We start from the raw sequence: 57,671 nt of genomic DNA, 5'->3' as shown, positions 1-57,671 counted from the left end.
GCCTCCGGTTTCTCTGGTGAACACAGGGTATCACCGATGTGGATATCTGCGATACCGGAAATCGCTACGATCGAACCGATCTTTGCTTCCTGTACTTCTACTTTATTCAGACCTTCAAACTCATAGAGCTTACCGATCTTAACTTTGCGGAACTTGTCCGGCTCATGATGGTTGACGATGACGCAGTCCTGATTTACTTTCAGGTAGCCGTTGTCGATCTTACCTACGCCGATACGTCCTACATACTCGTTGTAATCAATCGTGCTGATCAGAACCTGTGTCTCTGCATCCGGATCTCCCTCCGGCGCCGGGATGTAATCCAGAATGGTCTGGAACAGTGGCTTCATATCCACATTCGGATCGTCCAGGTTCTTCTTTGCATATCCAGAACGTGCAGATGCATACAAGAATGGGCAGTCAAGCTGCTCGTCGGATGCATCCAGATCCATCAGAAGTTCGAGAACCTCGTCCACAACCTCCTCCGGACGTGCTTCCGGACGGTCAATCTTATTGATACATACGATAACCGGCAGATCCAGTTCCAGTGCTTTACGCAGAACGAATTTGGTCTGCGGCATCGCGCCCTCGTATGCGTCTACCAGAAGGATAACGCCGTTTACCATCTTAAGAACACGCTCTACCTCGCCGCCGAAGTCCGCATGTCCTGGTGTATCGATAATGTTGATCTTGGTGCCGTTGTAATTAACAGCCGTATTCTTGGACAGAATCGTGATACCTCTCTCACGCTCAATATCGTTAGAGTCCATGACACGATCGACTACTTCCTGATTGGCACGAAATACACCGCTCTGGCGGAGCAGCTGGTCTACCAGCGTCGTTTTACCGTGGTCAACGTGAGCGATAATTGCAACGTTTCTGACATCTTCCCGTTTCATTTTCATATCTGCTTACTCTCTTTTCTTATGATGATTCATTACATGTACTAATTAATAATTATTTTCTGTCACAGACAGGCATCCTGCCATTTCATCTTTGGCAAAGGATCCGCCCACAAAATAATACAGCTTGTTATTTTAGCATTTTTTTATCCATTATTCAATCTTTTTTTACAATAAAATGATTTTTCCGTCATCCATGCCAAAATAAACTTCATCCAGTTTTTCGATCTGGCATCTTCCATTTGTGCCCTCTATGAGCTTCTTCTCCGCTGCTCCCGCCTGGTCAAACGGCACCAGGATCGTCAGATCCACGCCCTCGCCGTACTCGCTGTCCAGAATCGGCAACTCTGCTTCTGCCAAAATGTACTGCACCTTTCCAAGCCCGCTGTAGTCTGTCCCGACCTTCCATTTGCGAGCCAGGCATTTTTCCAGAACCACACAGTTTTTAAGGCCTTCCTGGACCGCGCCGCCGTATGCCCGCACCAGTCCGCCGGTTCCTAAAAGTGTCCCGCCAAAGTACCGGGTCACAACCGCACAGACGTTGTGAAGCTCGCGTCCCAGCAGCACATCCAGCATCGGGCGTCCCGCCGTCTGCGCCGGTTCGCCGTCGTCGCTGCAGCGCGCCACCTCGTTATTTTCTCCGATCGTAAATGCCGAACAATGATGTCTCGCATCCCAATATTTCTTCTTGACTTCCGCAATAAATGCCGTCGCCTCTTCTTCCGATTCCACCGGGCGGATCTCCGCGATAAAGCGGGACTTCTTCTCCACAATCTCGCCCTCGCCACCCTGATAGACGATTTTATAGCGCTCTTTCATCTTTTCCTCCATCTATGAACTACGATCCTTAAAACGGATGTTTTTTCACTTCTTTAACCACAATAACACTTAGTTACTGTTCACGCATACGTGCCCAGTAACAAACCTTATCTTTTATGATACCGTAAAAAAAACTTCATGACAATAGTATTTATTTATCCTATGAATTTTGATATAATTGGAAATACTGTATTTATTAATAGAACGAACCACTACGAACCCAAAGGAGGTTCTCATGAATTACGGTGTAAAAGCAACCAAGAAACGGATCCGGGCAGCCAATTCCCGGAAGAAGAAATACGCCAACCGGCTGTTTCTGACCTTCTTCAAGACTGCCTTTGTTCTTGTTCTGTTTCTCTGCGTGACAGGTGTCAGCACCTTTATCGGCATGTTTAAAGGCATTCTGGACAGTTCGCCGGACTTCAACCCGGACAGCTTCACTCCAAGCGGATATTTTTCTACTATATATAATAGCGCCGGGGAAGTGACCGACACGCTGGTCGGTTCTAACTCGAACCGAATCGAAGCATCCTACGAGGATTTTCCTCAGGATCTGATCGACGCATTCGTCTCCATCGAGGACTCGCGTTTCTGGCAACACAGCGGTATCGATCTGCGCTCCATTTCACGCGCCGTGGTCGGTGTCCTGACAAATAATTATAAAGGCGGCGCCAGCACCCTGACCCAGCAGCTCATCAAAAATACCGTCTTCAACGGCGGTATGGAGACCAGCAAAGGTTCCAAAATCGAACGAAAAATCCAGGAACAATATCTGGCGCTGCAGCTGACAAAAAACGTCGATCGGAAGGTCATTTTAACGAACTATTTAAATACGATCAACCTCGGCAGCAATACGCTGGGCGTCAAAGCAGCGGCGCTGCGCTATTTTAATAAGAACGTCTCCGATCTGACCCTTTCTGAGTGCGCGGTCATCGCCGGTATCACACAGAATCCGTCAAAGCTGAATCCGATCAGCGGCGCGGAGGCAAATGCCGCCCGGCGCAAGGTCATTTTACAGGCAATGTATGAGCAGGGCTATATCACAAAAGAAGAACAGGAGGAAGCACTGGCGGACGACGTCTACGCCCGTATCCAGAATGTCGACACGGCGCTCAAGGAAAATGAGACACCGTACTCCTATTACACGGACGAGCTGATCAGCCAGGTCACCGAAGCACTCAAAGAGCAGCTCGGCTATACTGACACGCAGGCGTCCAATCTTCTGTTCAGCGGCGGACTGCAGATTTATACCCCGCAGGATCCGCAGATTCAGGCGATCGTCGATGAGGAAGTCAACAATCCTGCCAACTACGACGCGGCTCGCTATTCGGTTGAATACCGCCTTTCCCTGACCCATCCAGACGGGGAAACGCAGCATTATTCACAGGAAACTCTGAAAACATGGATCCAGCAGGTCAAGGGACAAAGCGGTTTTGACGGGCTGTTTAATTCCGAGGAAGAGGCGCAGACGGCGATCGATGAGTACCGCACCGCCCTCACGCAGGACGGAAGCACCGTTCTCGGTGAATCAGTTACCATGATTTTAGAGCCGCAGACCTCGTTCGTCCTGATCGAACAGTCCACCGGCTATGTCAAGGCAATCAACGGCGGACGCGGACAGAAGACGGCAAACCGCACCTTAAACCGTGCGACCGACTCCCTGCGGCAGCCAGGATCGACCTTCAAGGTCATTTCCTCCTTTGCCCCGGCATTGGATGCCTGCGGCGCGACCCTATCAACCGTTTACTATGACGGACCATACTCTTCCGGTGAAAAAGAGTTCCGAAACTGGTGGGGCAGCGATTACAAGGGCTATCACACCATCCGCGACGGCATTACCTATTCCATGAACATCGTCGCCCTGCGCTGCATGGCGGACACGGTAACGCCGCAGCTCGGTGTCGAATATGCCGAACGGCTGGGAATCACTTCCCTCGTAAGCCAGGATCAGACACTCTCGACAGCACTCGGCGGTCTGACAAAGGGCGTCAGCAACCTGGAACTGACAAATGCATTTGCGGCGATCGCCAACGGCGGCACCTACACGAAGCCTATCTTCTTTACTAAGATTCTGGATCGCAATGGAAAGATACTGATCGACAATGAACCGGAGACGCGGCAGGCGCTCAAAGACTCTACCGCCTATCTTTTAACCAGCGCGATGCAGGATGTTATGCAGAGCAATACAATGTATACGCGTTCCGGTTCCGGGGTTAAATCGACCGGTACGACAGCGGCGATTCCCAATATGAGCTGCGCCGGAAAGAGCGGTACGACCACCAGCAACGTCGACGTCTGGTTTGTAGGCTTTACGCCGTACTACACTGCCGGTATCTGGGGCGGGTGCGACAATAACCAGCCATTAAAAGGCGGCACCGTTTCAAACGGCGGTACCAGTTACCACAAGCGCATCTGGCGAAATATCATGACACGTGTCCATGAGAGCTTAAGCGACCCCGGATTTACGGTTCCGGACAGCATTGAAACTGCTGAAGTATGCCGCAAATCCGGCAAGCTTCCGGTTTCCGGCGTCTGCAGCAGTGACCCGCGCGGAACGGCCGTCTACACTGAATATTTCGCGAAGGGCACGGTTCCGACCGAGACCTGCGATCACCACACCCGCGTGACAATCTGCTCCGCCTCCGGCGGCATCTCGACTGCCTTCTGCCCGACGAACCAGCAGATTTCCAAGACAGTTATGGTCGTTCCGGAAGACGGCGGAGAAACGGACGATTCCCGCTTCTCCATGCCGGGCGAGTGCAAGATTCACAATGGTTCGTCCACGATCATCCATCCTTCTGAGAGCGCCGATTTCTCAGCTCCGGGCTACAGCCCCGATTCAGATAATCTATCGGTTCCGATCCACTCTGCGGTTCCACGCCCGATGGCGGAAAGTGGACGGAATGGAAATAATATTCCGATTGTCCCGGCGAATCCGGAGCATTAACAGCAAAATAATATATCTGCAAAAAGCTGCTGTAAAAAGTGACATTCATATGCCTCTTTTACAGCAGCTTTTTATTTCCTCAACTGATTTTCTTTTGCCTTGCTTTCTTTTACTTTTCTTTCGTCTTCTCTCTAATCCTTCATCTTGGGTTTGCAAATCAGCGACGACAGATAGCCGAAGATCAACGCCCCGGAAATCCCCGCCGCACCCGCCGTGAATCCGCCGGTGAACAGCCCCAGAACCCCATCCTTGTCAATTCCATCCCGCACGCCCTTCCAAAGCGTATTCCCAAACCCCAGCAGCGGCACTGTTGCCCCGGAACCCGCCCATTTGGCATACGGTTCGTACAAGCCGATCGCACCGAGAATCGAGCCACATACCACCAAAAGTACCATGATCCGCCCCGGCATGAGTTTCGTTTTATCCATCAGAATCTGCACGGCGGCACAGAGGAGTCCGCCGGTCACAAATGCTTTGATATAGTCCATTTTTTGCTCCCTCTCTAAAGTTTCTTGCAAATACCTATCATTCACCGAACGATTCTTTTCCCTCAAGCACCACTCCATGGGCAATCCCCGGCACATTCTGCCCCTCATTAAAGCTGATCTGGGACAGCAGCGCCCCGGTCGGCACAAACAGGACGCGTTTCCACTCACCCGCCTGTATTTTCGGAAGAATATAGCCGCACAGCACCGCCGCCGAGCAACCGCAGCCGCTCCCGCCCGAATGGGTATCCTGCGTTTTCGGGTCAAACATTTCGATCCCGCAGTCCATATGGATGCTGGAAATATCCTGTCCTGCCTCGCGCATAAAATCAAGCAGGATTTCCTTCCCCACCATTCCCAGATCGCCAGTGATGATCCGATCATAGTCAGATGGTTTCCGGTTAAAATCACGGAAATTCTGCAAGATTGTGTCTACCGCCGCCACCGCCATTGCCGCCCCCATGTTCATGGAATCGCGCATCTGCATATCGACGATCTTTCCGGGGGTGGCAGCTGGGATACAAGGTTGAAATTTGGGATGCAATTTTTCCTGTCCAGCATTTTTCAGTGATTCTGACGCATTTTCTTTCGCTCTGCGCCCATCTTTCCCTTCATTTTTCTCATTTTCCTCGATCATCACACACCCGCACCCGGTCACCGTCCAGGTTGTGGACTGCGGTCTCTGATTCCCATACGCCAGCGGAAACCGGAACTGCCGTTCTGCCGAGGCAAAATGCTCGACGCCAGCGCCAGAACCCGGTCCGCATAGCCGGCCCCTGCTGCCATCGCCCCCAGAATCATCGCCTCTCCCATCGTCGAGCAGGCGCCGTAAAGCCCGAAAAACGGGATATCAAACGACTCCACCCCAAACGAGGTCGCCACAATCTGTCCCAACAGGTCTCCCGCAAACAGGCAATTCACATCCGCTGCCTGTCTGCCCGCCTTATCCAGACATTTCTGCACCGTCTGGCGCTGCAATTCACTCTCCGCCTCCTCCCACGACTTTTTCCCAAACGTCGGATCCGGCTCCACCCGGTCAAAAAAACTTGCCAGCGGTCCCTCGCCTTCCGTCTGCCCCACGATCGATGCCGCCGATGTGATGATGGGCGGATGCTCAAACTGGATGCTTGATTTACCTGCCTGCATAAAATTCCTCCTGAAACATAAAAACATTGTCAAAAATATACTGTTCAAACTTTCGCTACAATCTCAGTATTTACACAAACATACATTTTTATGTTTTCTAGTAATCTGCATTCCTCGCAGGCTTCATTCACCCGTTTTTACCATATTATTAATACTGCACCGCCGCCAGTTTCTCTCTCAGCTCCTGCGGGTCCTGGGACGCATCGACTGCCGTCTGCGGTGTGATCACGCCCTCTTTCGCCATACGGATCAGAAAATTATCCATCGTAATAGAGCCCTCTTTTGCACTAGAAAGCAGATAGCTCTGCATCTGCGGTGTTTTTCCATCACGGATCAGATTCCGGATCGCCGGCGTGAGCATCATAAGTTCACAAGCTGCCGCCCTGCCCTGGCCGCCCGCCCTCGGCACCAGCTGCTGTGACAGCACCGCCCGCAGCGTCATCGAGAGCTGCATCCGGATCTGCGGCTGTTTATCCTCTGGAAAACACCCACAATCCGGTCAATGCTGTCGATTGCCGAATTGGTATGAATAGTGGAAAAAACAAGATGTCCCGTCTCCGCCGCCATCAGTGCCGTTTCGATCGTCGCCGGATCACGCATTTCTCCAATCAGAATGACATCCGGATCCTCACGGAGCGCCGCATAAAGCCCCTTATCATAGCTCTCTACGTCCACGCCCACCTCGCGCTGGTTGATGATCGCCTGCGCCGGTTCATAGACATACTCGATCGGATCTTCCAGCGTAATCATATGGAGCGGACGATTCTGGTTGATCTCATTTAAAATTGCCGCCAGCGTCGTTGACTTGCCGCTTCCCGTCTCGCCGGTTACCAGAATAATGCCTTTATTCCAGCTTGAAAACTGATTCACTGCTTCCGGAAGCCCCAGCTCCGACAGGTTCGGAATCGTACTGCCCAGAAGACGGATCGCCGCAGAGAGCGCGCCCTGCTGCCGGAACAGATTCACTCGGAGACGCCGTCCCGCAAACGAAGCACTAAAATCCAGCTGTCCGATCGCCTCGATCTGATCTGCCGCATTGCCTGCCAGCTGGCGTCCATATTCCTCACAATCCTCACGCGTCAGCCCGCCATCCGTCAGCGTCTCGATTCTGCCGTCAATTCTGCATTTTGGCGGCAGCCCTGCAATCAGATGCACATCCGATGCTCTTTTTTCAGCTGCCAGCGCGATTAATTTCTCGATTCCATACATACCATCTGTCTCCTCTTCTCTTTCTGCACCATTTACAGTGCCAGCAGCGTCCGGATCACCTCATCTACCGTCGAAACACCCTCTTCTACCAGCTTCTGCGCGTGTTCCAGCATCGGAACATACTGGCTCGCTCTTCTGGCTGCCTCTAAGAAACGTGTCCGGTCAGCTCCTTCCAGAATGCACCGGCGCAGCTCCTCCTGAATCAGCATTACCTCAAACACACCGATTCTGCCCCGGTATCCCGAATGGAAGCACTGATCGCATCCGGCTCCCTGCCAGTATAATTTTCCAGGCTTCTCCGGGATTCCTGCCATCTCAAGCGCTTTTTTCGGCGGCTGAATCTGGGTTTTGCAGTTCGGACAGATTTTCCTCAGCAGCCGCTGGGAAATAACGCCTCGCAGTCCCGCCGCAATCAGGTATGGCACCACGCCCATATCTCGCAGACGGTCAATCGCCGAGATCGCATCTTCCGTATGAATCGTGGTGATAACGAGATGTCCCGTCATTGCCGCACGCATCGCGATCTCTGCCGTCTCACCGTCACGGATCTCGCCGACGCAGATGATATCCGGATCCTGACGCAGAACTGAGCGCAGACCCGATGCAAAGGTCAGCCCCACTTTTTCATTGATCTGCACCTGTGTCGCGCCTTTGATATGGTATTCCACCGGATCCTCCAGTGTAATCAGGTTGGTCCGATCCGAAAGAAGTTCGCGGATCAGCGTATACATCGTCGAAGATTTACCTGAACCAGTCGGTCCTACAATCATGATAACTCCGGAAGTAAGCCCTAAAAGTGTATCAATCTTTGCATCCTCCACTGCCGGAATACCGATACCGCGGCGGTTCAGCGTCTCCTCATTTCGTTTCAGAATACGGATAACCACTTTTTCTCCATACAGGGTCGGAAGGGTGGATATACGCATATCAATATCTTTTCCTCTTAAATGCATCACCGCACGACCATCCTGCGGAATTCTTTTTTCGACGATATCGAGCTGGGACATGATTTTAAGCCTCGAAATGACCGAATCCTTGAGTTCCGACGGGATCGTCATGATCCGGTGAAGCTGCCCGTCGATACGCATCCTGACGACCATCTCCTCCTCCGTCGGCTCAAAATGGATATCCGAAGCATTTTCCGAAATGGCGCGCTCAATAATCGAATTGACCAGGCGGATCATCGGCGTCACATTTTCCTGTCCTTCTCTTGCCGCCGTCTGCCCCTGACGCACCTCTTGTGCCGCTGCCGTCTCTGCCTGCATCTGCGCCATCGCTTCTGCCGCTCCCTCGTTGCCATACAAAATATTGATCGCACGCTTCACCGCCGGTTCAGAGGCGATCATCGGCACAATTTTCTTTTTGGAAGTATGCTGTGCTTCCTCAATCGCCATGAAGTTCAGCGGATCCGCCATTGCCAGATAGAGCTGGTCTTTGGAAATACGCACCGGTACGATCGTCATTTTCTTTGCCAGGTTTTTCGGCACAAAACGCGACAGTTCCGGGCTGATATCGACCCGCGTCAAATCAATATAGTCAATGCCCAGCTGCATGCGAAGCGCATCGATCAGCTGACCTTCCGTGATATAATGATGCTTGATCAGCGTTGTTCCCAGACGTTCTTTCTCCTTCGCCTGATAGTCAAGCGCCTCTTTAAGCTGCCCTTCTGTGATCAGTCCCAGCTCCAAAAGCATGTCTCCCAATCGCTTTGTACGCATTCTCTCTACCTCCCTATAAATATGGATCTGGTTATTCAGCCATTTTACTGCGGAAATCCCGGATCCGGTCAAAGCAGTCCCGATCCATCTCGATCGCCGTCTGATTTCCAGTCGTCACAATCCACGCTTCTTCCAAAAGCCGCCGGATGATCCGCGCCGCCTCTTTCTGATCCTCTGCGGTCGTCTTACGGATCTCCTCTGTCCAACGACGGATCTGTACAATATCCAGGCCATTGTACGCATACTGCATCGCTGCCATCCGCCGTCCCAGGCATCCGCACGGCGCCGTCGCATTGCCGTAACTGCTTAAAATATAGCCATTCCGATCTGCCTCCGAAAGCTGCAGTTTTTCCAATACACCCGCTGCCGCCCGGATCGCCTCGATCGTCTCACTGACCTTCGGATCCCGGTATGTACTCGCCACGATCCGGTCCATCGTCGGCGTAAATGCAAACGACGCGCTGTAGGCGCCGCCTTGAAAACGGAGCTGCGGCACAAAATACCGGTCATCCAGCGCATTTACATACGGAAGAATCCGCCCGGAAAATCCATCTACAGCGCTCAGCTCTGCCGAAAAGACGGTATACTGGCTGGAGCTCTCCACAATTACCGCCTCCCTGCGCGCCGGAACCGGGAAAGTATACCCAGCATTTTCCCCTCTGTTTTCCGTTTTATTCTCATGGTCTGGCATCTGTTCTCCCCGCAGATTTCCCAGAATCCGCCTTGCACAGTTCCGCATCCATTCCAGATTTTCCCTCGGTGCAACATGAAGGATCGTCACCGCTGTTCCATGCAGGATGCGGTCGCGCACCTCCTCCATCTTCTCTGCCAGCTGGAAGATCGCTGCATCCTCCTGTTCCAGTCGCCCGCGCAGTTTTTTCAAAAACTCATAAAACGCCTGTCCGCCGACATATTCCTGATACCGCGTATTGATGCTATAGCCAGATGCCGCCAGACGCACCGCCAGCGAATACGCATCACTGCGCGACTCATCACAGGACGGAATCGTCTCATCCAGTGCCTGAAGAACCGCATTCTTATCTCTCCACAGTGGATGTGATAAGAGTTCCAACAGGACATACAGGCTCTCTTCATAATCCTCCGCCATCCCATACCAGCTGACCGCCAGCGTCGGATGGCTGTTTCGTCCCGCCCGAACCTCCGGATGTCCCTCATTCATGGAAAAATCATGCAGATAGCGCTCAATCTGATTTTCCTTTTCCATTCTGCCATACCGGGCATTTTCAAGCTCTGAAACAAACATTGTATATAAAGGAATGTAAAAACGGTCCTCTTCCGGCACGCCGCTCAAATCCAGGTATAAACGGTTATAGCTGATCGCTTCCAGATCCGACGGCGATTCATAGATCGAAATCCCATTTATCTCATATATCTGATATTCCGGCGTCTCTTCCGGCGGCGGAAGCTCATCGATCCGGATCATAAAATCCGCATTCGAACACTCCGACGCATTCCACGCATCAAAATCCAGGGTCTTCGCAATCAGCGCATCCAGCTCTGCCTCGCTCATCTCCGCCTTCATCTGCGCCAGATACGCGTCGCGCTCCTGCTCCATCGCCTCTGCCATCCCCGGCATCGGAACCGTCGTGACAAGAACCCGACGCTTCGCCGCGCCAAGCTCTGCCGCAAACCGGCGAATCTCCGCCTGTGCCGTCCCTGCATCCAGAGAATCATAGGCTGCCGCCTCATCCGCATACACATCCGCATCGCCCGTCAGTGCCCATTTCAGGCTGACTTCCGGCACGATCGAATCCGCAAATACATCCGTATCTTCGCCTGCCGTATAATCATGTATCGCCCGCGCCTTGAGCGCCGTCTCCACCACTGACGGGTCGATCCCGCGCTCCTGCATCTCGCACAATGTCTCATCCGACACCTGCCGGAACCGTTCTGCATCCTTCGGACTGCTGTCTGTCATTTCGAAAACAAAAAATGGCTTTTCCGCTCCATCATCACCGATGCGCTCGCATCACAATGGATGCCCGCCGTCCGCAGCTTTTCCCTGAAAACCGATCCATCCACATTCATCATTCCCGCAATGATGCTGTACTGGATCAGCTTTTCCCATGAAATGCCGCTCAGATCCATCGCATACGATACCACCGCCGCATTCTCCGATGCGTCTCCCCGGTAAGCAGGACTGGGAACGGTTGCCTGACGGAAGAATGATTCTCCTCCATTTTCCAAACCATCTGGCTCGGGGCTGTAAAACGCACTCATCCCTATATTCTGCATTTCCTGTTTTTCCTGTCGCCCGCTGCCTGACTGGAAACTCCATCCCTCTTCTTTTCCATAGCTTTTCTTTGCATCACACAGATACTCTTTATCCAGGAATGCCAGAAACCGTTTCCAGTCCAGATCCCCATACAACAAAATCAGAGCATTATCGAACCGATAAAATCGATCATACATCTCCATCGTATGTTCATACGTCAGATCCTTATAAAAACGGTGCGCCTGTCCATTCGCATTTGCCGCCGTCTCCCCCGGATACAGCGCCCGCAAAACATTCCGCAGTGCCTCATTATCTGTATCATTCAGCATGCCGAAATCCTCGCTGTACACCGTTCCTGCCAGCGTAATCGGGCTTTCGCGGTCGCGCAGCTCATAGCGGACCGCTTCACGGTCAAAAAAGCGGCGTTCCCGCCGGATTCCCGGCGCTTTCATGCAGCTTAAATACACATCTGCCATCTTAAGCAGCTGTTCCTCGCTCTGGCTGCACACCGGATATGCCGTAAATGGTATATAGGTAAATGCATTTACAAATGTGTGGTATGTCTTGCTACAAAGATCAAAAAAAAATATCCTTACTCGGATATTTATCAGAGGAAGCAAGTACCGAATGCTCAAACACATGATTCGTGTCCGTCTCATCCAGATGCGGTGTCCGATAGGAAATCGAGAATCCCCGGTTTGTATCTTTATTTCTGATATAAAACAGGGACGCCCCGCTTTTCTCATGTTCAAAATACAGTGTCTGCGCTCCCAGCGCCTGCAGTTTTCCCACCTGTTTCAATGTAAAACCTGCTGTCTGAAATCCCGGCTGCAGTCTCCCATCTGCCGCCCTCCACTGCTTTGTACCTGCCATTCTTTTATCATGCCTCCTGCCATCATTCGTCTGCTGTCTTTTCTCTATATCTATTATACAAAAGCACGTCCTATATTTCCATAGAAAAAAGCACATCCGGTTCACTCTGTGTTCCGGATGTGCTTCTGATTCATAAATCTATTATTTATTCTTTCCGCAGCACTTCTTATATTTCTTACCGCTTCCGCATGGACACGGATCGTTCGGGTAAATCTTATGTGTATTGCGGACTGTGCCAGATGCCTTCTGCTCGCGGTACAGCTCTGTTCTTCTCTCCTCAGTCAGGATTGCATCCCACTGCGGAAGCTCATACAGCCAGGTAGCCTTTGCCTCTACCATGTTGTAATATAACTTCTCCGGGTCGATCTCAATCTTAACCTTGGTATCCTCATCCATGGTCTCGATCGGGTTCTCATAGCCCTTTAAGCTCTCATTGATTCCATCCAGGAAACCGGTCATGATCATAACTTCGGTATCATACTTCTCAGCCAGTTCCTTAACGGTACCTTCTACAACCTCAGTCGGGTTTGCAAGAATCTGCTCGTAAATGCCTTTCTCAATCGTAAAATATCCAGACCAGAGTTCCTCTTTCTTTTTATCATCCAGCCCGTCACCATATGCCAGATTGCGCCAATTTTCTAACAGTGTCATCGGTAATTCCTTCCTTTTTTCGTTCTTTCATTACTATAATAACATAGTATATTTAAGTATATAACAAGTTGGGGGGATTTGCAAGGAGGAAAACTGGCATCTGCCTATTTTTATTACTGTTCACGCATACGTGCCCAGTAACGGAATTTGCCGTAGCTTCGCATTTAAATACGGCAAATTCCTGCTGCCACCACGTTTTCTTACGGCACTTTCGGTTTCAAAAGTACCTACCCGTAAACGTAACCTATTTTTCAAGTTTTTCGCTGATCACACAGCATCTTTTTTTGCAAAAGGCAATTCCATATAACCGTATGTCCCTCCGGTCATCATTCAGGAGATATTCCTGATAACGGCGATCTCGGATCTGATTCATTGCTTTCCTGCACGCTATCCTCATCTCATCAAAGTTTTTTGTGTATTTTAATTCTGCAACAATTCCAGCATCCGGATTATCGGTCTCTACAATGATATCCGCAAAGCCATCTCCGGCTTCGACATTTGATTTTACAAGCCAGTCTGCGTTCCCTGTAAGAATCCCGACAAGAAGGTTATGATAGGAGCTTTCCTTTTCTTCCTTCCTTGCCTTTGTATCAAAAACGCTGATGGAATTACTGAGCACCCGATTTAAATATTGCTCTATTCCTTCAGTATCCCCTTCTTCAAAGGCTTTCCAGAATGCAGTCAGGCGTTCTGTGTTAGTGAAGATCGATTTCTTAAACCACTCGTTTATCTGAAGCCGAAAGACCTCGCGCACCTCCCGATTCGGAATAATCAAGCGGTAAGCGCCCTTCTCCGTCCTTCCGGTCTGTGTCAGATATCCGGTCGTAAAAAGTACGCTCCAAAGATTTTCGATGCTCTGATCAATCTCCTCATAGGTAAGATCCAGACGAAGCTCTTTTTCAATCGCTTCGCCGTTAATCAAACGTTCTATTTCATTTTTCGTTGTCTTATTTGCCTTATCAATAAAACGCTTTACCAGATCGTTTCCGCTCGTATTGATCCAATACGCTTCTGGTCTTGCTTCCGGATCATCCTTTACACGATCCACAAAGTTTACAACATCCCACGGACAGTATACGTCGGCTTTTCCGAAGCGATATCCATCATACCATTCTTTTACTTCCGCAAACCTATCTTCCAGATGATAGTCTGAAAGCAGCTTTCGAACCTCTGTATCAGTAAAGCCAAATTGCTCATCAAATCGTGTATCTGTGATCGATAGGATCTTAAAATTGTTGAGTCCGGTGAAGATGCTTTCTTTCGAGACACGAAGGCAGCCCGTCAACACTGCGAAGTTAAGCGAATCGTTTGTCTTTAATGCTTCTCCAAGCAGTCCACGGGTAAAATAGATCATTTCCTTGTAATAACCATGCTGAAATGCTTTATCCAGTGGTACATCGTACTCATCAATCAGAATGACCGTCTTTTTACCATAATGTTTATATAATAGATCGGACAATGTTTTTATGGAAGAAATGACAATATCCACGTCTTCAGGCTGATCCTTCATGTCAAGAAGCTGATGATACTTTTTTTTATCCAAATCAAGAAGTCTTTCGCTGTCCTTTAGATAATAAAACCGTTCCGCTTCTCTTCTTATCAGCTGAATGCATCTTCGCTTTGCCTCTGAAAAGTTCAAGCCCTCTACTCCCTTTAAGGAGAGAAAAATAACCGGATATTTTCCCAGATGCTGCTCACATAATGTCTGCTTCTCCGAAATATAGAGTCCATCGAAGAGCGATGAATCCGTTCCAATCTCAAAAAAGCACTTCAGCATACTCATATTAAGGGTCTTACCAAAGCGACGCGGACGTGTAAACAGATTCACTTCTCCCCAATTTAAAAACAATTGTTCAATCAATTCCGTTTTATCGATATAATAAAAGCCATTTCGACGGATCTTTTCAAAACCATCAATTCCTACCGGAAGTTTTAATTCATTCATAAAGGATCCTCCAGCTGCTATGATAAAATATGAAAGCTTCTGGCTTTTATTATCTCATATTTCTTTACAAAAAGAAAGGTGGAATGGTTAGGGATTCTCAAACAACTTTAATCGTTCACAAAAAATCATTCTATTTCACTTTTCATCTTTTCAATCATCTGCAGCCGAAATTCATACGCCTGCCGTTCTTTCTCAACCAAAGTTGATAAAACCGCTCCCGAAAAGAATGATACAATCGAAGTAAAAATCAAAATTCCCGATGAAACAAATATAAACGGATGTTTAACCTTTCCCACCTGTATATCATGTAGGATCTCCGGAATAAGCAGTCCCATTGAAACCAGCATCAAAACAGTCGATATCCGACCAAAAAATCCAAACGGACGATAATTCTTATAGAGACGTCCTATCGTCTTCAAGACCTTAAATCCATCTGAATATGTATTTAATTTTGATTCACTGCCAGACGGTCTGTCTCGATATTCGATAACTACATTCTCAATCCGCATATTTTTTTCAACTGCATGAATGGTCATCTCCGTTTCTATCTCAAATCCCTTCGATAGCACAGGAAAGCTTTTAACAAAAAGAAAACTAAAAGCCCGATACCCCGTCATAATATCCCGGATATCAGTATGAAACAAGCGATTTACGCTAGCTCTCACCAGCGTATTTCCAAAATTATGGAACGGTCTTTTGTTCTCATTAAAATAAGTAGATGAAAGCCTGTCCCCCACTACCATATCAGCATTTTTTTCAAGAACCAGATTCGCCATCTTTCTTCCGTATTCAGCAGGATACGTGTCGTCTCCATCTACCATGATATAGCACTCCGCATCAATCTCCCGAAGCATACGCCGGATTACATTTCCTTTCCCCTGTGCGTATTCATGACGGACGATTGCGCCCGCATTTTGAGCCAGTTCGGCTGTCTTATCATTTGAATTGTTGTCGTACACATAAATAACCGCTTCTGGAAGTTCAGTTTTCCAATCTTTCACGACTTTTTCAATTGTTTTTTCCTCGTTGTAGCATGGAATCAGTACTGCTATCTTATCCATTTTATGTATATTCCTTTCACTTATCATTCAAAATCTGTGTTCCTGCATTATTCATTTTTATCCAACGATATTTCTTATCAATCAATCCAAGCAACAATACCGCCGGCAATGCAACCGTAATCATATAAACATATCTAAAGTAATATCCATTGCACGGTCCCAAAAATGCAATACCTACCGAAGCCAATAATGGGATAATCCCCCAACATAAAATATCTATCTTTTGTCTTCTGAATAAATAAAATGCAAATATTAATAGTAGCCAGATATATAAGGCAACACACTTAAATGCTCCTAGCACTGGAAGATTAAATATTCCTTCTCGCAACGCTTCATAACAATTTCTTAAGCATTTCAGCTTAACTGGATAATGAACATCCATATTTAATTGATTTCCACGTTTATTCACACTATCCATGCATTTTTCCGACCAACTATATGAATAATTTGTGGCCAATCTTTTACCAGGATATAGATAATAATAGTAATTGTTTAGAGTGGCTTCTGCATAAACTAAAGGATGTTTCTTCAGCATCTGATACCATACAGAAAAATATTCTTTTAATTCTACTTTAGATGTATATTTATTCCAGCCATCTTTGACTTTATCAGAACGGTCGGCCTCATAACGTTCCGATAATGTATCATAATTTAAGACGCGATCAATTACCTCTTTTTCTTTCTCCGTCACCTCATCCGAATATTCTTTTATGTAACGTGCTGTTTGCTGAAACGGAACCGAAAGCATCTCTTTTGTACTTCCTGGTGTAATTTTTAAATACGGAAAAATAATATGATTTATAGAAAAAAGCAAGAATAAGATTAACGCCAACCCAATCCCCAGTTCTTTTCTATATTCTTTAAAATGAGCAATAAGAAAAACAAACCAGATTCCAACAATATATTTTGCTTCATTTCGAAAGAAAACAATGAAGCCACCGCAAAGAAATATCAATGCCAAATAAATCAACAATATATTTTTATTACACTTTTCTCTATTACTAGTAAAAAGACTTTTCCAAATCATTATTTTAGCTAACAAAACAATGAGGAACAGCATCATATATGCGTAAAAAACATCTTTTGAAAATAAAAACATATATGATACCATTCTCGGAGAAATACAATAGTAAATTAGGCTCACGAAACATATTTTTATATTAACACGAAGTTCTCTAAGAAATTTCACAAAATACGAAATAACACTTGCAGCAAATACAAATTGAATTAACGAAACCAAAAACAATCCCGCATTCCACGACTTAAACAAAAACTTTCCAATTATCATACAGATATGCACAAGCATTGTATATGCCACGGGATGATGCGCATTTAAGTATACATTTTTATTTAACAATACCAATCGTTCTGACTGAAGACTAGGCAAATTATATCCCTGCAAAATAAAATCTTGTGCATCTCCCTGCAAAATTGCCGGATATGAACACACAATATAAGGAATATATAAAACTACTATCGTCAAAAACGAACACAGAAATGTATGATTCTCAAGGAACGAGAGATACCTCCCCCCGAAAGTTTTTGAGACTATCTTTTCATCATTCGAATTTTGACATAATGTAAGATGGTCCCATTTATAAAATAAATAGATTATCACGCTTGAAAAAAGGCATGTATAACCGATAAGAACCGTTATACTTTTAAAGATCTGAAGTTTTCCCATGTACAGGGCACTTAATTCTCCGTTTACCTCAATCGCATTACCTACAATCATGCATATTGCAAAAAAAAATCCCAATAAACCTGCACAGCAGCAATCTTTTCTGAACTCTGCCTTATTTTCAGGTCTATACCTCTGAATTTCTTTTAACATATAATAAAATAAACATATCATTCCCGCAAAGAGAATAAGCTGATCTAGTGAAAAACCTGATAGTGCATCCAAATACCGTTTCAATGGATTTCCCTTGTAATCCATCTTCAACAGATTCATTCGGAGACTCATCATTGTAAATACAGCCATGATACAGCTTAAACTCTTTTTATACCTATCTATAGCAATCACTTTAGCTCCTCCACATATTTCATTCTCATTCCGTCTTCGACCTTATTATTTCGATTGTTTTTTCAAGCTGTTCTTTCATTTCATTCTTTGACTTCCAACCTAACTGATTCAACTTTTTCGCATCAAGCCGCGCATCCGATGCTTTTGAATACCCTTTCCGCTCTATTTCATCCGGCAGTTCAAACACAACTTTTCTGCCAGCATAGTCTGCTAAAATACCTGCCAGTTCTTTCAGTCGAATATCATATTTCTCATCCGCAATATTATAAGCTTCCCCGTCTTTTCCATAAAACAGAATATAAAGCAATGCAGACACTACATCCGTAACATAGCAATAAGAAAAATATTGATTTCCTTCACTCTTTAAAACAATATCTTCTCTGTTTACTGCTTTCTTTATGAACTGAGCCAATGCTTTGCTGTCACTTTGAAGCATCGTCGGACCAAAGACTCGACATACTCTCGGAATCACAACATCCAGTCCATATTTCTGTCTATACGCCTGGCACAGCGCTTCACCCGTTCTTTTTCCCTCCGGATATCCGGCTCGAAGAGTATTGCAGTCAATATAACCGCAATACTCTTCTGAAAACCGTTCTACATCTCCACGATTTTCGCCGTAAATTTCGACCGAAGAGAGAAAAACAACTCTCTCAGCCTTTGAATACACTGCCATTTTTAATACATTTTCTGTTCCCGCCACATTCGTCATAATCGTCCCAATCGGATCTTCTGCATAGCTTCTCGGGTGCGTATTGCTGGCACAGTGAAACAGATAATCCATTTTTGTATCCAGCTGCAGCGAATTATTAATATCACCCTGAATAAAGGAAAAGTTCGGATCCTCCATATAATTTTTAAAACGTTCACGTGCTCTCTGCTCAGAACGTCCCATTGCAAACACATGGATCTTAGAATCATATGTACGATTATGTTCCATCAACACATCTACTAACACCGTTCCTATCATTCCGCTAGCACCGGTAATCAAAATTTTCTTATTCTCCAGTTTTTCCCACGGAAAGGTATAATCTGAAATTTTCTTTATATCTTCTACATACAATGGATGTGAATAATACATACTTTATCTCCTCTCCCGCAATTTTTTTATTTTTTCAGCATATTTTGTGCCGTGAATCCATTTTCGATAACATCGCCACACAAAACGATAGGACCATGCCGATCTGGCCAGAGACAGATTGAAATCCTTTGTTCCAAAATGTCCGCCTCTCGCCCATTTAATAATTGCTAGCATCGTGATTGGTGGAGCATATTCTCTTGTCTTTCCATAAAGAGCCACTGAGTCATATAAAGAAGCTGTCATTTGGAGAAAGATATCCTGACTCTTATTATTATGGAAAAATGATATTCCAAAATCAAAAAGACTTCTTCCTATTGATTCTTCATTTTCGAATATCATCCTGCAAAAATCAGTTGCAAATTCAGGAAGGTATCTTTCAAGCGCATTATGAAGACTTTGATTATTATCGCAAGGATTTAATACAGGTTCCACTTTTCCATTCTTTCTCTCATAAGAACTAACACTGCGATATGGCAGATTAGCAAAAATTGATTCTATAAATATTTGTGAATATGTATTCCCCGTAAAATTATAACGGATTAGATGTCCATTCGATGGATAGATACTTCTTGCATAATAAAATATGTTATCGTGTTTATATCCAGCAGCTTTCCAGAGTAAACGTGCTAAACAATTCTGCGTATATCCTCGTCCCCAGAATTCCACAAATGCATATTTTTCCGAAAAATCAATTTCCTGATTCAAATATTCCAGAACAATTTTTCTCTGTTCTGCAGCCGTCTGAAGAAGATACTGCTCATATTTTTCGGATACAGAAAAAGCCTCTCTAATTTTTTTGAGTTCTGGACGTGTAATTATTTTCTTTTCTTTTAAATAAGCCAATTCAGGAAACATACTCTCAAATGTTTCTGAAGTCATGCTAGCCGCTTCCAACAATTTATCATACTCTTCTATATCAACAAAATTTCCAAATTCACCGAAAAATTCTTCATCTATTTCATAGATTTGAGAAGGAATTCTCCAAGCTTTTCTTGAACCATATATATATTTCGTTTTAATAGAAAGTTTTTTCTCTTTTATAATCGCATCGGCAATTCGTTTTAAATGATATCCATCGCGAGAAATAAAATACAGACAATCTATTTTCTTCTCAAGCGCATGCCTAATCGCCCAATTCACATACGGAACCCAATATAAGGACACATACGAATATGCATATACCTCTTCCATACGATGTTCTTCCTGGCGAAACCTTGCAAACAAAGCCGCTATCTGATAAGAATCATACGTTGCTATAAATTGAGTCAAATTTTTTTCATAAAAATCAAACGCCGGGATTTCATGGTTTACAGATTCAATTCCAATTGAGGCTGGCACTTTCCCATCTGCATTTTTATTATCTCCATAATGAATCCATTTACCAAACCGACACTCTACGGCATGATATACATCAAAAAACAATTCTTTTGTTGTCTTCTGTGTTCCATAATCACTTGAAAGGAACAGTGGGAGTTCCCCCAAAATTGGCTCCGCCTTGCATAACAGCTTTTTTATAAATTCTTTTGGTAAATACATATCGCTGATTAAAACAACCGTTTCCCCTTGTTCGATCAAGTCTTTAACCTGCTGAATTTTCTCCGGATATGGTATAGATGTCTCATACTCGCATTCCAATTCCCATTTCTTTAACTGCTCTGTCTGCTCATCTGTTAAGCTATATAGTTCTTTGATTCTCTCATAAATCAAATCAAATGTAATTTCAGTTCTTCTATCCTTCCGCAGAACTATGCTTTTTCTATAGTATTCACGCACATTTGATTCCGCCCATGGACGAATTTTATAGAAATTTTCCTTGATATATTTAGGATATTCTAATTTTGATTCTCTCATCTTATCTTGAACATGATAAAAAACACCGATTGGAAGCAGCGTACTTCTGCCAATCAATGTATCAAAAATATCAAAACTATATAAAGTAGGCAATTTCTTACTTTCATCCGGTTCAAACAAAAGTGCTGCATCTACTATTTTCTCCAGAGAATGCTCATCTGCATATTCCCAGAATTTTTTATAGATACGTGCAATTTCTTCCGATTCATCCTCATCTGCTTTTGAAAACACTTCTAAAAATTCCTGAAAATTAGTACAGATCTTTCCGCACGTATTTTCCATGTAATCCAATGCAAAATCTCTTAACGTATTTTCCTGACCATAGTCAAATATATATCGGGCAAAATGTTTGACTCCGCTTGCCAGCATATCATAGAAAATAGAAGAATAATCGACAATTGCAAGGTCAATCCGATCAAATATTTCATAAAAATCATTTGCATTGTCCCAAAACAGCACTCTCGGACAATTTGTATATATTTTTTTTATATTTTGGTATTGGAAATCATTCGCCATCAATGGATGCATTTTAAAGATCAGCAGGAAATTATTTTTCTCCAATACATCCACTAACTTTTCCATATCCGGAATCGCCTGTGAGAAAAAATTAGTAGCAGAAGCATCTCTGTAAGTCGGTGCGTAAACAGCTATCTTCGTATTCTCTGGCAGCTTTTTTTGTTTCAAGATATCATGATCATATGTCTTAATTTTTCCCGGATAAAAACAACACGGATATCCAGCTCGAATAATTTTATCTTTAGGCAAATCGCACTGTTCAATAAAATGTTTTTCCATCAGAGGCGATGTAACCAGAAAAAGCTGATAGTTTCGATATACTTCTTTATTAATAATATTTTTCTTTGTTACCCTTTCATTTAAAAAGCCGCTTCGAACATTTTTTTCAATTGCTTTACAACCTACCCCATGCCATAAGTTAAGAACTTCTATTCCTTTCAAATATGGCTGAAACACTTCTTTATTTTGGTTCACAACATAAACTCCTGCCTGTGAACCAATTTTTCAGCCATTTTGGATTTAAACAGAAAAGCCTGATATCCCAATTTACGAATATAATCTCTCGTTTCCTCCGTATAGCAAAACCAGTATGAAGTAATATCTTTCCTGTAATTCACAATATACATGAAAAGCCATTTGGGATTCCCATCAAACGCATTCCCCGCATTGAAAATCCAAATTTTCTTATCTCTCATCTGAAAACTCCCTTTACATTAATGTTCTTTTAACATTAGTAATGCCTTAAATAACTCCAAATCATCCTGTGTCGTAATCTTGATATTTTTATCAGAACCCGCAGCAAAATGAAGTGTTTCTCCCAAATCTGTCATCATTGTATTCGTATAAGAAGAACCATAGATACCTATTTTCTCTTTAAATGCTTTTTTATACGCCCAAAGCAATGTTCCATATTTGTATGCCTGCGGTGTCGAAACTCGTCTCAATGTTTCCCTCGGAATATACTGTTCCGTTGTTTCTTCATCTTTTTTTACAAAGATCTGTTCATTATACGGAAGGGAAGTTACTGCATTTCCATAAATCCCACATTTTACAATCACATCGGACAAAACATTTTCATCAACTAATGGCCGGATCCCATCGTGAATTACCACGATATCATCCTCTTTGCATTCATTTTCAAGCGCAAACACACCGTTTCGGATCGATTCCTGCCCGGTACTTCCTCCGCTTATCACCCACTTTAATTTTGTTATATGATTCTGTCTGGCATACGCTTTCAAAATATCATGCCATCCATCGATACATACAACCAGAATGCTGTCAATCTGTGGATGCTTTTGAAATGCCTCTAGCGTATAGATAATCAACGGTTTATCGTTGACATTGATAAATTGCTTCGGTATCTCCTGATGCATTCTTTGTCCTGTACCGCCTGCTAAAATAATTGCTGTATTCATTTTCTATATACCCTCTCCATCTTTAACTCATAAATTCTTCGTATTTCTCCAGAACTTCTTTTGTATTCCCGTACATCTTTATTTCGCCGTCATGGAGCCACAGTATCTCATCACACAATCCATCCAGCGTCTTTGTATCATGCGACACCATAACAACCGTCCTATTTTCATCCGAGATCAGCTGCTTCATTTTGTTATAACTTTTTTTCTTAAATCGGGCATCTCCTACACTGAGCACTTCATCAATCAACATAATGTCCGTCTCTAAAATCGCCGTAATAGAAAATGCCAGCTTTGAATACATACCGCTGGAATACGTTCTGACAGGCGCATCAATAAATTTTCCAAGTTCCGAAAATTCTATAATTTCTTCCATTCGCTCCCGGACTGCTTTTTCAGAAAATCCCAAAAGCATTCCCGACAAAATAATATTTTCACGTCCCGTCAATTCTCTCTGAAATCCCACCCCAATCGACAGCAGCGAAACGCTGTTTCCTTTCAAATCAATTGTTCCGCTGTCTGGAGCAAATATACCTGCAATTGCATTTAACATCGTTGACTTTCCGCTGCCGTTTTTTCCTACAATTCCTAAAATATTTCCCTTGGGAACATTAAACGACACATTGCGGATTGCCTGAAATTCATCTACTTTATTTCTATGAAAATGCAATAAGCTTTTTTTTATTGAATAGGATTTCAGTCCGCGATAACTGATGCATAAATTTTTTATTTCAATTGCATTTTCTTTCATTTAAATCACCTTTACATAACTATTTTCATTTTTATAAATCTTTCGAATTCCGGTTCCTGCCAAAATAATGCTAACTACAAACCATGCCAGCATTAATTTTCGATGCGGAATTTTTCCATAAAGCAGTGAATTTCTCATGCACTCCAGAAAAAACGCCATAGGATTATAGCGAGTCAAAAGCTCTCCATAGGGTGCCGGAATTCTTGTAGCGACATTATAGAAAATACCTGTCAAATAAAATAACATTCTCAATACGATCGTTATTACATTCGAAAGGTCTTCAACAAAGACTCCGTAATGAAGCAGCCATAGTGAGCACGCAAACGTAAAAAGCAATAATAAAAGCAGCGTTGGAATCGTATAAATAATCTTATAGGTAAAGGGTACCCTCCAAAAAATCATCATTAAGATAACGATCGCAAAGGAAATCATCATTTTAAAAGAATTTACCCATACCTTTGTCAATACCAATATATATTTCGGAAGATACACTTTAGAAACAATTGGCTTATTTGTTTTTACAATCCGTACACTTTGATTAATCATTCGATTAAAAAAATCCCACATGGATAATCCAATAAAAATAAAAATCGGGAAATATGGCTCTTTTGCCTTAAAAACATAACCAAAAATAAATGTATATATGAGCATAAAACAAATGGGATCTAATATCCACCAAAGCCAATTTAAGTATGAATTTGCCACTTCTGACTTTAACTGTGCTTTCGCTGAAACCACTGAAAAGCCAAAATATTTTTTTATATCTCTTATAAATCTTTTCATTAACATCTGATCACCAGCTTTCTCCAAAAACTAATTTCAAAATTCTTTCTGTCGCATGTCCGTCACAAGATGACATAAATTTCTTTCGAAATTCTCTCATTTTTTTCAAATCATAATCTTTTGTATGTTCAATTTGATAAATTATATCTTCTTCCGTTTTACATATATATCCAGGAACAAATGATTCAAACTCATAAAAAAAGCCTTGTTCTTTACAGTATTCCTTTAGGTCATAGGCATAAAAAAGAATCGGGCGTTCAAAAATCGAATATTCAAAAATCAATGAGGAATAATCCGTAATACATAAATCGGCAACGCACATAAGTTCATCTATTTCCATCTTTTCACTTACATCAAACACAAAATCAGCGCATTCCTTCGGTATCTTTATATGCTCTTTTATATGCGGATGCTGCTTAAAGACAATAACATACTGTTTTTCCAATGCAGCTTTCAAACGAATTAATGACAAAATCCGTGGCATTTGTGCATCTAATGCATCGCCTCGGAATGTAGGAGCATATAAAATAATCTTTCGATTGGTATTAAACAAAATATATTTCCTGATTTTTTTCTTTGCTCTTTTATGAAATTCCCTGTCAAAAAAACGATCGGTTCTACTAATGCCAGTGGCAATAATTGCTTCCTCTGGAAGCCCGCATGCTTCTTTATAAGCCCATCTCACTTCCGGACTACTTACAGTCATCCATGTATTGTAATTATAATTTGAATATGTTTCCTTTTTTCCTTTTGATAATGCATTTCCAAATTTTTTAAATGCTCCGCATCCATGCCACAACTGTGTATAAACACTATCTGAACGTATTGACACACACGAAAAAACATTTAACGCATCCGACAAAAAAATATACCCTGCGGATGCCGAATCCCATACAAGCTTCGTGCATCTCCATAAATACCCTATTTTTGTTCCTCTTTCTTTTTCCAAATATATGATTTTTACTTTTAGATCCGGTCTTTTTTTCAATTTCTCAAATAAAGGCTGGAAATTCACACTAAGCTTTTTTCCAAAATTTTCAATAATAATAATTCTTTTTTTATCAAATACTCTTTTCTTTCCGAATCTGTATATTGCTGGATACCAGCATTTTAATAATATATAATTTCTTATTTCTTTCAATTTCACCGTTTTATGACAATCTTTTATCTCTTTTTCTTTACCACCTTTCATATTCACGCAGCCCCTTTAACATACTTTTATATGCCTGCTTTAACCCTAATTCTTTGCAAACTTCTTTATGACGTATACAATATTGCAGACACAAAGCCATTGAAAATCTCCTTGAAATTGCTGAAAACAACGCTCCTTTATCATAAAAATACTTTTCGTCATAATTTTTAAACCATGTAGATTCCCGATGATCGACATATCCTATTTGTTGTTCCGATGCATATATTTTCATGTTTTTCTTTAAGCACTCTGTTAAAAATAACGAATCTTCGCCTGAACTATACTTACTTCCGCCTCCAAACAAAAGAGAAAATGAAATATTATGCTTTCTGATACTATTTTTTTTGACTGCAATTCGAAACGTTCCATACCGAAGATAATTGTAAAAATGTACTTTATGAAATTTTTGATCTATATACTCTGGTCTGTTTTTGTTTGTACTCTCCACATTAAACAAAATCAGTTCCGCATCTTTTCTTTTTTCAAATTCAGTTTGAATTATTTTTTCATAATTATCTATATATCTCACATCATCATCTGCAAATAGAAGGATATTTCCCGTAGCCCTTAATAATGCATTATTTCTGCTTAATCCCACCCCTCTCTCTTCCAGGTTATACCATTCAAAGTTATTTCCATTTTCATTCCATGTCTCTTTTGAAAATGAATCTGTCTGATTGATGATGATTGCATCACTATGTATGTTCATACGTTTTATTAAAGATTTATCATCCTGATTCATTGTTGATACTAATATTTGTAATTTTTCTTCTATCTTTTTCACACCCTTCTATTGAGTTCAATCGATCTATATTTCCAGATTCCGTGCAGCATATAGCTAGAAAAACAATACAGACTTTTTATTATTCCAAATCCAAGATACCGGTATGAGCTCCATGTCATCTGAGCAGACTTCCATTTACTTCCAGATTTTCCTTTTCCTGTCAAACGATATTTTAAAAGTGCCTCATTTACTCCGCAGGCACTTCCATATGTTTGTATGATTTTCATCCAGGTAATATAATCTTCATGTGCATCTTCATGCAGCATTGGAAACTCTCGCATAATATGTCTCAACACGAGAACAGACGAACAATTAATCCAGTTTTGCCGAAGCATCATTTTATAGCTTATCTCTTCTTTTACCGGTATAATGCACCTTAAAGAATCTCCTTCCTTATTTACCAGTTCTCTAGCCGTTGTGCAGAGAGAAGCTTTCTTTTTTTTCAGCATTTCAAGCTGTTTTATTAATTTTCCTTCTTCCCACCAATCATCTGCATCCAAGAAAGCAATCCATCTTCCTTTTGCTTCTTCTACTCCATAGTTTCTGCTCCTTGCCGCTCCCATATTGGTTTTATTTCTTAGATAGCGAATCTCTGGATTTTCTTTTTGGTATTTTTTTATGATTTCAGGTGTAGAATCTGTTGAAGCATCATCTACAATCAAAAGCTCTATGCTGCTTATTTCTTTTCTTTGCAACAGAACCGATTCTATAGCCTGATTCAGATATTTTTCTCCGTTATAAACAGGCATAACAACCGATACTGTGATTTCTTCTGATTCATTTTCACATATCTTTTCATTTCCCATTTTCCTGAATTCCTTCTGTACTTTCCTTTAACATCATAATTTTAGGAGTCATTAGAATTAGTTTTAAATCCAGCAGAAACGAATAATTTCGTATGTATGTCAAGTCAAGTTTGAGCTTATCATATGGCGTCGTATTGTACTTTCCATATATCTGTGCATACCCCGTCAACCCCGCCTTCATCTTCAGCCGATAGCAAAATTCCGGTATTTCCTTTTCAATCTCTGCTGCCAGTTCCGGACGTTCCGGGCGCGGACCGACCAGACTCATCTCGCCTTTCCAGATGTTTAAAAGCTGCGGCAGTTCATCCAAACGGGTTCTGCGCAGGAAATGTCCTACTGGGAGGATGCGGTCGTCATGTTCCGATGCCAGTCTTGCTCCGCTCTTTTCTTCCGCGTTCTGAATCATGGTTCGAAATTTGCAAATCTGAAATTCTTTCCCACCTTTTGTCAGCCGTGTCTGTTTATAAAAAACAGGTCCGCGATCCGTCAGATAAATTGACAATGCCACCAACAGGAAAAATGGTGATAATACAACCAGTCCCACTCCGGAACAAATCACATCCAGCATCCGCTTCAAAAAGCGCTGCATACCGGACATATCCTCATTTCTGGATAAAAGAAGCGGACTATCAAAAATATCCAATTCTTCGGATGTCCGAATCAGAATATCTGAAAGTTTTGGAACGGTATAGGTTCGTATATCGCGTTCAAAACATTTTTTCAGCAGTGCATTGCGTTCTTTTGCCGGAATATCTCCGATAATCAAAGCATCAAAATCCTGTGCTTCCCGGATGATCGCTTCCATTCCCGCCTGGATATGAATCGCCTTCGCCAGATAGTATTTGTCCTCCCGCGAGTGAATCTTCTCCATCAGATGAAACGCCGGACGATCGCCGCAAACCAGCAGCATCGTTCTGGGCGGAAATAAACAGCGGTATAGCTTCTGAAATAAGAATGTCCATATGATCGCTATCAAAAGCTGCACCAGTGTCATGGCAATCAAAATCTTCGGATCATGAAATTTTTTATCCAACAGCGATATTTGTATGTAAGTAATCACATTCAAAAGACCGATCGAAAGAATCTGAGAACAGAGCAGATTTCCTTTTTTCAGATATCCGATTCGAAATCCTCCGTATGTCATCAAGAAGAAAAATAGCAGTCCTGCATACAGGGCAATCATCAACCAGTTTCCTCTTCTCCAGAAAGGAAATTCGATCAATTTATTGAAATAACCGTTCCAGACGCATCCATATACGCCCGTGATCACTCCCATCAGGATAGCCGCACTTCCTATTCGGAACAGTCTCTTGAATGGTTCGTATTGTCTCAAATTGTTTCCTCTTTCATTGTTTTTTCCCGATCGTCCTTGACCCGAATCGATAATTCTACCTGATGCGTTTTTCCCAAAAATGGGATTTCCAGTGTCACAACACGCTTGCGGAATCGCTTTCGCACAATCTGCCCCAGCAGCTCTCCTAAAATTCCTTCCGCCGACACAATCTCTCCAGCCTCGTTTGCCTGTACCAGAAATCGTCTCACTGTATGCTGCGAATCTCCTCGAAGCAATTCCTTAAAAAGTATTTCCTCCGATGATTCTATTGCAAGCGCTTGCCCGCCCATCAGCAATTGGGCTTTTCCTGCCAACCTATGAACATTCTCTTCCAAACGCTGTGGGTCTTCTGTGTCCACAAAAATATATCCCGGAAACATCGGTTCCACGCCAATCTGATAAATACCTTCCCGCCTCCAAGTTCGCTCTTTGAGCAACACAAAGCAGGGAGGGTCCGCATGTTCCGAATAAACCCGGTTTAATTTCTCCGCTATCTGTTTTTCGCTTCCCACAGTTGTCTGCACTACGTACCACATACCGGGTCTCTTCCTCTCAGTTCTTCCATTTTCGCAGATACCCTGTTCTGCGAAAATATCAGCGCAGTTTGAGAAAATAAATTGTTATTCTTTCTGAAAATAAAGGTTTTTTATTTGATATTGATTTAGAATTTGATGAATTTTTAATCAGAAACTTCTATCTTAATAATTTCCTAATAGATTCTTGGCAGAAACTTCTATTGAATTCGCAAAAAAAGCATAGTATAATGTACAGAGATTTCGCAGACAGGGTATTCTGCGAAATTTTTCTTTTTAAACAGCTTTCCAGAACTTTATATATTGATTATTTTATGCATTTTTATACATAACGCTTATCTCTCTACAGACTTAAAAAAGCTCCGGAAACAACTTTTTCTGTCATTTCCGGAGCTAACTTCCTCCCAATTATTAATATGTACTTTCAGAATCTTTTTTACACTTACTGTTGTATCTGATTTTCCCCTACTCATTCCGTATCGCCGCCAACGGACTCAGCTTCATTGCGCGCATCGCCGGGAAGAATCCGGCTACCATGCCGATGATGATGGCAAATCCTACCGATGGAACTGCCAGCCAGATCGGGATCACGGACAGTTTTCCATCCATTCCATATAAAAAAGTCGCTGCCAGAAACTGGTTAATCAGCACGGAAACCATAAAACTCAGCGCCAGTCCGATGAGTCCTCCCATGAAACCGATAAAACCTGCCTCAATCAGAAACATATTTCGGATGGTTGCAAGGGAACATCCCAGCACTTTCAGCACGCCAATCTCTTTCGTCCGCTCATAGATGGACATCATCATCGTGTTGGCAATGCCGATCGCAGCTACCAGCAGGGAAACGGCGCCGATGCCGCCGAGGGCTGCCTGGATCATGTTGGACTGCTGTTTGGACTGTTCCAGCCATTCCATCTGGCTGTTTGCCTCATAGCCCATGTTGCTGATGGCTTTCTGAACCTCTATTACATGATCCATATCGTCCACATTGACCGTCGCTTCCTCATAGACAAAATAATTGTACGGTTTTCCTTTTTTATTGGTCGGCTGTCCCGGAATCGGCTTTTTCTTAAATATCTGTTTCAGCTGTGTCTTGAGCTTATTCAGATCCACGTAGACGCCGTAGCTGTAATCACTCCAGTCTTCCGGTCCACCCGCTACCATTCCAGCCGTTTTCATCATATATTTCTTTGGCGCCGCTACTTTCTGGCTGCCATCCTCGCCGCTGGAATTTCCCTTGGACTGATAGTACGCATCCGTGTCAAAGATCGTAAACATCGGTTTGTTGATAAAATCGATGTCCGGCATCTCCCCGGTGTCCCAGTAACCTTTTCCTGTCTTGGCATTGCTGAAATTCTGCGCGACCATGTTTCCGACCACCATCTCCATATCCTTCGTTTCGGCAGTCGGCAAACTTCCTTCCCCCAGCTTGATATTCTTCATTGCTCCCAAGGGGATCCCATGCAGCTGCACATTTCCCTCGTAGACACCCTGACGCATAATCACATTCAGGTTCAGATCCGGATAAGCACTTGTCACATGCGGAATCTTCTCAAATGTCTTCATCGTCTCATCCGTCATAAAGCTGTCCTCTGGATTTTTCTTATCGCTGGAATTTCCATTGTCATAATTATACACCTGAATCGCGGTCAGGCTTCCATAGGAAGAATACTGTTTGATGGTAAATTCTTTCAGTCCTATTCCGATGGAAACCATGACAACGATCGATGCCGTACCAATCACGACTCCCAGAACCGTCAGAAAGGTACGGAGCTTTCTGCGAAACAGGTTGTTGACGCTCATCGTCAGCAGATCACTGAATCTCATTTTAACCGGTCCTTTCTATTTTTTCTTTCTTTTCAGATGATCGTTTTGTTCTTTTTCAACGTCCTTTGTTTCGTCTTCCGATACATCTGCTGTCGTCATTTCCGGCTCGCCCAGCTCATTGTCCAGTTCCTCTTCTAATTCGTCTTCAAGCGCCTTTTCTCCTGCTATTTTCTTCTTTTTCCTCTTCCAGACAATTACACCGGCACCTGCGCCCACCAGCGCAGCGATCACAAGCATCGGAGCGATCCGCCCAGCGCCGCCCGCTTGCGCCGCATCGGCATCTGCATCCATGCCGTTGTCCATTCCATCCATGCCGTCCATCCCGTCATCGGAAAACGCCTCACTCACGTTCAGAAGCATTTCTTTTTCAGTCTCTGAAACGACTCCATTTTCATCCTCATAGGAAATGATAATCTTCACTTTTCCATCATCGGTTGTCGGCGCAATCGCGGTCAGCATCGTATCGACATTGCCGGTTTCGCCCGGCTTGATATTTCCCACGTAAGCGTCAGCTGGTTGGATAGAATCTGCCTCAAAACGCGCCATAACATTGTAAAGAATTACTTTTCCGGTGTTGTTGATGCCAAACATGACATTCGTCTCAGAACCAACCTCGATCGCATCCGGCATCACATCGATCGTGCTGGTGTTCAGCCGCGGCTCCTGTTTGACCGGGAGGGCAATTTTGACTTCTTCTTTGGCATTTTTAAATTCCGGGCTGTCGTACTGCTCCTGAATCGTCATGCGGTATGATTTCTGCTCCGCCGTCGGCGCCGCCTTGAACACCATCGAGAGATCCGCCGTCGCCCCCGGCGCCATGTTATTGACAACTACGGAGGTGGAACCGCTCTCGGATGTAAAGATCGGCGTATTTTCAACTTCTTCCGAAGCAAATGTAAACATAATATTGGAAGCTGCCACATCCGAAGACGCATTCTTCATCCGCACACGCAGTTCAAACGGCTGTCCGGCATAGATCTCTGCCGGGATCGTCTCGAAGCTGTCCACGATGATACGCGCCTTGGTTCGATCCTGCTCGCCCGCATCCGCCGACAGCTCATCGTCATCTTTTCCCTTGACGCGCACGTAAAACACCTTGTCCACCGGCTCCGAAAACTCGCCGCCCTCTTCTTCGCGGTATGTAACCAGATAGTGAATCGGGAAAAAGCCCGATTTTACGTCCTCACGCACCATCATGCTGTACGGAACCGTCACCATCTGCCCTGATTCCATATCCCCCATTTTACGGTTATAGTTGCCCTCATTGATATCAAACGGGAATTTCGTAATATCTGCGTCAAGCTGCATATCCACGCGGACATCGTAAACCTTTTTAAGTCCCGTATTGGTCAGGTTCACGCCAAAATCCATGACCTGATTGTACCCCGCATACGGCGTCTGCTGGTTATCGCCGATGGAAAAATCGTAGTCCAGCTTCGTGTTGTCGTCTTCCTCGGTGGAGGAACCGTCGTAAGCGGAAACCCAGATGTTGATGCCGACTTTTAGGCTGTCATCAATATAGAAAAACGCCTGATAATATCCTGCTGCCAAATCCCGGCGCAGTTTATACGTCAATGTTACACTTTTAGACGAACCTGGCTTTACATCAATTCTTTTTTCTTTAAACGTATTTGAATCAGCTTCAAATGGAAAATGTTTTCCAGACCATGAAATATTGGAATCCGAATCACTGTCATCATCATCGTCATCATCATATGTATAAAATTGATCGTATTGATCCGCATTGGCTAAACGAATTGTTCTTAAATAATTATCTCCTTTGCTGCCATTATTATGAACCGTCATCTTAATCGAAATTTTATTTCCGGCCTTTCCGTGCGGCACTTTGCTGACGGTAATTAAATCATCGTTATATTTTGTCATATCCAGCATTTCCGCCTGCGCTGTCCGGCTTCCTCCCACCGCCAGCACCACAAAAAGCAGCAAAAACACCGCCCATCTCTTCCACTTTCTCATACCTCTCATTTTTCATACCTCCATATCCTCTCACATTAAATGCTGCTTTTATCAATTTCTCATTCTATCGTCAGCATTCCTGTGTTTTAGCCTTCTATTTTCCCATCCTCCTTACCCATTTGCCGATTCTCCTCTATCTTCACAATCTTACCATCGATAATATGGAAGATCCGGTCCGCATACGCCGCCAGATGGTTATCATGCGTGACCATAACCAGCGTCTGGTTCTGTTCCCGGACGATCCGCTGCATCAGTTTCAGCACATCCATCGTCGTGTGCGAATCCAGGTTTCCAGTCGGCTCGTCTGCAAAAATGATCTCTGGATGTACCACCAGCGCCCGTGCAATGCCGACACGCTGCTGCTGCCCGCCGGACATCTGGTTCGGCATATGATCGCCGACTTTTTCCAGTCCGACCATTTTCAGATATTTTTCCGCCATCTCCCGACGCCTGCCGCGCGGCACACCGCGGAAGGACAGCGGAAGCGCTACATTTTCAACCGCATTCATCGTACCGAGCAGGTTATATGACTGGAAGATAAATCCGACCCGCTCCCGGCGGAATGCCACCAGCTGGTTCTCGTTTAATTTTTCTATGTGCTGTCCGGCTATGACAATCTCGCCCTTCGTCGGCTTCTCCAGCCCCGCCAGCATATTCAATAAGGTAGATTTACCCGAACCGGAGGTACCTACAATCGCACAGAATTCGCCACGGTACATCGTAAAATCAACGCCGTTCAGCGCGTATACCTTCGTCTCGCCGACGCGGTAGACTTTATATAGATTTTTTACCTGTATGACAGGTTCCCGTTTCCGGAGTTCATTCTTCCCCGGCACTTTCCGCTCTTCCATCAACCTTCTCCATTTTCTAACTTATTTCATGCTCCTGAATATTCCATCGAAATCCATTCCTGACAACCTGGATTTATACAAGTTTCAACCATTGCAATTCCAGTTCTTCTTTCTACATTATACCGGATTTGTTTCAATTCTCCTACCTTATTTTTCTTAATGTTCCTTACGCTTTTCTTACCAGATTTTTCTCCCTGTCTGACTGTTCCTTACGCTAATCCATTTTGCCCTGTAAAGTCATTTTTATTTCCTATTTCATCGCAGGTAATCTTCCAGCCGTCATCACATTGTCCATATTTTCTATCCCCCCTATTCATATTTTTTATATCACAGATCATTAAAAGCTATAGCAATCCATCTGGAAATGTTTTATAATAGTTGGGAAAAATATGCTAATACGAATAGAGAAGGAGAATCAAATGAGACATTTGCTGAATCCACTGGATTTTTCCGTTGAGGAGATCGACCAGCTTCTGGATCTCGCTTCCGATATCGAAGCCAATCCAGCCAAATATGCACACGTCTGCGACGGAAAGAAAATCGCGACTCTGTTTTATGAGCCAAGCACCCGTACACGCTTAAGTTTTGAGGCTGCTATGCTGAACTTAGGGGGACGGGTTCTTGGCTTTGCTTCTGCCGATTCAAGCTCTGCTTCCAAGGGCGAGAGTGTGGCAGATACCATCCGCGTTATCTCCTGCTTCGCAGATATCTGCGCGATGCGCCATCCGAAGGAAGGTGCGCCGATGGTTGCTTCCCTGCACTCTTCCATCCCGGTTATCAATGCCGGCGACGGCGGTCACCAGCATCCGACGCAGACCTTGACCGATCTGATGACGATCCGTTCTTTAAAAGGACGCCTGAACAATTTAACAGTCGGTCTGTGCGGCGATTTGAAATTCGGACGCACGGTTCACTCCTTAATCAATGCGCTGTCCCGCTACACAGGCATCCGTTTCGTCCTCATTTCCCCGCCGGAACTGCGCGTCCCGGATTATATCATTGAGGATACACTGAATGCAAAGGGAATCGAGTACAAAGAGGTTGAAAACCTGGATGAGGCGATGCCGGAGCTTGATATTCTCTACATGACACGTGTCCAGAGAGAGCGTTTCTTCAACGAGGAAGATTACATCCGTATGAAAGACTGCTACATTCTCGACAAAAAGAAGATGGAGCTTGCCCGTGATGATATGTTTGTGCTCCATCCGCTTCCGCGTGTCAATGAGATTTCCGTTGAGGTGGACAACGACCCGCGTGCCGCTTACTTCAAACAGGTTCAGTACGGCGTATACGTCCGTATGGCTCTGATCATGACTTTACTGGAGGTGGAAAAACCATGTTAAATATCAGCGGATTAAAAGAAGGTTTTGTTCTGGACCACATCCAGGCAGGACGCAGTATGGATATTTACTTTAAACTGGGGCTGGACAAGCTGGACTGCCAGGTGGCTATCATCAAAAATGCGCGCAGCAGCAAGATGGGACGCAAGGACATCATCAAGATCGACGGCAGCCTTGATCTGGTAAATGTTGATGTGCTCGGCTACATCGATCACCGTATCACGATCAACATCATCAAGGATGGAAAAATCGTAGAGAAAAAAGATGTCAAGATGCCGAAAAAAATCACAAATGTCATCCACTGCAAGAACCCGCGCTGCATTACCTCGATCGAGCAGGAGCTTCCGCATATCTTCTATCTCGCGGATGAGGAAAAAGAGGTATACCGCTGCCAGTACTGTGATGAGAAGTATTCGCTGTAAATTCTCCTGAATATATCAAATGAATATCAAAAAAGCCATGAACGACTTTTCTGTAGATTTACAGATCATAAGCGATTTCATGGCTTTTTATTATTTTCCAGATTATAGATTACAAAAGTGCCTACCCTTGAACATCTTAATTCCAGAACTCTGTCTTACCTTCCAGCCCGATACTCTCAGCCTTGAAGCACGGATTCTTGCCTTCCTTTTTCTGCACCAGGTAATCATCCAGACATTTGAGCGCTGTATTTCCCAGAATCACGATAACCGGCAGGTTGATGATCGCCATGATACCCATGAGGACATCCGCGAGATCCCATACCAGACCGAACTGGAGCTGTGCGCCAATGAAAACAACTACCACCGCAAACAGGCGGAACACATTCATTTCTTTATTTTTCAGCGTGCGGCCTGCGATGTAGTTGAGACATCCTTCACAGTAGAACAGGTTGCCGAGCAGCGTCGTGAATGCAAAGAGAAGAAGTGCAAATGTGATGAAGTACGGTCCAATCACACCAAATATTGTTCCCAGCGATTCCTGTACAAACGGAGCGCCTTTCAGCTCTTCCGACGGAACGATGCCGGTGCAGAGACACATCATCGCAGTTGCCGTACAGATGAGGATCGTATCGATGAAAACAGAAAGCATCTGTACCAGTCCCTGCTTAACCGGATGGCTGACATCGGCTGCTGCCGCCGCGTTCGGTGCAGAACCGACACCCGCCTCGTTGGAATACAGACCTCTCTTAATTCCCTGCATCATGGCAGAACCTGCAAATCCGCCGAAGATCGCCTTGAAATCAAAGGCATTGGAGAAGATATTGACAAATACCTCCGGGAGTCTTCCGATGTTTAAGATCATGACCGCAATCGCCATCAGGATGTAGAAAACGCCCATAAACGGAACCAGCACGCCGGTAATGCGGACAATCTGTTTTCCGCCGCCTATGATACAGATGCCGACCAGAATCGCCAGAATGGCGCCGCCGATCATCGGAACCAGGCTCCTGTCCCCCATCATAAATTGATGGTAAAAGCCGTAATTCGACATGCTGTCAATTAGGTTAAAGGACGCCAGCATATTAAAACCGCCAGCATAAGTAGCAATCAGGGCAATCGCGAAGACAACGCCCAGCGCACGGCTCTTCAGCGCCGCCTCGATATAATAAGACGGACCTCCGTAGCTTCCGCCGGATGCGTCGCGCTTCTTATAAATCTGTGCCAGCGTGCTCTCAACAAAAGCCGATGCGCCGCCCACAATCGCGATCAGCCACATCCAGAACACCGCGCCGTAACCGCCGATGGCGATCGCATTGGCTACACCTACGATATTGCCTGTGCCGACGCGGCTCGCCGTCGATACCATCAGCGCCTGAAATGCGGATACGGAGTTGCTGTCTGTCTTTTCTCCGACTACCCGGATTGATTCCGGAAGCAGACGGAGCTGTACGAAACGGCTTCGGAGTGTGAAATACAGTCCGACCGCCAGCAGCATGATAATCAACAGATAGCTGTACATAACATTGCTGATCACACCAACGAGTGATGCAAATCCTTCTAACATAAAATTTCCCCCTTTTCTTTTGTATGCAATATAGAAAAAAGAGCCGCTGCCGGATAAAGATGCTCTTTGGTATCTGCATTCGGCAACAGCCCTCTTAAATGATTTGAGCAAAACGGTAAGCCGGGTTATGTCGTTGAATGGTCATCTATCTAGTCCTGCTGTCGCCAGCAGGCTCAAGCAACCTACCCGAGAGCAGACGGGCCGCCTTGCGCTCTCTGTTCGGTCTTGCTTCGGATGGGGTTTACATGTGCCCCGGCTGTTACCAGCCGGGCGGTAGTCTCTTACACTGCCCTTCCACCCTTACCCGGTAAACCGGGCGGTACATTTCTGTTGCACTGTCCTTGGAGTCGCCTCCACCAGACGTTATCTGGCATCCTGCCCTGTGAAGCCCGGACTTTCCTCACCTGCAGCCTTTCGGTTCTGCAGCCGCGACCATCTGTCTTACTCAAAACATCCTAACTCTACCATATTTTCAGGCATTTGTCCAGTCAATCATACTTTAAAACAGCTTCCGCCGATAAATTCGCGCACAATCGAATTGTGCGGCACCTGTTCGCTGCTGACACCCAGAAAATAATCAAGAAATTTGAGCAGCCGCTTCGCCTCACTGTACTCCGCCGAATCACGCGGAACACTATATAGGATCGGCTCCGCATACTGTTTGAGCACCGAAAACTCATATAAAAATGCCGAATTGAACATCGCATCCGCCTGTTCCTGATATGGGAAAATGTTCCGTTCCTCGCCCCGGCGGACGGAATCCCACATCCGGATCGTGTCCTGTGCCGACGCGCCGCGCGTTCTCGCATCGCGGACCATCCGCCGGATCAGACGTCCGTCCGTCGTCGGAACGCGGTTGTGATCGTCGATATTTAACTGGGTCAGCGCACTGATATAAATCTTAAATTTCTTATCACGCGGCAGTGAATATGACAAATCATCATTCAGGCAGTGGATTCCCTCGATGACCAGAATATCCTCCGCCCCAAGCTGCAAAAAATCGCCCTTATATTCGCGCTCGCCCTTGACAAAGTTGTAAACCGGCAGTTCCACGCGTTTTCCCGCCAGAAGTTCTTCCATATCTTCATTAAACTGTTTCACATCGATGCAGTTTAATGCCTCATAATCGTAATTTCCATTTTCATCCCGCGGGCTGTCCACACGGTTGACAAAATAATTGTCCACCGCGATCGGATGCGGTTTCATTCCCAGCGCGCCGAGCTGAATCGACAGACGGTGCGAAAAAGTTGTTTTTCCCGAAGAGGACGGTCCCGCAATCATAACCAGCTTGCGTCCGCTCTCATGAATCTGCTCCGCGATATCTCCGATCTTCTTTTCCTGCAGCGCCTCCTGCATCAGGATCAGGTCGTTCATGCGCCCCTGGGCGATCGTATCGTTGAGTGTTCCCACGTCAAACACACCGAGCTTGTGACCGAGCTTTTCCGCCTCCTGCTGGACATCAAACAGTTTTTTCTGCGGATGGAACGGCTGAATCGCCTTCGGCTGCTTCTTGTTCGGCAGACGCAGGATAAATCCTTCCTCGTACATCTGTAAATCAAAATATTTGAGATACCGGGTGCTCATGACCATATATCCGTAGAAATAGTCGTCATAATCGCCGAGCCGGTAAACATTGACCCGCGACGCCCGCCGGTAATTGAACAAACGCGCCTTGTCATACATGCCCTGCTCCTGGAAATGATCCATCGCCTCATCCGTATTTTCACTCCGTTTCTGCAGCGGCAGATCCTGCTCAGACAGGCGCTTCATCTCCGCTTTCACACGGTCTAAGAGCTCCTGGCTGAGTGTTACCCTGCCTTCCACCTCCACATACAGGCCATTTTCAACAGAAAAGCAGACCGTGATATTTTTCACATTTTCCCTGCCTGCCACATTCTGAAAGGCTTTCATCATCAGAAAGACGGCACTTCTCTGATATGCCAGATAGCCAGCCGTATCTGCCGCTGTGATAAATTCCATCTGGCAGTCCTTCTGCAGTGTTTTATGCAGCTCCCGCAGCCGTCCATTTACCGAGACCAGAAGAATATCATTCTCGTAATTCTTCTGATATTCCTCCGCAATCTCCGCATAGGCGGTTCCCTGCGGATATGTTTTTATCTCACTCCCAATCCGTACTTCCGGCATGTAATCCCCTCCCTAAACAATCTGGATTGGAAACGCCGGTTTCTCCCGCACAACCTTCACGGCGTCTCCCAGCTTCCCCATCAGATATTTCTCCATAAATTCAGTAAAAATGTGTTCAATTCCATAATGTCCAGCGTCGATGACCGCCATGCCCTGTGCAACCGCGTCGATTCCTTCATGGTGGCTGATATCTCCTGTGATATAAACCTGCGCCCCGGCTGCCAGTGCCTCTCCCATCGTGCTTCCTCCTGCGCCCGGGCAGACCGCCGCTTTCTGAATCACTGCCTCACCGTCCAGCTCACCGAAGACCGCCACATACGGCAGGCCAAATGCCTCCTTGACCTGCTCGGCAGCTGCCCGCAGCGTCATCGGCTGTTCGAAGCGTCCAGTGCATCCGATTCCGTAGGAAGTACCGTCTCCGGTCTCTCCCATTTTCTCTAAAACTTCACAATCCGTCAATCCCAGCTTCTTTGCCGCCAGATCTGCCATGCAGCCCGGCGCTGCGTCGAAATTCGTGTGCATCGCATAGTAGGAAATATCATCCTGAATCATCCGCAGGCTCTTCTGCCGATGAAATTCTGATCGGACACCTGCTTGATTCCTTTGAAAATAAGCGGATGGTGCGTCAAAATCATATCCGCCCCCGCCTGCTCTGCCTGCTCAATCACAGAATCGGTGGCGTCCACCGCCAGAAAGATCGTCTTCACTTCCTTCCCGCTGCGCCCCGCTAAAAGCCCCGGATTGTCCCAGTCACATGCCATGCTGCGCGGCGAAAGTGTTTCCAGGATCTTGATAATCTCACTGCATTTCATGTCTCGTCTCCTCTATCAGCGCCAGATAGGCGGTCAGTTCGTTGATGCGCGCTGCTCGGCGGCTGATCGCCGTCTCTCCCGCTTCACTGGCTTCTAAAGTTCCCTTCTTGTTCTGGGCATCATTTTCTGTCAGCCCTGCCAGCACCTGCCGCGTCATCTTCTCTTCTTTCTCCAGATACGCAAGCAGCACCGGATCTTTCTTCCGGATCAAATCGGCTCCAAAACGGTAATCCTGCTCTCTCCCTGGCCGCATCGTGCCTCGCGCCGCTTCTATCACTATGTAATATTTTCCCTCGTCCGTCAGCATCGCTTCCCGGAGAATTAAAAATCCTTGTTCCTCCAGAAAATGACGCACTTCGTCCTGCTCCGACTGCGGCGACAGAATCAGGCGTTCTTTTCCCTCGCTCCAATTCTCCCACACATGGCGTCCCTGTTCCAGAATCCGGCAGGTCAGTTTTCCGCCCATTCCGGCGATCACAACTGTGTCTGCCTCGCCTGCCTTCAATTTTGCCAGTCCGTCTGACAGGCGCAGTTCAATTTTCCCGGAAAGCCCCACCTCTTCCACGTGTTCTTCCGCCCGCTCCAGTGGGCCTTTCCGCACATCCATCGCCAATGCCGACGGGCACACGCCCTTCTGCACCAGCCAGATCGGCACATAACCGTGATCGGTGCCGATATCTGCCACCCGGCTGCCCGGCTGTACAAAAGAAGCGATCCGTTCCAGACGCTTCGAGAGTTTTACTTCTGTCCGCATGATTTATTCTCCTGTGTTCTACTTTTTATTTCTTCTTTCCAGATCATTCATCCAGATAATCCTTCAATTTTTTGCTCCGGCTCGGATGGCGCAGCTTCCGCAGCGCTTTCGCCTCGATCTGGCGGATCCGCTCGCGGGTGACATTGAACTGCCGTCCTACCTCTTCGAGCGTGCGCGGTCTGCCGTCGTCCAGGCCAAAGCGCAGACGCAGCACCTTCTGCTCCCGCTCGGTCAGCGTATCGAGCACTTCCATGAGCTGTTCATGCAGCAATGTATAGGTTGCCGCATCGACCGGAACCTGCACATGATCGTCCTGAATGAAATCGCCCAGATGACTGTCTTCCTCCTCGCCGATCGGTGTCTCCAAGGAAACCGGATCCTGTGAAATCTTCATGATCTCCCGCACACGATCGACCGGCATCTCCATCTTTTCCGCGATCTCCTCCGGGGTAGGTTCCCGTCCAAGTTCCTGTAAAAGCTGTCTGGAAGTCCGGATCAGACGATTGATCGTCTCCACCATGTGAACCGGAATCCGGATCGTCCGCGCCTGATCCGCGATCGCGCGCGTGATCGCCTGACGGATCCACCAGGTTGCATAGGTGCTGAACTTAAATCCTTTTGAATAATCATATTTTTCAACCGCCTTGATAAGACCCAGATTTCCTTCCTGAATCAGGTCAAGGAACTGCATACCTCTGCCGACATAGCGCTTCGCAATGCTGACAACCAGGCGCAGATTCGCCTCCGCCAGACGTTTTCTGGCATTTTCATCTCCCAGCTCCATCCGCTTCGCCAGTTCAATTTCCTCTTCCGGGGAAAGCAGCGGCACTTTTCCGATCTCTTTCAGATACATCCGGACTGGATCATCGACTGACGCCATCCGGGATGCTGAGATCCAGGTTGTCCACGTCGATCGGCTCCTCCTCCTCGCCGTCTTCAAAAAGTTCTGGCTCCATGTCCTCATCGTCATCCATCCGGAGAACGTCTACATGATGATTTTCCAGAAAATCATAGATCTGATCGAGCTGTTCCGGGCTCAGTATCTCACCATGGAAATAATTCAATATTTCTTTATTGTCCAGTACATTTTTCTTTGTTTTTGCCAATTCCAGAAGCTGTGTGAGTTTTTCTTCAAATGTAACTTTTTTCTCTTCCATAGTTCGTCCTTCCTTCCATCCTCAGAACCTGCCCGACCATTTCCAATTTTGTTACTGAACACGCATACGTGTCCAGTAACGGAATTTGCCGTGGCTTCGCATTTCAATACGGCAAATTCCTGCTGCCACCACGTTTTCTTACGGCACTTTCGGTTCCAAAAGTGCCTACCCGTGTACAGTAACCCAATTTTTCCCAATCCGCAATCACTCCAACGTAATTACGAGCGAAGGCAATCCCGCCTGTTCCCGTATGAGCCGCTGCAGCTCATTCAAATCCGACGCCCGCCGGATCTGATCGTCGAGGCTGTTCTTCTTGATCCGGCGCACCGTCTCCGCAAATGCCTTTTTCTGCTCCTCATTGTTTAAGGATTCTTCCAGACTTGCATTGAAAAGCGCCGCGACTTCTTTGTAATTGCCCTCGTCGTCGATAAAGCGGTTCAAAATCGCCGCCGGATTGACATTTCCAGCTTCCAGACCCTCAAATACAGCTTTTGCCGCTTCTTTATAAAGTGGTTTTACAAAATCCTCCGGTCCGATGATGTCCTTGATCCGGGCATATAACGATGGTTCTTCAATCAGCCATGTAAGAAGCAGGCGTTCTGAACGGCGGATGCCCTCGTCCTTCTCCTTCTTCCTGCCCACCGGTCTCACCGCCGGTCCCGCATTTCCCGGAAGCTCTGCATTTCCAGCACCGTGGTTTTCCGACACTGCCCCGGCACTGCCGACGCTTCCGCCTACCTCCCTGTTTTGTACAGCACCAGTCGTATTTCCGGTTCTATATGAATCACCATAGCGACCTGCATATCCGCCTGCTGCCGTCTCCCCGACGCCATACCGGCTTCCGAGCTGGTTGACCAGCCGCCGCAGATCTTCATAATTGATAAAGTATTCCCGCGAAACCGCCTGTATATAATTATCCCGCTCCAGCGCCTCGCCAAATTCAAGCAGCTTGCGCGCCGTCTGATTGTAAAATGCCGTCTTCTGCTCCGGATCTTCCATATCAAAGCCGGCTTTCAGCACATCGATCTCATAGAGAAAGCTGTTTCTCGCCGTCTCGATCCGCTTTTCAAACTCCTCTGCTCCCAGGTTTTTCATAAATTCATCTGGATCCTTATACGGACGCATATTCAATACCTTGGTTGAAATTTCTGCCCGCTTGAGGATCGGAATCGCCCGCAGCGCCGCTTTGACGCCCGCGCCATCGCTGTCGTAGGTCAGAATGACCTGATCCGTATACCGCTTCAGAAGCGCCGCATGCTGCTCGGTCAGCGCCGTTCCCAGCGATGCGACCGCGTTCGTATAACCCGCCTGGTGCATGGAAATCACATCCATGTAGCCCTCGCAGAGCATCATATATTTCTTTCTCGAAGTACGCGCGTAATTAAGTCCGTATAGATTCCGGCTTTTGTCAAACAGCATCGTCTCCGGTGAATTTAAGTATTTCGGTTCTCCATCCCCGAGGACACGACCGCCAAACCCGATCACCCGGCTGTTGACATCCATGATCGGAAACATGACACGGTTCCAGAACTTGTCCCTGGCACCGCGCTCCTCAATCGTTACCAGCCCCGTATCCTTTAAAAGCTCGTCCTCATAGCCCTTGCTTTTCAGATACCGATACAGATCGTCGCTGATTTTATTGGAAAATCCCAGTCCGAACCGCCGGATCGTCTCATCCGTCAGCTTCCGCTTTACCAGATAATCATATCCTATCTTTCCCTGCGGCTGCTTGAGCTGGTAATAAAAATAATTGGCTGCCAGCTTATTGATCTCCAGAAGCGCCGCCTTGCGGTCCGCCTTCGCCTTTGCCTCTTTAGAATATTCCATCTTCGGCAGTTTCACGCCCGAACGGTCCGCCAGCATCTCAACCGCCTCGCGGAATGAATAATTTTCATATTCCATCACAAACGTAATCACATTGCCGCTGACACCGCAGCCAAAGCAGTGGTACATCTGCTTGGACGGCGACACCGAAAAGGATGGCGATTTCTCATGATGAAACGGGCAGAGTCCAAACAGGTTGCTTCCCTTCTTCTGCAGCTTCACGTATCCGGAAATCACATCCACAATGTCGCTACGCATTCTGACTTCCTCGATTACCTCTTCCGGATAATACATTTCTTCCTCCTTATACGCTCCAGGCTTTCGGAATAAACAATTCCTTAAACCGGTCAATCGCGTAAATATCTGTCATACCCGCGATATAATCGCATACCGCGCGCTCTTTCGTCTCATTTCTTATCTCCATAATCCGGTGGGATTCTTCCGGAAGTTCCTCCGGATGCGCCATATAATATCCATACAGCATCTCGATCATCTGCTGTGCGCGCCCTTCCTCCGCTTTCGCAATCCCGTCATGGTAGACATGGTCAAACATCCAGCGGCGCAGCCCGTGCATCGCCTCCTCGCGTTCCGGTGACATCGCCACCTCCGGCTTGTCCTGGCTGTGCTCGATGATGTCGTGGATCATGATATTCAGCCGCTCATGCACACTGTTTCCCAGAATGTCCGTGTACTCCCGCGGCAAATCCTCTTCCTTCATGATCTTTCCCCGGATCGCATCATCTATATCATGGTTTATGTAGGCAATTTTATCTGAAAGCCGCACAACATTCCCTTCCAGCGTCGCCGGATGACCGCTCGTCCGGTGGTTCAGGATCCCGTTGCGAACCTCCCAGGTCAGGTTCAGCCCCTGCCCCTTCTGCTCCAGCACCTCCACAATGCGGACACTCTGCTGATAATGCGCGAACCCCTCGCTGCAGAGCCGGTTGAGCACCGCCTCCCCCGAATGACCAAACGGCGTATGTCCCAGATCGTGCCCCAGCGCGATCGCCTCCGCCAGAGACTCATTCAGCCGCAGCGCTTTCGCGATCGTGCGCGCTATCTGCGATACTTCCAGCGTGTGCGTCAGGCGCGTCCGGTAATGGTCGCCCTCCGGCGCCAGAAAAACCTGCGTTTTCTGTTTCAGACGCCGGAACGATTTGCTGTGCAGAATACGGTCGCGATCGCGCTGATACTCTGGCCGGATGTCGCAGAGCGGTTCTTTCCGCTCCCGTCCCCGTGTATTCGCACTCAGCGACGCATACAGACTCAGGGTTTCCTGTTCCCATTTTTCGATCGTTTCTCTGATATTCATCCAGATCCCACCTTTATTCAGAATAATTTACGGAATAAATTCGAAAGTTCGCCCATTATCTTATAATAATATCATATTTTTGTAATTTGGGACAGAGGTTTTCCATGGATTTTTGATCTTTTTCTATTTTCTTTTTTTATTTTATGTGGAAAGAAGGGGAATTATGACTACTTATTTCCATCTATTGAACAAAGGGGCTTAGAATGAAAAAGAGAAGACATCTGTTCTTTTGAATACAGACATCCTCTCTTTACTATCATACATACAAAACGTAACGGCTGTCCCTGATGGACCTCATCTACATTTTATTTTCACTTATTATTTTTACTTATCCGCTTTTTCAAGCAGTTTCTTGATACCCTGAATTGCTACTAATACACCCAGGATTAACAGCAGCACTGCAAATACAAGCTGCAGTGTATTTCCCAGATCCAGACCGGTCGTCATAAATGCGTTTGTGAGCTTTATGATGGTCATGCTCAGTGCAGTAAAGGTAACTGCCATCATGAACAGCATCGGCACCCAGAGCATCCAGCCCTGACGCTTGGTTTTCTTTAAGAATACTGCACAAGCTACAAGAGCAAGTACCGATAACAGCTGGTTTGCAGAACCGAATAACGGCCAGATCTCTGCATAGCCAACCTTGGTAAGCAGGTACGCGAGTACCAGTGTGATGATGGTTGCAAAATATTTATTGGTTACTACTTTTACAAACGGGCTCATATTTTCCTCGTCTGTATCCGAATCCATGAAAAATTCCTGGAACGACAGACGTCCTACCCGGGCAACCGAATCCAGGGAAGTCAGTGCAAATGCAGATACCGCCAGGTTGATTAATGTAAATACAAGCGAATGCGGCAGACCAACTACGGAAAGAAAGTTTGCGATCGCGCCTGCAAAAATCTGCGGCTGGGTGGTAAGTCCCTGTGCTGCTGCCTCGCCATCTGCAAAGGAAGCAACTGCAATCAGTGCGATGATAGCAAGCATACTCTCCATCAGCATTGCGCCAAACGAAACCGGAAGCATGTTCTTTTCATTTTTGATCTGTTTAGATGCAGTACCGGAAGATACCAGAGAATGGAAACCGGAAACTGCGCCACAGGCAATCGTTACAAATAAAATCGGGAACATATACTGTCCATTTACATTAAAGCTTGTAAACGGTTTCAAATTACATGCCGGATTGGCCACAAATACACCGATAACTGCACCGACGATCATAAAGATCAGCAGATAGCTGTTCAGATAATCACGCGGCTGAAGCAGCGCCCATACCGGAGCGACACTGGCAATCAGAATGTACACAAAGATAATAATATGCCAGGTTCCAAGATCGACATAGACCGGGAAATTCAGTCCCAGTGCGATCGCTGCCACCAGTAATAAAATAGCGACGGCTGTGTTGATCCATTTGTTGAATTTGGTATATTTGAGGAAATATCCAAGTGCAACTGCCTCGATGATAAATAACATAGAAGTAGTTGCAACGGCTCCATTTGCCGCTATCTTTGTGACAACACCTGCCTCATCGACCGTAAATCCCTTAAATGTTCCCGCTACAACGTCTGCAAACGCTGCAACAACCAGAATACAGAACAGCCAGCAGAATAAAAGGAATAATTTCTTTCCTAATTTTCCAATGTACTCTTCGATGATGTATCCGATTGTTCGTCCCTTATTTTTGACAGACGCATACATGGATGCAAAATCCTGAACGGCGCCGAAAAATACGCCGCCGATTAAAATCCAAAGCAGGACCGGAAGCCAGCCAAAAATTGCCGCCTGGATCGGACCATTGATCGGACCCGCACCGGCGATCGACGCGAACTGATGACCAAACACAACGTTTGTATCAGCCGGTACATAATCAACACCGTCCTCCATCTCATATGCCGGAGTTTTGGCATTCGGATCGATGCCCCACTTATTCTGGAGATAACGCCCGTACAGGAGGTATGCTCCTCCCAGAACAACGATGGCGATTATCATCATCATTACTCCACTCATAGTTAAACCTCTTTCCTTTGTTTATTTATAAAAAAACGCCTCTGCTATCCAGTCGGATAACAAAGGCGAATTTTCTATCCCAACAGCTTTCCCGATCCATCCAGTGACTCTCTGTATTTCCGTTCTTTTATGTCTTTCCATGCTCATTGCATTTTATATCATGTAAATTATACTCTTTTGAGCGGAAAATTCAATTAACACTTTAAATATAATTTACAATTTCATTTATTGTTTTTTGTGCACCTTGCACTTCCTATTGTTTTTACAACGGGAAACTTCGCTCCAGACACAATGCCCCATACCCTACCCGCTCATTCGGATATACCGTCTCCCCCGGCAGACTCCGCGCCCCGCGGATGAGATATGCTTTCAGCTTCTCCCCATACAGGTAGGGATCGTTCCCATTTACAATCCCCCATTGCATCATCAGCGCCGCCGATCCGGTCACAAATGGAGCGGCAAAGGAAGTTCCTGTCACCGCCTCATATCCGCCGCCTGCGCGGGCGGTGATGATATTTACACCAGGTGCCACCAGCTCTGGTTTGATCGGATGCCCCAATCTTGCAAATCCACGACCGGAAAAATCTGCATACGCCTGCGTGGCGTCATCGTACGCCCCCACCGAGATCGCCCGGCTGGCGGTCGATGGGATTGTCAGCGTCGTGTCCGGCGATGCCGTCAAAAAACGTGTTTCCCTGTTCAGTGCCATGCCCGCTGGCAGCCACAGATCATACTGACCATCCCGTATTTCTTCTGGAATCAGACGGATTTTCCAGAGCCCGTCCTGAATGTAGCTTCCTTTTGGAATCAAATCCAGATAAATCTCCTGCGCCTGACTGTATGGACTCGGCATCCCATAATATAGAAGAATCTCTTCCGTCTCATAGGAAAGCCGCTGTGCTCCCAACGATTCCCGGATCAGCCCGGTGCTGCTGCCGCCCGGGCTGAAAATTTCTACTGAAAACCGGTCCTGATACAATTTCCATAGCTGCACACCGAAGCCCGTCTGATATTCCCCCACTGCAAGCTCTATCTCCACCGGACGTCCCATCTGCAGAAATCCCGCCCGGTGTCCCATGCTGTATCCTTCATTTCCGGTTCCCACGATGATGGAAGTCCGCCCCCGCTCTGCCATCGAATTTAGATACGTCTCCAGCAGGCTGGTTCCGTCATGAGAACCGTAGGTATTTCCAAAGCTCAGATTCACCGCCACCGGCATCCGCCATTCCTGTGCGATTCCCACCACATAGTCCAACGCCCGCATCAGCTCTGTTGTCCTGGGAAATGAATCCGCAAGCGGCGTTCCAAGCTTCACGACCAGAAGTTCACTCTCCCAGGCTACTCCCCGGTAGTGTCCGCCGCCCTCCCAGCCATTTCCGGCTGCAATCGCCGCAACTGCCGTCCCGTGCCCACTCACATCCCGCGACTGGACGATCTCGTAAGCGCGTTCCCGGCTGCCCGCCTCCAATGCCCGGTTGAGCTCCTCCCGCGTATAAATCCGGTTCTGCTCCTGATCCCAAAGTGCGGCGATGCGCGTCGTTCCATCTGCGTTTCGAAAGTCCGGATGGAAATAATCGATTCCGGAGTCGATGATGGCAGTCAATGTGCCTCGACCACTTAAATCAGCATCTCTGCCATACACGTTTTGAGAGACTTGATTTCCGCTCTGCACCGGCGCAATACAGGTATCCCGAATCGCCCGGTTCACCTCAAAATAAAGACGCTTCGGCTTTTCTATATACTCAACCTGTGATAATCCTGCCAGATCATCCACCTGCGATTCAGGGAGCCGCACAATCGCGTAGCCGCCGGAAAGTGGATAAATTTCCGCCTGCGGCAGCTGTTCCTGCAACTTTTCCACAGTTCCATTATATTGAATGATTAATTCCCAGCGTTTCGTATTCTGGTCGTATCCCATCTGAAGTGCCGGGGACTTTTCCCGTTCCGCTTCTGTCGCATCCAAAGATAAGTTTAAAAGGTTTTCTTTTTTCTGGCTCTTGCCATTCACTAATTCACTCATTTTACAGTTTATGCTTATATGGCAAATCCCAGCATCATATTCTATCTATTTTTTTAACAAAACAAAACCCGGTACATCTCTGTACCGGGCTATCGATCATGCAGAAGAAGGGACTTGAACCCTCATGATGTTGCCATCACACGGACCTGAACCGTGCGCGTCTGCCAATTCCGCCACTTCTGCTTACTGCGGGAGATGGGACTTGAACCCACACGAGCATACACCCACAAGATCCTTAGTCTTGCCTGTCTGCCAATTCCAGCACTCCCGCTTACTGTTTTTCAATTTTCTCTGTCCGATGATTTTCTCACCGACAAAGAGTAGTATAGCACAATTTCATTTGAATTGCAAGCCTGTTTTCCGCAAATTTATATCTGAATTTATTGAATCAGAGTATAGCAAAAACCCGGCACATCTCTGTACCGGGCTATCAGTCATGCAGAAGAAGGGACTTGAACCCTCATGATGTTGCCATCACACGGACCTGAACCGTGCGCGTCTGCCAATTCCGCCACTTCTGCTCACTGCGGGAGATGGGACTTGAACCCACACGAGCATACACCCACAAGATCCTTAGTCTTGCCTGTCTGCCAATTCCAGCACTCCCGCTTACTGCTTTTTATTTTTGCCTGTCGAGTGAGTCACTCACTGACGAAGCTTAGTATAGCACAGGCGCTCCGCGAATGCAAGCATTTTTTTGTTTTTTTTATTTTTTTTTATTTGTTCTAATTATTCCTATATTTTTATAGTTTCTTTCTACTGCAAAATCATGTATTTCAGCTCTATCCTACCACTCCGCAGCTCCCTTAAAAAATCCTTTCTTACTTCTTAAACAGGAAAATAGACAACCATTACACATTTCTGGTTACTGTTCACGCATGCGTGCCCAGTAACCATTTCTGCATTCCTATAGCCACAAAATGTCTCCTTTGAGATTGAAAAAGCGCTGTCTTTCTGCTATAATACATAGTTGCATTGATTTCTTTCATTAAAATTAAGAAACATTACAAAAAGGGCGTAAAAAGGCGCAATAAGAAACCGAAAGAAAGGCGGAAATCCTGATAAGCAAAGGATTTTCGGATAGGTAAATCATAAAATGAAATTAGGTATCGTAGGTCTGCCAAACGTAGGCAAAAGTACACTGTTTAATTCTCTGACCAAGGCTGGCGCTGAGTCTGCCAATTACCCGTTCTGTACCATCGATCCGAACGTCGGTGTCGTACCGGTTCCAGATCCGCGTCTGGGTCAGTTAGCAGCTCTTTATAATTCTGCCAAAATCACTCCGGCTGTAATCGAGTTCGTTGATATCGCTGGTCTGGTAAAGGGCGCTTCCAAGGGCGAAGGTCTTGGTAACCAGTTCCTTGCCAATATCCGTGAGGTAGACGCGATCGTACACGTTGTCCGTTGCTTTGAGGATCCAAATGTTATCCATGTAGACGGCAGCGTCAATCCGCTCCGCGATATCGAAACCATCAACCTGGAGCTTATCTTCTCCGATATGGAGGTTCTGGAACGCCGTATCGCCAAGACGACCAAGAGTGCCATGGGAAATAAGGCTCTGGCCAAAGAACTGGAAACTTTAAAGAAACTGTATGCTCACCTGGAAGATGGCAAACTGGCAAAAAGCTTTGAGCCGGAGGACGAGGATGAACTCACGTTCATCAATACGCTGGATCTCTTAACCTGGAAACCGGTTATCTTCGCTGCCAACGTATCCGAGGATGATCTGGCAGATGACGGTGCTTCCAATGAATATGTAAAACAGGTTCGCGAATTTGCAGCTGAGAACGACAGCGAGGTATTTGTTATCTGTGCACAGATTGAACAGGAAATCGCAGAACTGGACGAGGACGAGAAAAAGATGTTCCTCGAAGATCTCGGTCTGACCGAATCCGGTCTTGAAAAACTGATCGCAGCCAGCTACCGTCTGCTTGGTCTCATCAGTTATCTGACTGCCGGAGAAACCGAGACACGCGCATGGACCATCAAGGTCGGCACCAAAGCTCCGCAGGCAGCTGGAAAGATCCACTCTGATTTTGAGCGCGGTTTCATCAAAGCCGAGGTAGTCAACTATCAGGATCTTTTAGACTGCGGTTCCTACAATGCAGCCAGAGAAAAAGGGCTGGTACGCATGGAGGGCAAGGACTACGTGGTGAAGGACGGCGATGTCGTACTCTTCCGCTTCAATGTTTAATATCGTGTCATAAAATCTCAGAAGCTGCCATCCGCTGATCAGATTCCCTTTTCGTAGATTTGGGGTAACTGTTTGGGTTTGCGCATTTACTGCGCTGACCGTACGAAAACATGGGGGATCCTATCAAAGCATATCAACGGATGGCAGCTCTTTTTATTTCTCCCTTTTTACAAAAGTGTGTCTGATGCATACTAACTCATAATTATACGAAACACCACTCTTTTATTCATTTTCTATTCATTTCTGGCTAATGGGTATTCATTTTTACTCTAAGTTGTCGTGCAATTTATTAGATTTGAATTTTTGAAAGAGCCAGCACCTTGAATGGGCTGACTCTTTCAATGTCACCTGTAATTGACAAACTGGAATTTGGCTATTTCGTTGCAACAATACTTATCCAATGATTTTTTGCATTTGAATACGTTTTGATCTCTGTAAAACCCGCTTCTTTCAAAGCGGCAACAAGTTGTTTAGATGTGTAAATCTTCATACCATTGATCATCTTTGTCCATTTTTCATCTGCGGCATTCGTTCCGTCACTCTCGTTACAAATCAGGAATATGCCTTCGCTTTTTAGCACACGGTTGATCTCGGAAAAGCATTTTACTAATCCTGGCCAAAAGTAAACTGTTTCGAAGGCAGAAACATAATCAAAAGTCGCGTCAGAAAAGGGTATAGCAGATACATCTCCTTGAACTACATTACATTTCCCTTGTTTAATGGCGAGGGCGTTCAATTTTTGAGATTCTGCCACACTAACCTCAGAATAATCCATTCCTGTCACGTGGCCATTTCCACATCTATCAAGCCAGACCGCAATATTTGCTCCGCCGCCACAGCCGACGTCCAGAACTTCAGCATCAGACTTCGCGGAGATATTTGAGAATCCCCATTGCGATAATTTGGCGTGACCGCTGTTCATCATCTTCGTCATCAATTTTCCGCCGAAGCCTTGTGGCTTACGGGTATTTTCAAAAAATTTCATTACAGAATTCCTCCTCCACAAATACCGGTTTTCTTAATTCGACAAACCGGTATTGCTCAATCGTTTTTCTCCGTTAGGAGAATATACAATCCATAAATAAAAAGAACAAGGAATAAAACCGTAGGAATCAATAATCCATTTTCTAAAATACTTACAATCATTCTTCCAGGTGGCGTTACCCATTCAGTTGCTGGATTTTGCATTGCCACTATTATCATTCCCACAATACCAACAACACCACTTAATGTTAAAAAACCACCTTTTATATTTCTACTCATAATCATTACCTCCTCGTTAAATACCGATTAGTATAACAGTAGTCTAACACATGTTGTTTAAAAATACTACAGCCAAGCTAATGTCTGTAATTTGCCCTAAAATTTCATTTTATGGAATTTGGACTACTTGATTTTCTAATCGCATACGCAATTTGTGAAATGTATCATTATACTGTTGATACATCAGACACACAAATGTAAATAGGGACTTTTATTTTTATAACAAATCATATTCTTTCATTTTCCCTCAAACCGTCTCATACACTGTACTAAACGAATTCCGGAGCTTTCTTATGAGTTCAAAAACAAAAATTGTCGTACTCCGCATGAAAGAGATTATTTATACTGCTATCTTTATCGGGCTGGGGCTTCTTCTCATCGCGCTTCTCCTCATCATGTTCCGTCCTGGAAGGAAGACACAGAGTGCTTCTGCCCCTGCTGCGGCTGGTATCCACTATCTGCCAGGCATGTACAGTTCTACCCTGACACTCGGCAGCCAGGCAGTCAATGTCGAAGTCACGGTTGATTCCACCCAAATCACCTCTGTTACCTGCCGTCCTTTAAGTGATTCCATCGAAACTATGTACCCGCTGCTCTCCCCTTCCGCTTCGCATCTCTCGGAGCAGATCGTGAGCACGCAGTCGCTTGAAAATCTCTCCTTTGAAAGCGGCAGCCAGTATACCTCACAGGCACTCTTAAATGTGATACATACCGCACTGGCGAAAGCGATCCTTTAAGTTTCATATCACTCCATATAGCTTCTTCTAATCAAAACGTCCGGTTGAACCGTCTTTCCAAACGGTTCAACCGGACGTTTTACTTCCGTATTCGTGACTGTTCAGTACCTTCACAGTCACGCGTATTCATTTACGTTATTTACTGAATAACCTTAACCGGGCACTTCGCTGCACAAGCTCCGCAGTTTACGCACTTCTCATAATCGATAACAGCTACGTTGTTATCCATATGGATTGCGTCAAACTTACACTGCTTGGTACACAGCGTACAGCCGATACAGCCAACCTGGCAGGCTGCCTTGACAGCCGGTCCACGATCGTGGGAGCTGCACTGTACCAGATGTTTTGCCTTGTACGGTACCAGGTCGATCAGGTGTTTCGGGCAGGCTGCCACGCAGGCACCACACGCTACACACTTCTCTTTGTCTACAACCGCTACGCCGTCTACCACGTGGATTGCATCGAATTTACATGCCTTCACACAGGTACCGAAACCGGTACAGCCGTAAGAACATGCCTTCGCACCGCCACCCGGTACAACGGATGCCTTCGCACAGTCCTCGATACCATGGTACTCGTACTGTACTTTTGTCTTGTCGCAGGTACCTTTACATTTAACGAAAGCTACCTTCTTCTCAGAGGAACCAGCCTCTACACCCATGATAGCAGCGATCTTCTCGCCAACCGGAGCACCGCCGACCGGGCAGGCATTGACCGGAGCTTTCCCTTCTGCGATAGCCTTAGCAAGACCATCACAACCCGGATAACCACAACCACCACAGTTGTTGCCCGGAAGCTCTTCACGGACAGCTGCCTCTTTTTCATCCACTTCTACTTTAAACTTTGCGCCGAACAGACCAAGGCCTACACCGACGATAATGCCGACTGCCGCGATTACGACAGCTGCAATAATGATTGAATTCATATCCATCTTCGTCTCCTCCTTCTACAGTAATCCGGAAAATCCGAGAAATGCAATTGCCATCAGGCCTGCTGTTACCAGTACGATAGGAGATCCCTGGAAGTTATACGGGATATCATTTCCTTCAATGTGCTCACGAATACCTGCTAAAAGAATGATGGAGATCGTATAACCAACGGCTGTACCAACACCATTTACCACGCTCTGTGCAAATCCGTAACCATTCTGAACGTTTGTAATAGCAACACCAAGAACGGCACAGTTTGTTGTGATCAGCGGAAGGAACACGCCCAGCGCATTATACAGGGAAACCATGCACTTCTTTAAGAACATCTCTACAATCTGAACCAGCGCTGCGATAACGAGAATGAAAACGATGGTTTTCAGGTAATCGATACCAAGGGGCTGAAGAACAAACTGGTAAATCAAGCTTGCAACGATGGAAGCGATGGTGATAACGAAGATAACCGCACCGCCCATACCTGCTGCTGTTTCAACTTTTTTAGATACACCGACGAAGGAGCAGATACCGAGGAACTGGCTCAGTACGACGTTGCTGACCAGCGCCGAGCTTATGGCAATAATAAGTAATTCTTTCATCACTTCTCCTCCTGTTCCTTATCACATTCTGCAGTATGTCCGGCACAGCTTAAGCAATCACCGTTACATCCGCCTTTCTTCTTCTGTTTAACAGAACCGTTGGTTGCACACGGCATCTTCAGACGGTTCTGAAGAGCAGTCAGGGCAGCCAGAACAAAGAATGCACCCGGTGCAAGGATGAAGATAGAAATTGGCTGGAAAGCTGCCGGCATAATCTGTTTACCAAAAATGGTGCCTGCACCCAGAAGCTCACGGAAGGAACCGATGAGTGCCAGAGCAACTGTAAATCCAAGTCCCATACCGATACCATCAAATGCAGAAAGAACCGGACCGTTCTTCATAGCATATGCCTCGGCACGGCCAAGGATGATACAGTTAACTACGATCAGCGGAATGTAAAGTCCCAGGGAAGCATATAAGCCCGGAACAAAACCTTCCATCAGCATATCGATGATAGTTACGAAGGATGCTACTACTACGATCTCTGCCGGAAGACGTACACCATCCGGAATAATCTTACGAAGCATCGCAATCAGGATATTGGCCGCAACTAATACGGCGGTTGTTGAAAGACCCATGCCGACACCGTTGATAGCGGAAGTAGTTACCGCCAGAGTCGGACACAGACCCAGCATCTGAACGAAAATCGGGTTTTCTTTCCAGATACCATTATATAAGCGCTCTACATATTTATTCATAATCGTTCCACCTCCTACTGTGCCAGGCAGTTAGCCACGAAATAGATAGCTGCATCTGTTGCGTTGGTAACTGCTTTGGAAGTGATAGTCGCACCACTGATGGCCTGGATCTGATTGTCTGCAGACGCGCCTGTCTTAGTAACTTCCAGGTTCTCAGCTTTCTTGCCGATAAACTGATCCTTGAAATCCGGTTCTTTGGCTCTCATACCAAGACCTGGCGTATCGCTGATGCTTAAGAAACCGATACCGGTCAGCTCGCCCTCGTTGCTGATACCAACTGCGATCTGCACGTTGCCGCCGTAGCTCTCTGCGGAGGTAGAGGTAATCAGGTAACCGATCTGGTTGCCGCTTGCATCCAGCGCTTCTTTTGCATCATTGATGGTAACTTTTCCAAATCCCCACTCAGAGATGCTGTCCGCTGCAGCAGTTACTGCGTCAGCCAGCTCCTGCGGTTCATCAAAGCTTGCCGCATCCGGGTAAACTTCCTGATAAGTTTTAGTAGCTGCTGCCTCCTGTGCCTGTGCAATCGGATCCAGCGTAATATCATGTACTGTTCCCAGACAGATACCAGCTACCAGAGTAATAACGAAAAGGATGATTGTATTTTTGATAATCTGGTTCATTATTTCTTCTGACCTCCTTTTCCAAATGCTGTCGGAAGCGTATAGCGCTCAATCAGCGGTACCAGCAGGTTGCTGAAGATGATCGCATAGGAAACGCCCTCCGGAGAAGCACCCCAGAGACGGAAGATTCCGGTTACGATTCCGAGGATCAGTCCGTATACGATCTGTCCCTTCGGAGTCAGAGGACTCGTTACATAATCGGTTGCCATAAAGAATGCACCGAAGATAAGACCACCTGCACAGATCTCACTGAGAGAATAGGTCAGGTTGAATCCACCAAACAGGAATGTAAATACAAATACGGTTCCAATGTAAATCAGCGGGATAACCGGGCTGATAACTTTGCGGACTACCATGTAAATCGCACCAATCAGCAGGGCAATTACAGATACCTCACCGATAGTTCCCGGGATACGTCCGATTACCAGGGATGCCAGATCCACTGTCTCACCGGCTCTTAACTGTGCCAGCGGAGTTGCACCTGTCAGACTGTCAAATCCAAGCTTTGCGGATGAGAAGTTATTCATAAACAGAGCGAAGGAAGTCAGAAGGAAACATCTGGCTGCCAGTGCCGGGTTCATGAAGTTCTGTCCCAGACCACCGTAAAGCTGTTTTACAACGATGATTGCAAAGAATGCACCAAGAACCGGGATCCAAACCGGGATTTCCGGCGGCATATTCAGTGCAAGAATCATGCCGGTAACAACTGCACTGCCGTCCGAAATCGTAATCGGCTTGTGCATTAATTTCTCATAAAGATACTCGGCTGCCACACTGGCGATCACGGTAGCGATCAGAACCAGAAGTGCATTCATGCCGAACTGCCATACACCATAAACACTGGCAGGAATCATGGCGATCACAACGTCAAACATCAGGCGCTGTGTCGTAACTCCGTCACGAACGTGAGGTGATGACGATACTTTTAATAATTTTTCCATTTCTTCCCACCTCCTACTTTCTGCGGCTGGCTGCTACTGCCTTACGCATCTCTTTGAATGCCTGGGTCAGCGGCCGTCTTGCCGGACAAGCATATGCACAGCATCCGCACTCAACGCATTCCATGCCGTTTAAGCTCTGGAATTTCTCAAGATCGTGAGCCGTAGATGCTTTCATCATCAGCGGAGGTACAAGGTGCTCCGGACAAACGCCTACACAGCGTCCGCAGCGGATACATGCTGACGGCTCCATCGCTGCTACCTGGTCCTTGGTAAAGGTGGTCAGAGCAGATGAAGTCTTCGCTACCGGGAAGTCAAGGCTGAAAAGAGCCTGTCCCATCATAGGACCACCAGAAATCATCTTCTCCGGTTCCTGTTTAAAGCCGCCTGCTGCCTCTACCAGTCTCTGATAGTTGGTACCAAGACGTACCTCAAAGTTCTGCGGCTCTGCAATGGCATCACCGGTTACCGTAATGATCTTGCGGATCAGCGGAGTTGTCTTGCATACTGCATTATAAATAGAAGCAACGGTATCAATATTGTCTACGATACAGCCTGCATCTGCCGGCAGCATGGAAGAATTGATCTCACGTCCTGTCACTGCATAGATAAGTGTACGCT

At 45.9% G+C, this 57,671-nt stretch carries 47 protein-coding genes, 4 tRNA genes, 1 other RNA gene and 3 pseudogenes (2 of these 55 running past the window's edge); 5 read left to right on the top strand and 50 right to left on the bottom strand.

All coding sequences use genetic code 11. From position 1 onward, the window contains the following. Both typA and DW085_RS08070 read right to left on the bottom strand, forming a co-directional pair. Positions 1-902: the beginning of a translational GTPase TypA gene (gene typA, locus DW085_RS08075; RefSeq protein WP_117795171.1), read on the bottom strand. Its footprint begins 937 nt before the window's first position; 902 of the gene's 1,839 nt are visible here — the first part of the coding sequence; its start codon is at positions 900-902; the stop codon falls past the left edge of the window. Positions 903-1,067: 165 nt separating this feature from the next. Further along, a complete protein-coding gene (locus DW085_RS08070) occupies positions 1,068-1,718 on the bottom strand; it encodes a YigZ family protein (RefSeq protein ID WP_022359530.1) in 651 nt (216 codons plus the stop codon). A gap of 235 nt (positions 1,719-1,953) precedes the next feature. On the opposite strand from DW085_RS08070, the gene DW085_RS08065 reads away from it, so the two are divergent. Then, positions 1,954-4,665: a transglycosylase domain-containing protein gene (locus DW085_RS08065; protein WP_118492166.1), complete on the top strand. Its 2,712-nt coding sequence runs from the start codon at positions 1,954-1,956 to the stop codon at positions 4,663-4,665. A gap of 131 nt (positions 4,666-4,796) precedes the next feature. Here the strand turns inward: DW085_RS08065 and DW085_RS08060 are convergent, their stop codons facing one another. The 26 genes and pseudogenes from DW085_RS08060 to DW085_RS07940 form a co-directional block, all read right to left on the bottom strand. Further along, on the bottom strand, positions 4,797-5,153 hold the full coding sequence (locus tag DW085_RS08060) for a SpoVA/SpoVAEb family sporulation membrane protein (protein WP_022359528.1): 357 nt from the start codon (positions 5,151-5,153) through the stop codon (positions 4,797-4,799). A gap of 37 nt (positions 5,154-5,190) precedes the next feature. Further along, positions 5,191-6,296: pseudogene (locus DW085_RS08055) on the bottom strand (stage V sporulation protein AD). Between the two features lie 148 nt (positions 6,297-6,444). After that, positions 6,445-6,738: a hypothetical protein gene (locus DW085_RS19685; RefSeq protein ID WP_243033965.1), complete on the bottom strand. Its 294-nt coding sequence runs from the start codon at positions 6,736-6,738 to the stop codon at positions 6,445-6,447. Further along, positions 6,735-7,505 carry an ATPase, T2SS/T4P/T4SS family gene (locus tag DW085_RS08050; RefSeq protein WP_243033964.1) on the bottom strand — a complete coding sequence of 257 codons (771 nt, stop codon included), beginning with the start codon at positions 7,503-7,505 and terminating at the stop codon, positions 6,735-6,737. Before DW085_RS08050 ends, DW085_RS19685 begins: the two co-directional genes overlap by 4 nt. 32 nt (positions 7,506-7,537) lie before the next feature. Next, positions 7,538-9,223 carry a GspE/PulE family protein gene (locus DW085_RS08045; RefSeq protein ID WP_118492165.1) on the bottom strand — a complete coding sequence of 562 codons (1,686 nt, stop codon included), beginning with the start codon at positions 9,221-9,223 and terminating at the stop codon, positions 7,538-7,540. A gap of 31 nt (positions 9,224-9,254) precedes the next feature. Next, entirely contained in the window at positions 9,255-11,162 is a 1,908-nt protein-coding gene (locus DW085_RS08040; RefSeq protein ID WP_118492163.1) for a hypothetical protein, read from the bottom strand. Next, entirely contained in the window at positions 11,159-11,935 is a 777-nt protein-coding gene (locus tag DW085_RS08035; protein ID WP_118492161.1) for a hypothetical protein, read from the bottom strand. The genes DW085_RS08040 and DW085_RS08035 overlap by 4 nt, the downstream gene beginning before the upstream one ends. A 100-nt stretch (positions 11,936-12,035) precedes the next feature. Continuing rightward, the gene (locus DW085_RS08030) at positions 12,036-12,332 is read right to left on the bottom strand and encodes a hypothetical protein (RefSeq protein WP_118492159.1); all 297 of its coding nucleotides are present in this window, start codon (positions 12,330-12,332) and stop codon (positions 12,036-12,038) included. A 141-nt stretch (positions 12,333-12,473) separates the two neighbouring features. Next, positions 12,474-12,983: an SEC-C metal-binding domain-containing protein gene (locus DW085_RS08025; protein ID WP_022359524.1), complete on the bottom strand. Its 510-nt coding sequence runs from the start codon at positions 12,981-12,983 to the stop codon at positions 12,474-12,476. A 244-nt stretch (positions 12,984-13,227) separates the two neighbouring features. Beyond that, positions 13,228-14,928 carry an AAA family ATPase gene (locus DW085_RS08020; protein WP_118481719.1) on the bottom strand — a complete coding sequence of 567 codons (1,701 nt, stop codon included), beginning with the start codon at positions 14,926-14,928 and terminating at the stop codon, positions 13,228-13,230. Positions 14,929-15,053: 125 nt separating this feature from the next. Next, the gene (locus DW085_RS08015; RefSeq protein WP_118492157.1) at positions 15,054-15,989 is read right to left on the bottom strand and encodes a glycosyltransferase family 2 protein; all 936 of its coding nucleotides are present in this window, start codon (positions 15,987-15,989) and stop codon (positions 15,054-15,056) included. A gap of 16 nt (positions 15,990-16,005) precedes the next feature. Continuing rightward, the gene (locus DW085_RS08010; RefSeq protein WP_118492155.1) at positions 16,006-18,015 is read right to left on the bottom strand and encodes a DUF6020 family protein; all 2,010 of its coding nucleotides are present in this window, start codon (positions 18,013-18,015) and stop codon (positions 16,006-16,008) included. Positions 18,016-18,040: 25 nt separating this feature from the next. Next, on the bottom strand, positions 18,041-19,096 hold the full coding sequence (locus DW085_RS08005) for an NAD-dependent epimerase/dehydratase family protein (RefSeq protein WP_118492153.1): 1,056 nt from the start codon (positions 19,094-19,096) through the stop codon (positions 18,041-18,043). A 3-nt stretch (positions 19,097-19,099) separates the two neighbouring features. Further along, positions 19,100-21,937 (bottom strand): CDP-glycerol glycerophosphotransferase family protein, encoded by a 2,838-nt coding sequence (locus tag DW085_RS08000; protein ID WP_182430835.1) that lies wholly within the window; start codon positions 21,935-21,937, stop codon positions 19,100-19,102. Then, complete coding sequence (locus DW085_RS07995; RefSeq protein ID WP_118492149.1) at positions 21,934-22,158, bottom strand: hypothetical protein; 225 nt, start codon at positions 22,156-22,158, stop codon at positions 21,934-21,936. Before DW085_RS07995 ends, DW085_RS08000 begins: the two co-directional genes overlap by 4 nt. A gap of 18 nt (positions 22,159-22,176) precedes the next feature. Then, positions 22,177-22,881 (bottom strand): IspD/TarI family cytidylyltransferase, encoded by a 705-nt coding sequence (locus tag DW085_RS07990; protein WP_118482220.1) that lies wholly within the window; start codon positions 22,879-22,881, stop codon positions 22,177-22,179. A 22-nt stretch (positions 22,882-22,903) separates the two neighbouring features. Further along, complete coding sequence (locus DW085_RS07985; RefSeq protein WP_118482219.1) at positions 22,904-23,632, bottom strand: ABC transporter ATP-binding protein; 729 nt, start codon at positions 23,630-23,632, stop codon at positions 22,904-22,906. Next, positions 23,633-24,421 (bottom strand): ABC transporter permease, encoded by a 789-nt coding sequence (locus DW085_RS07980; RefSeq protein WP_333491424.1) that lies wholly within the window; start codon positions 24,419-24,421, stop codon positions 23,633-23,635. It abuts the gene before it with no gap. Positions 24,422-24,425: 4 nt separating this feature from the next. Beyond that, positions 24,426-25,607: a CDP-glycerol glycerophosphotransferase family protein gene (locus DW085_RS07975; protein WP_118492147.1), complete on the bottom strand. Its 1,182-nt coding sequence runs from the start codon at positions 25,605-25,607 to the stop codon at positions 24,426-24,428. Beyond that, the gene (locus DW085_RS07970) at positions 25,594-26,391 is read right to left on the bottom strand and encodes a glycosyltransferase family A protein (RefSeq protein ID WP_118482217.1); all 798 of its coding nucleotides are present in this window, start codon (positions 26,389-26,391) and stop codon (positions 25,594-25,596) included. The genes DW085_RS07975 and DW085_RS07970 overlap by 14 nt, the downstream gene beginning before the upstream one ends. Then, on the bottom strand, positions 26,388-27,197 hold the full coding sequence (locus DW085_RS07965) for a glycosyltransferase family 2 protein (RefSeq protein WP_118492146.1): 810 nt from the start codon (positions 27,195-27,197) through the stop codon (positions 26,388-26,390). Before DW085_RS07965 ends, DW085_RS07970 begins: the two co-directional genes overlap by 4 nt. Next, positions 27,187-28,530: a sugar transferase gene (locus tag DW085_RS07960; protein WP_118492144.1), complete on the bottom strand. Its 1,344-nt coding sequence runs from the start codon at positions 28,528-28,530 to the stop codon at positions 27,187-27,189. The genes DW085_RS07965 and DW085_RS07960 overlap by 11 nt, the downstream gene beginning before the upstream one ends. Next, positions 28,527-29,066 (bottom strand): transcription termination/antitermination NusG family protein, encoded by a 540-nt coding sequence (locus tag DW085_RS07955; protein WP_118492142.1) that lies wholly within the window; start codon positions 29,064-29,066, stop codon positions 28,527-28,529. Before DW085_RS07955 ends, DW085_RS07960 begins: the two co-directional genes overlap by 4 nt. Before the next feature lie 462 nt (positions 29,067-29,528). Next, positions 29,529-30,890: an ABC transporter permease gene (locus DW085_RS07950; RefSeq protein WP_118492140.1), complete on the bottom strand. Its 1,362-nt coding sequence runs from the start codon at positions 30,888-30,890 to the stop codon at positions 29,529-29,531. Positions 30,891-30,905: 15 nt separating this feature from the next. Continuing rightward, the gene (locus DW085_RS07945; protein ID WP_243022758.1) at positions 30,906-32,876 is read right to left on the bottom strand and encodes a CARDB domain-containing protein; all 1,971 of its coding nucleotides are present in this window, start codon (positions 32,874-32,876) and stop codon (positions 30,906-30,908) included. 77 nt (positions 32,877-32,953) lie between these two features. Next, positions 32,954-33,718, bottom strand: coding sequence for an ABC transporter ATP-binding protein (locus DW085_RS07940; RefSeq protein ID WP_118492138.1), 765 nt, complete (start codon positions 33,716-33,718; stop codon positions 32,954-32,956). Between the two features lie 419 nt (positions 33,719-34,137). Here DW085_RS07940 and pyrB point away from each other — a divergent pair, with 419 nt between their 5' ends. Then, entirely contained in the window at positions 34,138-35,061 is a 924-nt protein-coding gene (gene pyrB, locus DW085_RS07935) for an aspartate carbamoyltransferase (RefSeq protein ID WP_107001544.1), read from the top strand. After that, entirely contained in the window at positions 35,055-35,480 is a 426-nt protein-coding gene (locus tag DW085_RS07930) for an aspartate carbamoyltransferase regulatory subunit (protein WP_022359701.1), read from the top strand. The genes pyrB and DW085_RS07930 overlap by 7 nt, the downstream gene beginning before the upstream one ends. Before the next feature lie 136 nt (positions 35,481-35,616). Here the strand turns inward: DW085_RS07930 and DW085_RS07925 are convergent, their stop codons facing one another. From DW085_RS07925 to DW085_RS07860, 14 genes and pseudogenes are all read right to left on the bottom strand, one after another. Further along, positions 35,617-37,044 (bottom strand): alanine/glycine:cation symporter family protein, encoded by a 1,428-nt coding sequence (locus DW085_RS07925; protein WP_117795155.1) that lies wholly within the window; start codon positions 37,042-37,044, stop codon positions 35,617-35,619. A 100-nt stretch (positions 37,045-37,144) separates the two neighbouring features. After that, positions 37,145-37,492, bottom strand: an RNA gene (rnpB, locus tag DW085_RS07920) — RNase P RNA component class A. A gap of 44 nt (positions 37,493-37,536) precedes the next feature. Further along, on the bottom strand, positions 37,537-39,189 hold the full coding sequence (locus tag DW085_RS07915) for a nucleoside kinase (RefSeq protein ID WP_118492136.1): 1,653 nt from the start codon (positions 39,187-39,189) through the stop codon (positions 37,537-37,539). Between the two features lie 12 nt (positions 39,190-39,201). Further along, a pseudogene (locus tag DW085_RS07910) lies at positions 39,202-39,950 on the bottom strand (Nif3-like dinuclear metal center hexameric protein). 37 nt (positions 39,951-39,987) lie between these two features. Then, positions 39,988-40,755 (bottom strand): class I SAM-dependent methyltransferase, encoded by a 768-nt coding sequence (locus DW085_RS07905; RefSeq protein WP_118492134.1) that lies wholly within the window; start codon positions 40,753-40,755, stop codon positions 39,988-39,990. Between the two features lie 43 nt (positions 40,756-40,798). After that, positions 40,799-41,912, bottom strand: a pseudogene (gene rpoD / locus DW085_RS07900) (RNA polymerase sigma factor RpoD). Positions 41,913-42,116: 204 nt separating this feature from the next. Beyond that, on the bottom strand, positions 42,117-44,030 hold the full coding sequence (gene dnaG / locus DW085_RS07895; protein WP_118492132.1) for a DNA primase: 1,914 nt from the start codon (positions 44,028-44,030) through the stop codon (positions 42,117-42,119). A gap of 10 nt (positions 44,031-44,040) precedes the next feature. Next, positions 44,041-45,048 (bottom strand): deoxyguanosinetriphosphate triphosphohydrolase, encoded by a 1,008-nt coding sequence (locus tag DW085_RS07890; RefSeq protein ID WP_118467460.1) that lies wholly within the window; start codon positions 45,046-45,048, stop codon positions 44,041-44,043. Positions 45,049-45,372: 324 nt separating this feature from the next. Beyond that, positions 45,373-47,055, bottom strand: a complete 1,683-nt coding sequence (locus tag DW085_RS07885; RefSeq protein ID WP_118492130.1) for a carbon starvation protein A — start codon at positions 47,053-47,055, stop codon at positions 45,373-45,375. Positions 47,056-47,317: 262 nt separating this feature from the next. Continuing rightward, a complete protein-coding gene (locus DW085_RS07880) occupies positions 47,318-49,075 on the bottom strand; it encodes a S8 family peptidase (RefSeq protein WP_118492128.1) in 1,758 nt (585 codons plus the stop codon). Positions 49,076-49,174: 99 nt separating this feature from the next. Then, a tRNA-Leu gene (locus tag DW085_RS07875) sits at positions 49,175-49,258 on the bottom strand. Between the two features lie 4 nt (positions 49,259-49,262). Further along, positions 49,263-49,346 (bottom strand) — tRNA-Leu (locus DW085_RS07870). A 166-nt stretch (positions 49,347-49,512) separates the two neighbouring features. Continuing rightward, positions 49,513-49,596: transfer RNA gene (locus DW085_RS07865), tRNA-Leu, on the bottom strand. A 4-nt stretch (positions 49,597-49,600) separates the two neighbouring features. After that, positions 49,601-49,684, bottom strand: a tRNA-Leu gene (locus DW085_RS07860). 487 nt (positions 49,685-50,171) lie between these two features. On the opposite strand from DW085_RS07860, the gene ychF reads away from it, so the two are divergent. After that, entirely contained in the window at positions 50,172-51,269 is a 1,098-nt protein-coding gene (gene ychF, locus DW085_RS07855; RefSeq protein ID WP_118492126.1) for a redox-regulated ATPase YchF, read from the top strand. Positions 51,270-51,642: 373 nt separating this feature from the next. Here the strand turns inward: ychF and DW085_RS07850 are convergent, their stop codons facing one another. Beyond that, a complete protein-coding gene (locus DW085_RS07850; protein WP_117795139.1) occupies positions 51,643-52,254 on the bottom strand; it encodes a class I SAM-dependent methyltransferase in 612 nt (203 codons plus the stop codon). A 56-nt stretch (positions 52,255-52,310) separates the two neighbouring features. Then, complete coding sequence (locus tag DW085_RS07845) at positions 52,311-52,532, bottom strand: peptidase M50 (RefSeq protein ID WP_107001555.1); 222 nt, start codon at positions 52,530-52,532, stop codon at positions 52,311-52,313. A 293-nt stretch (positions 52,533-52,825) separates the two neighbouring features. Between DW085_RS07845 and DW085_RS07840 the strand changes: the two genes are divergently transcribed. After that, complete coding sequence (locus DW085_RS07840) at positions 52,826-53,269, top strand: hypothetical protein (protein WP_117795137.1); 444 nt, start codon at positions 52,826-52,828, stop codon at positions 53,267-53,269. A gap of 139 nt (positions 53,270-53,408) precedes the next feature. Here DW085_RS07840 and DW085_RS07835 read toward each other — a convergent pair whose 3' ends face one another. The 6 genes in view from DW085_RS07835 to rsxC are tightly spaced (at most 15 nt apart) and all read right to left on the bottom strand, a layout consistent with a single transcriptional unit that may run on beyond the window. Beyond that, entirely contained in the window at positions 53,409-54,200 is a 792-nt protein-coding gene (locus DW085_RS07835) for an RnfABCDGE type electron transport complex subunit B (protein WP_022359780.1), read from the bottom strand. 15 nt (positions 54,201-54,215) lie between these two features. Beyond that, complete coding sequence (locus tag DW085_RS07830) at positions 54,216-54,791, bottom strand: RnfABCDGE type electron transport complex subunit A (protein WP_118492124.1); 576 nt, start codon at positions 54,789-54,791, stop codon at positions 54,216-54,218. Further along, complete coding sequence (locus DW085_RS07825; protein WP_118492122.1) at positions 54,791-55,489, bottom strand: electron transport complex subunit E; 699 nt, start codon at positions 55,487-55,489, stop codon at positions 54,791-54,793. The genes DW085_RS07830 and DW085_RS07825 overlap by 1 nt, the downstream gene beginning before the upstream one ends. Positions 55,490-55,503: 14 nt before the next feature. Next, a complete protein-coding gene (locus DW085_RS07820) occupies positions 55,504-56,112 on the bottom strand; it encodes an RnfABCDGE type electron transport complex subunit G (protein WP_118492120.1) in 609 nt (202 codons plus the stop codon). After that, positions 56,112-57,053 carry an RnfABCDGE type electron transport complex subunit D gene (locus DW085_RS07815; protein ID WP_107001558.1) on the bottom strand — a complete coding sequence of 314 codons (942 nt, stop codon included), beginning with the start codon at positions 57,051-57,053 and terminating at the stop codon, positions 56,112-56,114. Before DW085_RS07815 ends, DW085_RS07820 begins: the two co-directional genes overlap by 1 nt. A 13-nt stretch (positions 57,054-57,066) precedes the next feature. Next, positions 57,067-57,671: the 3' portion of an electron transport complex subunit RsxC gene (gene rsxC / locus DW085_RS07810; protein WP_107001559.1), read on the bottom strand. 721 nt of this gene lie beyond the right edge of the window; the window shows 605 of its 1,326 coding nt (coding positions 722-1,326); its start codon lies off the right edge, out of view; it ends in the stop codon at positions 57,067-57,069.

The organism is Clostridium sp. AF50-3 (assembly GCF_003477445.1).
Lineage (GTDB): Bacteria > Bacillota > Clostridia > Lachnospirales > Lachnospiraceae > Otoolea > Otoolea fessa.
Note: the sequence above shows the minus strand (reverse complement) of the source record. Positions and strands in the feature narration are given on the sequence as shown.

What these genes read in the sequence shown, in the direction of transcription:
- DW085_RS07825 (WP_118492122.1), bottom strand. Translation starts at nt 55,489, where the DNA reads ATGAATAAATATGTAGAGCGCTTATATAATGGTATCTGGAAAGAAAAC.
- DW085_RS07915 (WP_118492136.1), bottom strand. Translation starts at nt 39,189, where the DNA reads ATGCCGGAAGTACGGATTGGGAGTGAGATAAAAACATATCCGCAGGGA.
- DW085_RS07885 (WP_118492130.1), bottom strand. Translation starts at nt 47,055, where the DNA reads ATGAGTGGAGTAATGATGATGATAATCGCCATCGTTGTTCTGGGAGGA.
- DW085_RS08005 (WP_118492153.1), bottom strand. Translation starts at nt 19,096, where the DNA reads ATGTATTATTCACATCCATTGTATGTAGAAGATATAAAGAAAATTTCA.
- DW085_RS19685 (WP_243033965.1), bottom strand. Translation starts at nt 6,738, where the DNA reads ATGACGCTGCGGGCGGTGCTGTCACAGCAGCTGGTGCCGAGGGCGGGC.
- dnaG (WP_118492132.1), bottom strand. Translation starts at nt 44,030, where the DNA reads ATGTATTATCCGGAAGAGGTAATCGAGGAAGTCAGAATGCGTAGCGAC.
- DW085_RS07950 (WP_118492140.1), bottom strand. Translation starts at nt 30,890, where the DNA reads ATGAGATTCAGTGATCTGCTGACGATGAGCGTCAACAACCTGTTTCGC.
- DW085_RS07890 (WP_118467460.1), bottom strand. Translation starts at nt 45,048, where the DNA reads ATGAATATCAGAGAAACGATCGAAAAATGGGAACAGGAAACCCTGAGT.
- DW085_RS07985 (WP_118482219.1), bottom strand. Translation starts at nt 23,632, where the DNA reads ATGAAAGAAAATGCAATTGAAATAAAAAATTTATGCATCAGTTATCGC.
- DW085_RS07965 (WP_118492146.1), bottom strand. Translation starts at nt 27,197, where the DNA reads ATGGGAAATGAAAAGATATGTGAAAATGAATCAGAAGAAATCACAGTA.
- DW085_RS08045 (WP_118492165.1), bottom strand. Translation starts at nt 9,223, where the DNA reads ATGCGTACAAAGCGATTGGGAGACATGCTTTTGGAGCTGGGACTGATC.
- DW085_RS07955 (WP_118492142.1), bottom strand. Translation starts at nt 29,066, where the DNA reads ATGTGGTACGTAGTGCAGACAACTGTGGGAAGCGAAAAACAGATAGCG.
- ychF (WP_118492126.1), top strand. Translation starts at nt 50,172, where the DNA reads ATGAAATTAGGTATCGTAGGTCTGCCAAACGTAGGCAAAAGTACACTG.
- DW085_RS07845 (WP_107001555.1), bottom strand. Translation starts at nt 52,532, where the DNA reads ATGAGTAGAAATATAAAAGGTGGTTTTTTAACATTAAGTGGTGTTGTT.
- DW085_RS07930 (WP_022359701.1), top strand. Translation starts at nt 35,055, where the DNA reads ATGTTAAATATCAGCGGATTAAAAGAAGGTTTTGTTCTGGACCACATC.
- DW085_RS08030 (WP_118492159.1), bottom strand. Translation starts at nt 12,332, where the DNA reads ATGGCAGGTACAAAGCAGTGGAGGGCGGCAGATGGGAGACTGCAGCCG.
- DW085_RS07980 (WP_333491424.1), bottom strand. Translation starts at nt 24,421, where the DNA reads ATGTTAATGAAAAGATTTATAAGAGATATAAAAAAATATTTTGGCTTT.
- DW085_RS08040 (WP_118492163.1), bottom strand. Translation starts at nt 11,162, where the DNA reads ATGACAGACAGCAGTCCGAAGGATGCAGAACGGTTCCGGCAGGTGTCG.
- DW085_RS08025 (WP_022359524.1), bottom strand. Translation starts at nt 12,983, where the DNA reads ATGACACTGTTAGAAAATTGGCGCAATCTGGCATATGGTGACGGGCTG.
- DW085_RS07945 (WP_243022758.1), bottom strand. Translation starts at nt 32,876, where the DNA reads ATGAGAGGTATGAGAAAGTGGAAGAGATGGGCGGTGTTTTTGCTGCTT.
- DW085_RS07830 (WP_118492124.1), bottom strand. Translation starts at nt 54,791, where the DNA reads ATGAAAGAATTACTTATTATTGCCATAAGCTCGGCGCTGGTCAGCAAC.
- DW085_RS07975 (WP_118492147.1), bottom strand. Translation starts at nt 25,607, where the DNA reads ATGAAAGGTGGTAAAGAAAAAGAGATAAAAGATTGTCATAAAACGGTG.
- DW085_RS08035 (WP_118492161.1), bottom strand. Translation starts at nt 11,935, where the DNA reads ATGGCAGATGTGTATTTAAGCTGCATGAAAGCGCCGGGAATCCGGCGG.
- DW085_RS07940 (WP_118492138.1), bottom strand. Translation starts at nt 33,718, where the DNA reads ATGGAAGAGCGGAAAGTGCCGGGGAAGAATGAACTCCGGAAACGGGAA.
- DW085_RS08020 (WP_118481719.1), bottom strand. Translation starts at nt 14,928, where the DNA reads ATGAATGAATTAAAACTTCCGGTAGGAATTGATGGTTTTGAAAAGATC.
- DW085_RS07990 (WP_118482220.1), bottom strand. Translation starts at nt 22,881, where the DNA reads ATGAATACAGCAATTATTTTAGCAGGCGGTACAGGACAAAGAATGCAT.
- DW085_RS07850 (WP_117795139.1), bottom strand. Translation starts at nt 52,254, where the DNA reads ATGAAATTTTTTGAAAATACCCGTAAGCCACAAGGCTTCGGCGGAAAA.
- DW085_RS07905 (WP_118492134.1), bottom strand. Translation starts at nt 40,755, where the DNA reads ATGCGGACAGAAGTAAAACTCTCGAAGCGTCTGGAACGGATCGCTTCT.
- DW085_RS07820 (WP_118492120.1), bottom strand. Translation starts at nt 56,112, where the DNA reads ATGAACCAGATTATCAAAAATACAATCATCCTTTTCGTTATTACTCTG.
- pyrB (WP_107001544.1), top strand. Translation starts at nt 34,138, where the DNA reads ATGAGACATTTGCTGAATCCACTGGATTTTTCCGTTGAGGAGATCGAC.
- DW085_RS07880 (WP_118492128.1), bottom strand. Translation starts at nt 49,075, where the DNA reads ATGAGTGAATTAGTGAATGGCAAGAGCCAGAAAAAAGAAAACCTTTTA.
- DW085_RS07840 (WP_117795137.1), top strand. Translation starts at nt 52,826, where the DNA reads ATGAGTTCAAAAACAAAAATTGTCGTACTCCGCATGAAAGAGATTATT.
- DW085_RS08015 (WP_118492157.1), bottom strand. Translation starts at nt 15,989, where the DNA reads ATGGATAAGATAGCAGTACTGATTCCATGCTACAACGAGGAAAAAACA.
- DW085_RS07815 (WP_107001558.1), bottom strand. Translation starts at nt 57,053, where the DNA reads ATGGAAAAATTATTAAAAGTATCGTCATCACCTCACGTTCGTGACGGA.
- DW085_RS08070 (WP_022359530.1), bottom strand. Translation starts at nt 1,718, where the DNA reads ATGAAAGAGCGCTATAAAATCGTCTATCAGGGTGGCGAGGGCGAGATT.
- DW085_RS07995 (WP_118492149.1), bottom strand. Translation starts at nt 22,158, where the DNA reads ATGAGAGATAAGAAAATTTGGATTTTCAATGCGGGGAATGCGTTTGAT.
- DW085_RS07835 (WP_022359780.1), bottom strand. Translation starts at nt 54,200, where the DNA reads ATGGATATGAATTCAATCATTATTGCAGCTGTCGTAATCGCGGCAGTC.
- DW085_RS08065 (WP_118492166.1), top strand. Translation starts at nt 1,954, where the DNA reads ATGAATTACGGTGTAAAAGCAACCAAGAAACGGATCCGGGCAGCCAAT.
- DW085_RS08060 (WP_022359528.1), bottom strand. Translation starts at nt 5,153, where the DNA reads ATGGACTATATCAAAGCATTTGTGACCGGCGGACTCCTCTGTGCCGCC.
- DW085_RS08050 (WP_243033964.1), bottom strand. Translation starts at nt 7,505, where the DNA reads ATGTATGGAATCGAGAAATTAATCGCGCTGGCAGCTGAAAAAAGAGCA.
- DW085_RS07925 (WP_117795155.1), bottom strand. Translation starts at nt 37,044, where the DNA reads ATGTTAGAAGGATTTGCATCACTCGTTGGTGTGATCAGCAATGTTATG.